We start from the raw sequence: 50,712 nt of genomic DNA, 5'->3' as shown, positions 1-50,712 counted from the left end.
TCGACGATGCGGCTGGCGTAGGGGTCGTTGCGGACGGCGTCACGGGCGCGGCGCGCCACCGTCGCCGCGGCCATGCCGACCTCGGCCGTGGCGCTGCCGCCGGACGGCGCCCAGGCGGAGGCGCGGTGGTCCTGCGCGGCGGCGTAGCCGCGCAGCGCGTTCCACGCGTCTCGCAGCCGGCCCATCACGTGCTTCCCCCGCGGGAGAAGCTGGCCAGCGTCACGGATGGACGGCGCGCCGCCGTCATCTCCGCGCCGCGCAGCACGGCGAGCGCGCGGCCGAGCTCGTCGAGGCTACGATACTCCACGGTCCGCCCATCGAAGGTCACACGGGTCGTGCCGCCCGTGTAGGCGGACGCCAGGGCAGCGGCGCGGCTGCCGGTGGGCTGCGCCAGCGCCCAGGCGAGGACGGTCGGGTCCATGCGCGTCCTCCCTCTTCAGCGCAGCCAGCCGCTGCGCGGCGCGAGCCAGCCGCGCGGGCGGTGGTTTTCAGTCGCGACCTGCGGTGGCGGTGGCGGAGCGACATTCCCGCCAGTGGGAATCTCGCTCCTTTGCAGCGGAGCGTTGGCCACCTGCTCGCGCAGCTGCGCCCAGAAACGCTCGCCGTAGCGGTCGGCACCGAGCAGCCAGAGCGCCGCCCGCGCCAGCACCGCGCAGTCCAGCGCCTCGTTCCTCTCGCGCAGCTTCGCCCATTCCTGCCGCGCGAAGCCGCGGCGGTCCTTCACCGTGTGCAGCTGCTCGGCGACCAGCTGCTTCACCCACTCGGCCTCGATGCCCTGCGGCAGGTGCACCCAGCCGGATGGGAAGTCCTCCGCCTCACCGCGGCTGAGCCAGAGGCGGCGGTACAGATCGGCCTTCCAGGTCGAGACCGACACCGTCCAGAGCTTCAGGCCGCGCCGGAGCTTGCGGCCATCGACCAGCGCATCCACCGGCGTCGGGCCCTGGACCGGCTGCGCGCGGTTCCAGCCGTCCACGCCCTTGGTCGGCGCGATGCGCGGGTCGTGCAGCCGACGCAGGTGGCCGTAGACCGCCGCGGTGTCGCGCCCACCCGTGTCGACGCAGAGCCGCGCGATGCGTACCGCACCACCACCGTGCCGCGGCCAGTCGCGTGCCAGGATCCCGGCGAGCGCGTCCCACGGCTCCCGCTCGCGCGGGTTGCCGGCGATGACGACGTGATCAATCAGCCATGAGGTGTACCCCTCCGCCCAGCCCCAGACGTCGCACTCGAGGCGGTCGTCCTGCACGTCCACGCCCGCGGTCAGGCACAGCGCGCCGGCAGGCACGACGCCCATCCGGAAGTCCTCGCGCCGCTCGACCAGCCGCTCCCAATCCGGCGCCTCGCCCCGCTCCTGCCAGGTCTCGCCGAGCACGGTGTTCCGGAAGGTCTTCAGGTCCTCGGGCTAGCCCTGCGCCGCCTCCCAATCCCGCGCGACCTGCTCCCACGAGTACCAGCCGACCGGGGCATAAAGGGACGAGATGTGGAAGCCGACCGTGTGCGGGTCCTCGGCGGTGGCGGTCGCCCGCCATTCGCCGCCAGCCAGCATGGCCGTCTTGTGGTGCTCCTCGATCGGCTCGTCGCAGGCCTCGCAGTGGTACCGCGCTGAGCGCGGGTCGCCCTTCTCCCAACGCAGCCGCTCGAACCGCAGCCACTGCATCTCGCCGCAGTGCGGGCACGGCACAAAATAGCGCCGCTGGTCGGAGGCAGCGTATTCCCGCTCGATCCGGCTGCGGCCGGCGATGGTGGGCGTGCTGACCAGGAAGGCCTTGCGGCGCCAGCCGAAGGTGCGGGCGCGGGCCTCGGCCAGCGCGATCGGATCGCCCTCGCCCTCGACGTCGCCGGGATAGGCGTCGATCTCGTCGAGGAACAGGAACCGCGCCGTCATCGAGCGCAGCCCGACCGCGCTGTTGGCGCCGGTCAGCACGAGGATGCCGCCGGGGAATTCCTTCGACAGCAGCGTGTTGCCGCTGTCCCGTGCGCGGGCCGGCGCGACCCGCTCCCTCAGGGCCGGCGTCTCCTCCAGCAAGGGATCGACTCGCTGGCGCGAGAAGCGCTTCGCGAGCTCGACCGTGGGCTGCACCGCCAGCACCGGGGCGGGCACGTGGTGCAGGATGTAGCCGAGCCAGTTGTTCCCGGCCTCGGTGGCGCCGACCTGGGCGCCCTTCATGAACACCACGCGCCGGGCGGGGTGCACCGCGGAGAGCGCGTCCATCACCTCCCGCAGGTACGGGGTGCGGCTGGTCCGCCACGGCTCGGGTTCCGCGGAGGCGCGGCTGCCGAGGATTCGATGCCGCTCGGCCCATTCCGAGACCCGGAGCTGCGGCGGCGGGCGGAGCATGCTCCCCGCCCGGCGCCGGACATGGTCACGGGTCCGCGGCCCGATCTCCGCCGATGCCTGGGGGATCGAAGCGATCGGCCGCCTCCGAGAGCAGGTCGGTGATGTGGCCCTGCAGGACGGTCTGCAGCAGGTGCGGGTCGACGCCGAGCTCCGCGGCGATCAGGCCGGACACGCGGGCCGGCCAGTTCAGCAGTGCGTCGCGCATCGCGCCGGCGATCTCGTCGATCGTGGCGTTGGCCTCCGCGGCGTCGAGCAGCCGGCGCTTGTTCTCGTCGAGCGCCAGCCGCTGCGCCTCGACCTTCAGCGCGAGCTGCGCGACCTTCAGTCGGGCGTAGGGCGTTCCCTCCGCCCCTCCGCCCCCGCCACCATTGGCCAGCGGCGACCGGGCGGGATCCGCAGTCTCCACCAGGCGGCGGCGGGTCTTGTCGATATCCCACTGGCCGTCCGGCTCGCGGGCGATGCGGTTCGTCTGCTCGGCCTTGCGGAGCGCCGTCTCGGTGATGCCGATGCGGCGGGCGGCCTCGCGCGTGGAAGGGGTGAGTTCTGGCACGGCGGCATCTCTCCCGCCGCGCGCGGGGTGTGGGTCAGGCAGCGCGCCGCGCGCGCTGGCGGGCTTCCAGGAAGCCAGCGACCGCCGGGGGCCAATCCAACGTCGCGGCGGCGCCAATGGTCTGCACGGGCGCGAGCGTCACGCGCCCGCGACCCCAATAGTCGCCATCCAGCGTGGCGATCCAGCCGGTGAGGCCCTGCGACTCCATTGCCTTGCTCGCGGCGGCGATCTCCTCCGCAGAGGGCGACGTCGCGCGCCCCAGCGTGACGTGCCGGCCGTCCTGGCCGAGCACGATCCAGCGGCGTTCTCCGCGGGCGCTCATCGCGCCCGCTCCGCGTCGCGGATCTGCACCAGCGGCTCGCCGAGCCGGCGGCGCCAGATGCCGGCGCCCTCGATGCAGTAGGCGGGGCCATAGTTCCCGCCGCCACCCTGGCGCGCGCTGCGCAGCCAATGCGCGTGGCTCAGGCGAGCGTGCTCGGCAAGGCCCTTGAGGTGCCTGATGGTTACGGTCTGCTGCATCGTCCGTCTCCGTGCTGCGCGGCGGGTTGCCTGCGCGTGACGGACGCTTCGCGCTGTGGTTCGGCGCAGCCAACTTGAGAAAGCGCCGGAGATCTCGATGATCCCCGGCGCGCTCGATGATCCCGGCCGCTGTGGCTGGCGCGCGTCAGGCAGGCAGGTGGTAGACCGTGTAGGACCCGCGGGCGCCCTCCTTGTTCGGGCCGACCTGGCGCACCCGCTCCAGCACCTGCACCTCGATCCCCTGGCGCTTCTTCAGACCCGCGAAGAACCCGCGGACCGTGTGCTGCTGCCAGCCCGTCGCCTCGCAGATCTGCGCGATGGTCGCGCCCTCCTCGCGGCGGAGCAGGGCGAGCACCGCCTCCTGCTTCGTCCCCTCGCGCGGCTTCCGCGACGCGCCGGGCTCGCGCGCGGCGCGGGGCGGCTTGCCGGCCAAGGCGACGCGGAGCACCTGCATCGGGCCGTCGAGGGCGGTGATCATGTCCGTCTCGCGGTTGGCCTCGTCGTCCCAGGCGGCCAGCACCGCCGCGGCGGCGTCGCGCAGGCTGGCGCGCGGGGCGGGCGTGGGCGCGCCCTGGGTGGGCTCGGGCTCGTCCGCGGGGGCATACCCCTCCGCGGCGTCCTCCCCGCCCGTGGGTGCCGCGTCGGCCACCGTCGCGGCGGCCTCCTCGGCGGTGCGGCGCTCCGCGTTGCGGCGCGCGATGGCCTCGGCGCTCTGCTCGTCCTCCTCGCGCGCGTCGCCCGCGTTCGGATCGATGCCGATGGCGCGCAGACCGTCATCGGTGATGCGCGCCACGATCCAGGTCCCGTCCTCGTCCTGGCGCCAGCCGAGCCCGACATGCTCCCGCGGGGCGTTGATCTCGGTGAGCAGGTTGTTCTTGATCAGGCTGCGGAACACCGCGTTGCGCGCCGCGGCCGGCAGGGTCTTCGGCGCGCGGGCGAGGCCCATCTCGTGCTGCGCGGCGGCGCTCAGGATCACGCGCTGGGTGTCGGAAAGCTTCATCGTCGGGGTCTCCGGTTCGGCACCCGACCAGCCGGGTGCTACCACCCCGAGCCCCGCAGGCCTGGCCTGTCGGGGCGGTGGCGGCGCCGCGTCGCGGCGGGTGCCGCGCGCTACTCGGGGAATTCGCCGCGCTTGAAGTAGCAGTCCGTCACGCTCGCCAGCCGGCTGTTCCAGTGTTCCAGCGTCGCGGCCTTGCCCCAGAGAACCTCCTCGGGATCCGCGCCGAAGTGATCCGCGCTCATCTGCTGAAGCTCCGCGACCATCGCGTCGAAGCGGGCCTTCTGCTGCAGGAAGGCTTCGAGGCTCTTCTGCTGGTTGCGGGCGGCGCGGGCTTCGCGGTCGGTCATGGTCGTCTCCGTCGTGGTGCAGGGCATCCCCTGCGCGTGACGGACCATTCGCGCTGTGCCGCGCCCGAGCCAAGCAAGATGGAGCGGCGCGCGATTGCTATGATTCGGCGGTGTGGGTCACATCATGATCGCCGACGCCGCGTGCCGCGGCGATGTCCGCAAAGGCGCGATCCTCGCCGTCCAGGATGGCAGCCTGGCCAGTCGCCTCCTGCCAGCGCCGGACGATCACGTCCGCATAGGCCGGATCGAGCTCGAGGAGCACCGCGTGCCGCCCGGTACGCTCCGCCGCAATCATCGTCGTGCCGGAGCCACCGAACGGGTCCAGCACCGTGTCGCGCTGCTTGCTGCTGTTGCGGATCGCGCGTTCGACCAGCGCCATCGGCTTCATGGTCGGGTGGAGGTCGTTCCTGGCCGGCTTGTCGAAGTGCCAGACATTCCCCTGGTCGCGGGCACCGCACCAGTAGTGCTGCGCGCCGGCCTTCCAGCCGTAAAGCATCGCCTCGAACTGCTGATGGTAGTCGGCGCGGCCAAGGGCGAAGGTGTTCTTGGCCCAGATGATCGTGCTCGACCACTTCCCGCCGGCCTCCTGCCAGGCGCGATGCAGCGTCGGCCACTCGGACGAGGACATGCAGACGTAGCAGGCGCCCTTCGTCACCGAGAGCAGGTTCGCCAGCGCCGGGCGGAGAAAGTCGAGGAAGCCCTGGCCGAGCGCGTCGTTGGCGATCGTCATCCTCGCCGCGGTGCCGCCCTGGTAGGCGACGTTGTAGGGCGGGTCCGTGAAGGCCATGTCGGCGAGGCGGTCGGTGCCGAGGGCTCGCTACACGTCGTCGAGGCTCGTGGCGTCGCCGCAGAGCAGACGGTGGTCCCCGCAGCGCCAGAGGTCGCCGGCCCGGCTGACCGGTACAGCCGGCGGCTCGGGTGCATCGTCGGCATCCTCGTCGATGCCAGCATCCGCGGCGGCGAGCAGCCGGTCGAGCTCCATCCCTGAGAAGCCCAGGACGTCGAGGTCCACCACCGCCTCGTCGCGGATGCGAGCGATCTCGATGGCGAGCAGGGCCTCGTCCCAGCCGGAGCTCAATGCGATCTGGTTGTCGGCCAGGCGGAGCGCCCTGGCCTGCGCCTCGGTCAGGTGGGCGAGCCGGATCGCCGGCACCGCCACCATGCCGAGGCGCTTCGCCGCCATGACGCGGCCGTGACCGGCGACCAGCACGCCCGCGGCGTCCACCAGCACCGGGTTCACGAAGTCGAACTCGGCGATGGAGGCGGCGATCTGCGCCACCTGGTCGTCGGAGTGGGTGCGCGCGTTCTCGGCGTAGGGCACGAGCGCGGCGACGGGGATGGTGGTGACCGCGAGATCACGCAGCATCGGGCACCACCTCCGCGCGGGCTGCCGCCACCGCATCGTAGTCCCGGCCATCGTCGAGCATCACCGGCAGGTCGGGGTGCAGCATGCGCCAGCGTGCGATCGCGAGGTCCACATAGGCGGGGGCGAGCTCGATCGCGCGGACGCGCCGCCCGGTCCGCTGCCCCGCCAGGATGGTCGTACCGGAGCCCCCGAACGGCTCGAACACGGTGTCGCCCTCGTCCGTGTAGGCGCGCATCAGGAACTCTGGCAGCGCGACGGGGAACACTGCCGGGTGCTCGGTCTCGATGCCGCGACCCTTGTGGCGGGTGATGCGCAGCACGCTGTCGGGGATACGCATCTCCTGCACCGGCAGGCCGATGTGGGTGTAGGCCTTCACCTCCCCGTCGGCGGCGCGGAGCCCGCTGCCCTTGTTCGGCGTGCCAGCCCATTTGCACGGCACGATCTTGTTTGGCGCGCGGGCCTCACGGTTGAAGTGGAAGACCAGCTCGAAGGCCGGCGCGAGCCGCCCGTTCCAGTCCCCCGGCAGGCCGGGGCCCTGGTCCCAGGCATACAGCCCGAAGCGGCGCCATCCCTGGACACGCATCCAGTCGAGCCAGCCCTGCCAGTAGGGCTGCCACTCGCCCTCCCGGTGGATCAGGCCGAGGTTCACCAGCACCTGGCCGTCCCCGGTGAGGGTCGCCAGCAGGTGCTGGAACACGCCGCGCATCAGCGCGTCCCAATCGGAGACGCCGCCGGTAGTGTAGTCGCGCTGGTTCCCGTAGGGCGGGCTGGTGAAGAGCAGCGCAGCGCGGGCCTCGCCCAGGACCCGGCCAACCGACGCCGCGTCGGTGCTGTCGCCGCAGAGCAGCCTGTGCTCGCCGAGCAGCCAGAGGTCGCTTGGCCGGGTGACCGCCTGGCGCGGCGGGTCGGGTTTGGCATCGGCGGGATCATCCTCCGCCTGCGCTTCCGCCCCCGCCGCGCCGTCCCCGCCCCCCTGAACCGCGGGCGTCGACAGGGCCTCGGGCGCGTCGCCGTCGGACACGGCATCTCCAGCCGCCGCGAGGATGTCGTCGAGCTCCGCGGCCGAGAAGCCGAGCGCCGCAAGGTCGAGATCAGGCGCCGCCTGCGCGGCAGCCAGCGCGTCGCGCAGCAGCGCCTGATCCCACGTCGCATTCTCCGCGATGCGGTTGTCGGCGAGCCGGAGCGCCTCCTTCTGCGCCGCGGAGAGGTGCCGCAGCACGATCGTCGGCACCTTCTCGATGCCGAGCGCCATCGCGGCCTTGAGCCGGCCGTGACCGGCAATTAGCACGCCGGCCTCGTCCACCAGCAGCGGGTTGGTGAAGCCGAACGCCAGCATGCTGGCCTTGATCTGCTCGATCTGCGCGGCGCCATGCACGCGCCCATTGCCGGGATGCGCGCGCAGCTCCGCCACCGGGCGCAGCAGGATCTTCGCTGCCATCCAGGGGAGCGTCATCGGGCCATCCGAGATCAGGGTGGGTGCGAACCATGCGAACCGCGGCTGCGAACCGACGCGGCCATGGTTCGCAGCTAAGCAATTGAGATCAGAGCCGAAGGGTGCGAACTGCGAACCATGTTTCGGGCCAGGCGCTAGCGATGTTGTGCGCTTCCGCCCCCCGCATACGCCGGGCCCAGGAAGGACCCTGCGGCTCGCGAGCCACTGTCTCGATCGAGCGACGATGTGGCTGTTGAGCCGCAGCGCGGTCGCGCCTTTTCGAGGTGTCCTGATGATATGCCGTGTGGATTTCGCTTCGCAACGCGACAGTCTTTCGCTGCGCTACGCTTGTTTTCGCTCGCGCGATTTTTCTTCATGAGATCGCACGGCGTCACGCCGCCCTCGTCCGCGGCACGAGCCCGAAGTGCCCCGCCAGCACGTTGAGCGTCGCGACCAGCATGCCCTGCGCCTGCGGAGGCGCTACAGGGCGTCCTCCCCATCCCTGCCGCATCGCCCACTCGCGCACGGACATCTCGAGGCCGACGACGTACCAGGCGCAGGAGCCCGCTGCGCTGTCGTGTCCACCAAGTGCATCGAGCGCGTCGGCGATCTTGCGGCGCGCGTCGATGTTCCGCTCCGACAGCGCGTCGGCCGTCTTCCTAGGCAGCCGGATCAGCGGCGAGCGCGCCATGCCGTCCAGCGCGGCACGCCGGGACAGCGCGCGGAAGTAGCCACCAGCGTCGTGCATCTCCTGCGTGATGGTGCCGTTGGCCAGCATCATGCCCAGCGTGTCCACCGCCCGCCGATGCTGCACCGGGCTGCCTGTCTCGGGGTCCGCCTCGCGGATCGGCTCCGAGAAGCCGCCGTGCTGCAGCCGCCACTTCGACGGGCTGAGCGCCTCGTCCCGCTTCGGGGTCTTCGCCTTCCGCTTACCGGCCATGGGTGGTCTCCTGCTGCCGCGGGCCCCAGCGCCGCACGGCTTCGTTCTGGATCGCCTGGCGCAGCCAGGGGTCGGTGATGTCCTCAAGGCGCAGCGAGACGACGCCCTGCTGCTGCCAGACACGGCGGCGCAGCGCTTCCATCTCGGGCGTGGTGGTCGCGCTGCGCGTGCCGCGATCGAGGCTGGACCTCGGCGGCAGCGGACCGCCCGGCAGCCGCTGCGGGCACTGCGAGGACGGGAGGTCGTGCTTCGCGCGCGCGCGCACGTGCGAAGGGGGATCTATTGTGAGATTCATCAATATATCAATTCGTCAAAGGGTCTCTCTCTCCGCCCGCGCGCGACCCACAGGTACCCGTGTGCGCCCGCGTGACGGATTGACGTATTGACGTATGCGCGTGGAACCGGCCTCCCGCCGGGGTTTCGAGGCGGTCGCCGAGCTTGATGGATCGAATGCGTCAAGGAGCGGCCTCCTTGCCAGCAGTCGCCTCGGGCGCGCCGCGCGCGATGAACAGCATCGTCGGCTTCGTCCCGGTCGGCTTCATGCTGCGTGTGACCAGCTCGCCCTCGACCAGCGCGTCGAAGATCTCCTCGCGCTCGCGCTTCGACAGGAACTGCGTCTTCCGGACCAGCGCGTTCCGGCTGATCTCGCCGGCGCTGCGGATGATCTCCAGGACGCGCTTGTGCTTCGCCTCGGTGTCGTTGTCCGCGACGCGGCGGTCGGCCTCGCGCAGCAACGTGCCGATGCAGTGCTCGACCAGGGCCGCCGCCCAGGTGATGTCCTCCGCCTCTGTGACGGGCCTGGCCGGGTCACGGCTGATCGCGGCGATCATCGCCAGCTTCGCGGTGTTCTCTGCGTAGCGGCCGAACAGGGCGGTGGCGTAGGTCCCGCGGTGCGAGCGCAACAGGTCGGTGGCCTCGCGACGCACGCGCGCCATCGCGGCCTCGGCCCCAGGGCCAAGCGGCACCGTGTAGGCGTGGATCGGCGCCGAAGACTCCATGGCGTCGGCGATGTTCCCGCCATGGCTGTGGCCCGGCACGCCGCGTGCGATCGCCTGCAGCGCCGACACCAGCGCCGGCGGTGGGTCCATCGGCGCCGGGACCTCGTTGCGCTCGGGGTAGTCGTCGTCCGTCAGGAAGACCAGGAAGCGTGCGATGGAGCCGTCCGCCAGTGCGCCGCCCTCCAGCGCCGCCCAGAACGGGCCGGGCACCGTGACGCCCCAGATGCAGGCGCAGGGCTGCTCGATGGTGACCCGCGGCCGCGCCTTCTGGTCGGCGTACTCGGCGCCGATGTAGGGCTCGGCCGCCGAGGTGTAGAGCTTCGTCAGCTCGGACCAGATGGCCGCCTTGTGGGCAGGCGCGCGCTGGCTCAGCACCAGCTTCAGGAACTGACCGAACTCGTCGACCTGGAACAGGCGCGCAGGATGGCGCTGCAGGGAGGTCAGCAGCCCGGCCGACGACGCCAGATCTTCGCCGCCGAGATAGCGGTCGAGACCGGCCGCATAGATCGCGCGCTTCACGCAGCGTCGGGCATGGTCCTTCCCGCCGCCGCTGTCGGCGATCCCGATGGCGTAGACGTTGCTGCGCAGGTCGGTCGGCGTGCGATAGCGGCGCCCCGCGATGGTGCCCACGAGGCAGATGGCGGCACCGAGCGAGAGGAAGGGCTGCGGGCTGACGGCGCTGGCGGTGGCGTAGTCCAGGAACAGCTTCAGCGCGCCTTCCTGCAGCAGCTCGAGCGGGACGCGGTAGGGCTTCGGCGGCGGCGCGGCGGGGCGACGACCTTCGCCAGCAGCGCCGCGGCCGGGTGGGGCTGTGCCGCCTGCTCCGCCGCCGTGCCGTTCAGGGTCAGGGCGGGATCCGGCACCCAGCCGCGCTGCTCCGCCAGCCAATAGATCGTCCCGGCGCCGACGCTGTGCGGCCGCAGCGAGGCCCAGCGGCACTCCGGCGTGTCGATGCGGCCGGACTGGCCAGACTTCCGGGACTGGCGTGACCAGTCGAGCCAGAGGTCGCGCCCCTCCTCGCCGAGGGCGGCCTTGATCGCCGCGCCGACGGTGATCCATTCATTGCCCGGCAGGTCGTCGTTCGGCAGCCAGGCCAGGGCCGCGGCGATGGCGTCCCGCGTGCCCTTCGGGTCACTCGGGCCGCGCCAGGTGCTGGTCGGTGCGTCCGCCAGGATTGAGTTGACCCGGACCTCGTCGGGGACGAGCTGCCAGGCCGCGTCGAGGAAGGCGGCACATCCCGCTTCGTCCACCACCGGGAGTTGCGACAGCGGCAGCTCCACCAAGCTGTCCTCCGGCCAGTCATAGGGGCGACCGGTGTCCGGGTGCACAGCATAGGCGACGAACTGCTGGCCGCGCGCCAGCAGCTCAAGAGGATGGCGCTTGCGGCCGGCGAAGGGGGTGGCCGCGCGATAGACCAGCAGCCGCTTCGGGGCACGGCCAATGCGCAGGCAGGGCGTGTCGCCCAGCATGGAGGCCGCGAGGCCGGCGAGCTGGATGGCGAGCGCGCCGTCCAGGATATCGATGTCGATGCCCACCACGGCGCCGGTGGCGATCCCGACGCCGCAGCCGGGCCAGCGCCGCCAGATGTCCACCTCGAAGGACTTCGTCGGCCGGTCGCAATGCCGGGTCCAATCGGGATAGAGCGACCACTCACCCCCGCGGAACTGCCCCGGCACCTTGCTGCCCGGCATGATCGGGATGACGGAGTAGCCGTTGTCGACCAGCCGCTCGCCATAGTCGGCCATGAAGGAGGGCTGCGTCACGACTGCCCTCCCACCGCGAGCGGCGGCGCCGGATGCCGTCCCTGATCCAGCCGGCGCGCGAGCTCGTCCTGGTAGGCGGTGATGATCACCTCGAGCAGCGTCAGCCACTCGGCTTCGGTCAGCAACGCGAGGTCGGTCTTCCCGATGCTGTCCAGATACTCCCCGGCCATGGGGCTGGCCACCGCGATCGCGGCAATCTCGTGCTCGTCGGGATCAACCACGCCCCACCTCCGGCAGAGCGCGCTCATGCAGCGCATGGAACAGGCCGGCAGCGGCTCGGAGGTCCGAATGCGCGGATCGAACCAACCGAAGCCGCGGGCGGTGCGGAGGCGACAGGCAGCGCATCTCACACGAACCTCGCGGCGGCGATCTCGGTGTATTGGCCCGCGGGCCGGACCTGGATCGCGATCGGACGGCGGAGCTGGTCCACCTGCTGCAGGGCCTCATCCACCGTCGCCGGCGGCGGCAGATTGCCGGCGCGGCGGCGCCACCAGCCCACCGCCTTGTCGCGCGGAAAGCCGGTGTGCTCGAAGCAGACCCATTCGCTGTGCCGCACGAGGCCGCACTCATAGGTGACGCGCAGCGACGCCGGCTTGCCGGGCTTCTCGTGGCGCGCGTAGCTGATCCCGGTGACGTCGGACCAAGTCGCCTGGACCTGGGTCGAGAGCAGCGCGTTCGACGCTGCCTGCGGCGCCACCTTCACCACCGGCGGCGGGAACTCGTGGTCGCACTCGATGCAGCGCCGTACGCTGGCGTGGTTGATGGTCTGGCATTCCGGGCAGACCTTGATCGGCGCCTCACCCGGCTCCTCCGACTTCTCCTTCTTCCGGCCATCGACGGTGTCGATCGGGCCGTGACGCGCCGTGTTGCCGGCGAAGTCGAGCACCAGGCAGTCATCCTTGCCTTCGGCGAGGCGAGTACCGCGGCCCACCATCTGGACGTAGAGGCCGACGCTCTTCGTCGGGCGCAGCAGCGCGATCAGGTCCACCCCTGGCGCGTCGAAGCCGGTGGTGAGCACGTTCGCGTTGGTGACGCAGCGCAGCCGCCCCGCCTTGAAGGCCGCCAGGATGGCATCGCGCTCGGGGCCGGGCGTGTCGCCGGTGACGGTCTCGCAGCTGACGCCATGCTCGCGGATGGCGTCGCAGACGTGACGGGCATGAGCGACGCCTGAGCAGAAGACCAGCCAGGAGCCGCGGCCCTCGCCGTGCTGCACGATCTCGGCGACCCCGGCGCGGGTGACCTCGTCGCGGTCCACTGCCGCCTCGAGGTCTTTGGCGATGAATTCGCTGCCGCGGGTGCCGACGCCGCCGACGTCGAGCTGGGTTGTGGTCTGCTTGGGGACCACAGGGCAGAGATAGCCCTGCTGGATCATGTCCAGTACCGGCACCTGGAAGGCGATGTCCGTGAAGAGACGATCCTTGCCCTGGTGCAGCATGCCGCTGTCCAGGCGATACGGCGTCGCCGTGAAGCCGACGACCTTCAGCAAGCCCGCGTTGATCTCGTTCAGCTGCGCCAGGAAGGAGCGGTACATGCCGCTGTCGCCGCGTCCGAGCAGGTGCGCCTCGTCGATCAGCACGAGGTCGCAGCGCTGCACCTGCCGCGCGTGGCGGTGGATCGACTGGATGCCGGCGAAGAGGATCTGCGCGTGGATGTCGTGGCGGGATAGCCCGGCCGAGTAGATGCCGGCCGGCGCCTCGGGCCAGGCGCGGAGCAGCGCCATGAAGTTCTGCTGGATGAGCTCCTTCACGTGGGTGAGGACCAGTACGCGGGTGTCGCCAAAGGCGGCGATGGCCTCGCGCGTGAAGCCGGCGATGACCACGGACTTCCCGGTGCCGGTCGGCATCACGATCAGCGGGTTGCCCACGCTGGCGGCGAAATAGTCGTAGAGCGCCTCGATCGCGGCGCGCTGATAGGGGCGAAGGGAGAGGGTCATCGATCCTCTCCCGTCGCGGCATCCTCCAGGAGGGGTGCGCAACGCTGGCGGAGCTGGTGCCGCGGTGCGGCCAGCCGGCGCTGGGCGAGCTGCACGGTCTGGCGCACGCGCTCCTTGCTGACGTCAAAGGATCGCCCGATCTCCTCCAGGGTCCGGGGCGCCTCGCCATCCAGGCCGAAGTACATCCGCAGCATGCGCGCCTCGCGCGGCCGCAGGCCGGCCAGCGCGGTGTCCAGGGCGTCGAGCGCGGCATCGACGGCGACGCTCCGCTCGGGGTCGTAGGCGATGGAGGAGGACACGCCCCCCATGAGCGCCGGCAACTCATCCGCGCTGACCTCGCGCGTGACCTTGTTCGTCGTGAGCGCGCGGCGCAGGAACGCCGCGGGAAAGAGATCTTCGGGCAGCGTGCGCAGCGCCTTCGAGATGGCGAGGATGCAGGCGCGCCATTCCCCGTTCTCGCGGAGCGGTGCGAGGCGCAGGTTCAGGTAGTCATAGATGCGGTGGGCGGACACGCCGCCGGCGCGCGACAGCGCCGCCGCGCTCTCGTACCCCGCTTCGCGCATGGCGGTGAGCAGTGCGTTGTTCTTGACCGAGACGATGACGAGGAGGTCCTGGCTCACGGCGCCGCCCCCGCGCTGGAGGAGGTGGCGCTGTCGCGCCAGACGCTGTTGTCGGGCAGCCGGTAGCTGACCCAATCCTCGCCGGCGTCCAGCTGCTCGCCGTCGATGAGGTCCGGAATGTAGAGGTGCGCAGCGCAGCCCGCCTCCTGATTGCGCCGGTCGAGTGGGGCGTTGTGCCGGGCGCAATGCCAATCACCGCCCGGGACCGGCGAGGCATGCAGGCAGGAGCGGCAGTGCCGCTCCGGCGCGGCGCCGTCATGACAAACGGCATGGTGATCGCAGAAGCGGCACTGCCACCAGGTCGGATCCTGGCTGATGCGGGCCGGCGGCCGGGCCGCGCCGATGATGCGCGCTGCCCTCGCCAGGATGCGCAGCCCGGCCTCTGCGTCGTGCCGGATGCGCTCCTGGTAGAGCTTGTCCGTGTCCTTGCAGACCGCCAGGTAGAAGGCGCGATCGAGGCCGGCGAGCTGCATATAGGCCTGCATCTGCGACCAATGCAGCGGCTTGGAGGCGGCGACGCCCTCGGCCTTCAGCTTGGCGAAGGACTTGGCGCTGTGGGTCTTGAACTCGCAGACGTGCCAGGTCGCCGGCGCCTCGGGGAAGCCCTTGGCGACGGCGTCCATGCTGCCGCCGAAGTGGCCGCCGGCGTCGCGGAGGTTCCACTGCCGGCCGGCCGCCGGATTCACGTCCAGCACGGTGATGCCGATGCGGCGCAGGTCGGCGACGAAGCGGGCCTCGGCCAGGTGGCCCGTCTCGAAAAGCCGGAAGAGCCGGCCGGTGTGCCGGGCGCGCGTGGCCCAGCGGAAGGTGTACCAGATCGCGCGCTCGCACTCGGCGCCGATCAGCGAGGCGCCGAGATGCGCGCGGTAGCCGGCATCCGCGGCCGCCTCGTAGGCGGCGTAGATGGCGGTGACGGTGGGGCTCGACGGCGGTGGAAGGACGGCCATGGCTGGTCCCGCAGGGAGGAAGGAGGGGCCGGCGGATGTGTCCGCCGGCGGTGTCGTCAGCCGTTGCGGCGCCAGGGTGGCGTGGCGGCGGCACCGGGGCGGGTGCCCGCCGGGGGCGCCGCCGGGGTCGCGCGGGGCACCGCAGCGGCCGGGCGTGGCGCGACCCCGCCGGAGGCGCCCGCCGACGCCGCAGAGTAACCGGCCACCTCGTTCCGCGCCTCGCGGTAGATGCCGGACTTGTCGTTGCCGGCCGGCTTGACCTTCAGGGTCACGATCAGCGGCTTGAAGTGCAGCTGCTCGCTGTCGCTGACGTGGACCTGGCCCACCGCGTGGCAGATGGCGGAGAGCGTGCGCTGCGCGATCTCGACCGTCTGCTCGTTGCGGTTCACCAGGTTCAGCTGGTCGAAGATCTTCCGGCGGGCGGCAGGGCCCTCCAGCACCTCGAACACCAGCTTCAGGTACTGCCCGTCGCCGGCCTTGGTCGGCAGCATCTCGCTCTCGATCAGATGCGCGAGGTATTTGCCGGGCGGCAGCACCTCGAGCGGGACGGCGGGGGCGACCTCGGTCGCGTCAAAGGTTCCATTGAGGGATGCCATGGGTCAGCTCCGGGCTTCGGTGGTGGAGGCGGGGGCGGTGCTGGGTGGCGCCGCGTAGAAGGGGATGCCGGCGGCGAGGTCAGGCCAGGACAGCGGCAGCGTCTCGGCCAACCCGAAGCGGTTCTTCGCGAGGAAGGCCGGGCGCTCGGCGGTGTGCAGCAGGCGGTCGCCGCCGCTCACGCCGCGGACCACCTTCTTGTTGAAGCCGACGTCCGACTTCAGCGTGCTGACGCGATAGTTCGCGAAGAGCACGGCATCGACATGCTCCTGCACCAGCGCGGAGGCGCCGCGGTGCAGCTTCGGCTGGTAGCGGTCGTAGGGCTCGGTCTCGGGGCTGTCGAAGCGCCGGATTTCGGCATGCGCGATCAGGATCACGCCCATGCCGCGCTCGTCGCGCAGCGCGTTCACGCCGTCGAGGAAGCTGCGCCAGGTATCCAGCGCAGCGAGGTAGCCCTTGCCGTAGCCGAAGGACTCGATGTCCGGCTGGTTGTGCGCCTGCGCCGTGTGCTGCCAGACGAGGGGCTCCAGCCAGTCAAGGCTGTCGAGGACCACGGTCTGGTGGTCGTGCTCCTCGGTGTAGAGGCTGCCGAGCGCCTCCATCACCGCGTCGAAGCTGCGCAGCAGCCCGAAGGTCGCGGCGTCGATGCGGCCGAGCCCGTCCTCGGTCTGCAGGAACACCGGGTTCGGCGCATCGGCGGCGAGCTGGGTCTTGCCGACGCCGGCCACGCCGTAGACGAGGATCCGCGGCGGGCGCGTCTCGCCGCCCCGCCGGAGCGATGCAAGGGAGATCGCCATCAGTGCGGCTCCTTCGGCGTGCGCGGCTTCGCCTTGATGACGTCGACCTTGATGTCGCCGCCGGCGCGCGCCACCGCCTCGGCAAAGGCGTCGAGGGTCGGCTCGAAGGCGGCCACGTCCTTCGCGCGGGAGATCGCGTCGCCTTCGAGGGGGATGGCGACCTGGATGCGGAGTTCATGCGCCATCAGGCGACGTCCTTCGGTTCGAGGGTGTAGGAGGGACGGCCGGTGGCGACGGTGCGCGCCGGCTCGAACACCGCGCGGATGCGCGGCGGCCACGCCGTGAAGCGGCTCTCCGGCACGCGGATCTCGACGGTGACGTAGTCGGCGGGGTCCTCGCCCCAGCCGCGGATGGTAGCGACCGCCTCCGCCAGCTTCGGCTGGTTCCACTCCACGCGCTTCGCGAGGTCCGCGACGATCTCGAAGCCGTCCTGCTCCAGGCGGACGCGGCCGGTGTCCTTGCCGTCGGCGCGGCGGGCCGCGGCGGCCGCTTCGCCGTAGCGGGCGTGCAGGGCGTCGTGCAGCAGGTCGGCGAGGTGCTTGGCGTCGGCCTTCAGCGCCCCGACCTCTTCCAGCAGCAGCGCCAGATGATCGACGGGCAGGCGGGCGGCCTGCGCGGCGTCCATCTCGCGCAGCTGCGCCAGAGTGGTTCGGTTGGTCATGCTGGTCCTGTCGGTGGTGATGGCGCCCGGCTGAGTGAGCGACGCCGGCGGCCGGGCAGGCGCGGGCATCGGCATGGGAGAGACGCTCATCGGAAGGTCACCAGCTCGGCGACCCAGCAGAGCGCGATGAACCCGCCGGCCAGCAGCAGGCCGCCGGCCAGAGTGCGGAGCGCGTCGCCGATTTCGCGCAGCCTCTGGGTGGTGCGCGGGGTCACGGCGTCACCTCGGCGATAGCGTCGGGCGGCGGGAGCGGGCCTTCCTCTGCCTGGCGCGCGCGGCGGGCGCGCTCGCGATCGGCGTCGGGCTCTGCGCAGCGCGCGCTGCGCCGCGCGATCTCGATCCAGACATGCAGCGGCAGCACCACCATCGGCGTCGCGCGGTCGCGCCAGAGGAACAGCGCGTCGTTCCGGCCGAGCCAGCGCTCCAGCGTCTTGAAGCCGTCGCCCTCGCCGCGCGCCTTGACCTCCGCCTTCAGCGGCTCGGCGCCGCGGACGTAGAGGTCGACGTCGGCACCGTTGCCGCGGTACCGGACGGCGCCGGACAGCGGCACGCGCTCGGCGCGGAGTCCGCACTTCATGTGGATGTCGACGATGGCCCGCTCGCGGCGCAGGCCCTTGTCGCGGGAGGACTTGCCCATGGCCGACCTCACGCTGCCTTCCGGTGGGTCTGCATGATCCGGCTCAGCCGGCGCAGCAGGCCGCCGCGGCGAATGCAGTCGCCGCCATGGTCGATGACGTACTTCCCAGCCTCGTCGATCTCCTGCGGCTGCAGGTGACTCGGCAGCAGCGGGACGAAGGCATTGCGGCTCGGCACGAACACCTCGCCACGCCCGATCTGCTCCACCGTCGCGCGGGCATCCGGCGGGAACATCTCCATCTGCTCCGCCCGCAGGCCCTCGGCGTGGTCGGCGCTCTCGGCGCTGCGCTTGAGCTCGTCACGGATCAGCTTGTTCAGCGCCGTCGCCAGAACCACGCCGAACAGCTGGTCGTCCTTGCGGATCTCCTCCGCGGCATTCCGGACGACCTCGCCGACGATCGCCGGCACGCTGCCGCGGTGGCGGACGCTGAGGCGAGCTTCGCGGATCAGGGTCCGCATGCGGTCACGCGGTGTCGTCATGTTCGTTCTCCAATGCGTTGATCCAGAGCGGCAGCCGCCGCAGCGCCTCGCGTGCCTCGCCGCGCAGGTCGTCGAGCAGGGCACGCGGGGCCCGGCCCGCGAGCGAGGCGAAGTCGACGGGCAGGGTCGCGACGGTGAGGACGGCGGCGGTGAAATCGGCCCAGTCGGCGCCGATGGGCGCGACCTTCGGCCGCTCGGCGGGCGGGGCCGGGCGCTTCGGGCGGGTCGGCAGCGGCCCGAGCGTGGCCTCCAGCGCGCCGCGCACGGCGCCGCGCAGGCCGGCCATTGTCGGCGGCGCGCCTTCTGCGCGGGACTGCGCGAAGTAGGCCTCCATCGCGGCGCGGCCCGCGGCCTGGGCCTGTTCCTCGCGCCCGCCAGCGAGCTCCTCGTAGCGGTGGGCCGTGCTGGTCGAGATGCCGGCGTCGGCCAGCGCCTGGGCCTTCGAGGTTCCCACCGCTGGGAACTTCGAGCCGCCGCCCGCTCCGCCAGGCTCGGCACGTTCCAGCTCGCGGCTCAGCTCGCCGATGCGGACGCAGGCGCGCAGGTGAATTTCGCGCACCCAGACCTCGAGGTCCCGGTCGTCGCGCTGGCGGGCATAGGCGGCGAGCGCCGCGGCCTTGTCGCGGATCTCGGAGGCCTCATCGATACGGGCGCATTCTGCCAGCGCCGTGCGGGCCTGCTCGTAGCGGACCAGCGCGGCCATCACGCGGTCGCCCTTGCCGATGCGGCCGGATCGCGCGCCTGCGCCGCCTCGAAGGCCTCGACGTCCTCGAGGCGGTAGAGGATGCGGCCGCCCAATTTCAGGAAGGCGGGCCCCTGGTTCAGGTAACGCCAGCGCTCAAGGGTCCGGATCGACAGGCCCCAGCGGTTCGCGAGGGCGTGCTGGTCGAGATGGCGAACCAGCCCTCCGCTCCGCTGCGCTCCGGCATCATGGTGACTGCTCATGCCGGGCACCTACCGGCGGGCGTCGAAATCTGTCGGGGTCCGGCCAGGTAGATCCGCAGACCCGCCTGCTCGGCGCGCCTCCGGAGACGGCGCGCGTTCTCATAGAGGGACGAGCGATGGGACCCCGCCTGCGCCGCAGCCGAGCGGATGTTCGGCTCCGCCAGGATCGCGCAGCACCGCTGCAGGGCGGGCGACAGGCTCTCGATGAAGCGGCGGAGGTCGAGGGAGAGGCCGTGATCCAGCTCGTCCGGCGCAGCCGGATCCGGAAGGATGTCGGCCAAGGTGCTGCCGTCCGCACCCTCGACAGGATCGTCGATGCGGATTTCCCGCCGCTCGATCTGCGCCCGCTGCGTCTGGGCAGTCAGGCTGGCCGCGCGGTGCGCGATGATCCGGTCAGCAAAGGTTGGGAAGCTCGCCCGGCTCGGGTCGAAGGCCGGGCACCGACGCCAGAGATCGAGGAAGAGGTCCTGCGCGATGTCCTCGGCATCCATGCCGCGGATCCGACCACTGCGGGCCAGGCGCTTCGCCGTGCTGTGGATGTGCTTGAGTATGCGGGAGGCCAGCACCGCGTCCCGGGCAGTCTGCTCCATGGGTTCTCGCCGTCGATCGAGGACGGGCTCGCGGCCCGATCGATGGCGACCGGCGAAAATTCACCAGGGAGGCTGTGGAAGCGCGGGCAGGCATGAGGCTTCTGCGGAGAAGCCCAGGGGATTCATGGCGCCTTTAGCGGAGAAAAAGTGCAGATGGCGGAAGGCCCGTCGGTGAAAATTCACCGGCGGCCGGCAGACATCCTGACGGCCTTCGGTCGCTCGTCGCGGGGCACGAAGGCGGTCTGGTAGGTTCTGTCCCGCTTGCTCCAGCGGATCGGGTCATCGCTGATGCCGAAGGCACGAACGAGCTGCCTACTCAACGCCTGCTTCTTCTTTTTCTGTTCCTCGACAACATCGCGGCCGAGCGGCCCCAGGATGCCGCCACCTCGAGCGAGGACCTGGAGGAAGGCCCAGGCTTCGGTGGGCTTCCCGGTCCGCCCGTCTTTCATGCCGACCCGGTCCGGTTCGAGCCTCTGGGTCTGGCCGCGGCAGGTGACGTTCAGAACCTCGTCGGAGACCAGGACGAACGTCAGCTCGGCCCATCGCGCTCCAGCCGGCAGGGAAACGGTGGGTCCAGCCTGTGCAGTGTCAATCCGCGCCTGGAGCGCCGCCCGAATCTCGTGCAGCAGCAGCTCGAGCGGCTGAACCGGCATGAGGTTCCCCTTGCCGTCGGCCTCCGTCACATCGCTCAGGCTCAGAACGATGTGCCCGAGCGATGCAAGGCGCGTCCGCATCGACGATGGCAGCGACGCCGCGGTTGGCACCAGCAGGACCGCGCGCTCGCTAATCAGCCCGCCTTCGCGGAGTTCGTCGAACTGGATGGCATCCATGGGACCGGGCACGACGAGCATCACCGGGGCGGCGACGCCAGCGGCGATTGCGTGTTCACCCAGCAATGCGACGCGGTTAGAAGTCGGCGGGGCGGCCGCCGCCTGGACTTCGAACAGTGAGGCCAGCGCCTGCCGTAGGCGGAGTAAGTCCACCTGCAGGACATCGGTGTCCTCGGGCTGCAGGTCGAGCGGATTGCATCGCCCCGTCGCGGACCGGCATACGGCGCGCAGCGCGCCGTCGGCCGATCTGATAACCGCGCGCGGGCAGCCCTCACCGCCCGGGGAGGGACAGTCGATCGACGTGACCCGGCGCCCCGTCGCGCGCAGGAACCTCTGCGCTACGAGGAACTCCGCACCGAGCCGGGCCGTCCAGTCGCGCCGATCGGTCGCAGCGCCAGGCAGGGCATCAAGCGCGTTCCAGAACAGCGGTAGCGGCTTCATCGTCATCGACACCCTGGCCCGAAAGGATGAAGCCGCGCGCACGCAGCCAGCGCTCGATGAGCTCGCTGTCGTCGTTGCGCTCATAGCGCGCGATTCCTGGGGGTCTGATGGTGACGGACCGCTCCTTTTCCGAGTCCTCGAACGCCACCTTGAAGGTGGCGCTGTTCAGCCTCCCGCCCGCCAGGCCGCGGATATTTCGGGCGGCCAGGGCCGCGAAGACGTCCTCGGCCTTCCGGGTCTCCATCTCGCGATACACGCCGCCCCAATAGCGCCGATACTCGACAAGCCGCACGGCCTTGATGCCGTCGACATCCTCGACGTTCAGCGCCTCCGGGCCGTCCGCGATGAGGGGATCGAGGGTGAACCGCCCGGCGGTCTGGAAATGCTCCTCGCCGGAAAACAGGTGGTGGCCGAGGGTGCGCAGGTAGAGGTTCCGCTCGCCCTTCGTGTTGGCATGCACCCCGACATCGCCGCTGCGCTCATCGTAGATCAGCACGTCGTGGCGCTGCGGGCGGTAGAACTCGGTCCCGACGCCGCCATCATCCTTCTGGCTGGCTTCCCGGCGCATGGGCTGCCCATGCCGCACCAGGATCCAGGTCATCGGCGGATGCCTGATGACGAACATCCGGCAGCCGCGCCCGCGCCGGTGGCTCTCGAACCAGTCGTCGAGCTCGCTCTCGAGGCGCTGGCGTAGCTCGGTGTCGATGGCGGGGAACACGCCGCGGACCGGGTTCGTTGGCCCGAAATACTCGAAGTTCTGCTGGCGCATGGCAATCGCTTCAGCATGGTGGGCGCGGACCACCTCGGGCGCGGCGCTCCACACGTCGATGGCCAGGTCGATGGGCGTCGCCCCAGGGTCGTCAGCCACCGCCAAGCCGCGCGCACGGACGGCAGCGAGGAGCTGGTCCATGTCCTCCGCGCCGGCGGTCTCGTGCACATAGTAGAGGGCATCGACCATGTCGGCCGGCGTCGCCGCGTCCGGGCGCATCAGGATGTCGGCGAGCCCGGCGAAGTCGATCTCAACGAGCGGCGACGAGGGGAACTCGAAGCCGCGGCCGCGGAGGTAGTCGCACCAGGGCGCCATGAACGCCGCGAGTCGCGATGGCGCGCAGGCGGTCAGGGTCGGCGAATTTCTTCGGGTTGAATGACGCCATGAGGGTCTGCCGGGCTGGGGGGCGCTGAAGATGACGCAGGCGTAAGCATAGGAAATGTTCCTATTTCGTTCAAGACTGTGGTTGATGGACCCCGACAGATCTCGCGGTATCCGAGTAGGTGCGGAGGGTGCCTCGAAACCTGACCGAGATCCGGCCATTGCCCGCGACGCCGCCCGCCAATCAGCATCTCCCGCCCCACCTCCGCGAGGTCTGCGACCTGCTTGCCCGTGGCCTGCTGCGGCTCCGGAGCCGCGCTGCCCAGGAAGCCGCGCGCGACGCCGCTGACCACAGAGAGCGGCCGCTACACTTCCCGGCCACCCAGCGCCTGCATGCGAACCGGACCACCCGGAGAGACGCATGACGCGCACGACGAAGCCCAAGCCCACCGCCCCGCCGGCGTTCACCGCCCCCGCCATCCCGCCCGCCGACGTGCTCGGCCGACTCGCCGCCCTGAAGGCCGCCGCCACGCCCGCGCTGAAGCAGCAATGGCGGGAGCTCTTCGGCACCGAGCCGCCGCCCTACAACCGGCGCTTTCTGGAGAGCCGGCTCGCCTACCGCATCCAGGAACTGGCCCATGGCGGCCTGAAGCCCGAGACGCTCGCCCGCCTCGAGGCGCTCGGCGAGCAGCTCGACGGCGGCAGGATCACCGTCCGCCGCATGCGCGGCGACGACAAGCCAATAGCTGGCACGCAGCTGATCCGCGAGTACCAGGGTGTCGAGCACGTGGTGACCGTGACCCGCGCCGGGTACGAATACCAGGGCCAGCCCTACCAATCGCTCTCCGCCATCGCCCGCGCCATCACCGGCACGCGGTGGAATGGTCGCGTGTTCTTCGGGCTGCGCCCGAGCCGGGACGCAGTATGAAGCGCGACACAAAGCCGGCCAGCGCGATGCCGGCCACAGTGCGGAAGCTCCGCTGCGCGGTCTACACCCGGAAGTCGAGCGAGGAGGGCCTGGACATGGAGTTCAACTCCCTCGACGCGCAGCGTGAGGCCTGCGAGGCCTTCATCGCCAGCCAGCGCGCGGAGGGGTGGGTGCTAGTGCGCGACCGCTACGACGATGGCGGCATCTCCGGCGGCACCCTCGAACGTCCCGCGCTCAAGCGCCTCGTAGCCGACATCCAGGAGGGGCTGGTCGATGTGGTGGTCGTGTACAAGATCGACCGCCTCTCTCGCTCGCTGGTCGACTTCACCAAGCTGGTCGAGGTGTTCGACGCTAACAACGTGACCTTCGTCTCGGTCACGCAGTCCTTCAACACCACCACCAGCATGGGCCGGCTAACGCTGAACATCCTGCTCAGCTTTGCTCAATTCGAAAGAGAGGTCATTGGCGAGCGCATCCGCGACAAGGTGGCGGCGTCGCGCAAGCGCGGCATGTGGATGGGCGGATACGTACCGCTCGGCTACGACGTGCGGGAGCGGAAGCTGGTGGTGAACGACGCCGAGGCCGCGCTTGTGCGGCGAATCTTGCAGGGCTTCGTCGAGCTGGAGTCCTGCACCCGACTGGTGCAGGTGCTGCGCGCGGAGGGCGCCACCACGAAGCGGGGCCGCCCGCTCACGAAGAGCGACGTCTACCGGATCCTCAGCAACCGCGTGTATCTCGGCGAGGCGGTGCACAAGGGCACGGCCTATCCCGGCGAGCACGACGCCATCGTCACACAGGCGCAGTGGGACGCGGTGCACGCAATCCTGCAGGTCAGCCCGCGGGTGCGGATCAACCGGACGCGGAACACCACGGCGCCGCTGCTTCGCGGGCTGATCTTCGACAGCGAGGGGCGCGCCATGTCGCCGAGCCACAGCCGCGGGCGGGGCGGGCAAATCTACCGCTACTATGTCAGCCAGGCGGTGCTGAAGGGTGGCGGGACTGAGCGGCCGGCCATCGCGCGGCTGCCGGCCGGAGAGATCGAGGCGGCGGTCATCGCGCAGGTGCGCGCGCTGCTGCGGCAGCCCGAGATGGTAGTCGGCACCTGGCGGGCGGCACGCGCGACGGCGCCAGACGTGACGGAGCAGGAGGTGCTGCTGGCCCTGGAGCGGATCGAGCCGCTGTGGGACGAACTCTTCCCCGCCGAGCGGGCGCGCATCGTGCGGCTGCTGGTGGACCGGGTCGACGTCCGGGTCGAGGGCGCCGCGGTGCGGCTACGGCTCGACGGGCTCGGCAGCCTGGTCCGAGACCTCGCCGCCCGAGAGCCCGAGGCCGGGAGGGCGGCAGCATGAGCGACGCGGCGCAGACCCTTACGGTGGTCATCCCACTCCGGGTGAAGCCGAGCGGCGGGCGAAAGGCGATGGTGACGCCCGGCGTGCTGGTGCTGGAGCGCCGGCAGGACATCACGCTCATCAAGGCGGTCGCGCGGGCCTTCCGGTGGCGGCGGATGCTGGAGACCGGGCGCTTCAGCACGATCAACGAACTGGCCGCGGCCGAGAAGATCAACTCGTCCTACGTCTCGCGCGTGCTCCGGCTGACGCTGCTGGCGCCGGACATCGTGGAAGCGATCCTGAATGGGCGGCAGCCGGAGGGGATGACGCTGCCCGGGCTGATGGAGCCATTTCCCGTTTCCTGGGAAGAGCAGCGGCGAACCACGAACGAAGTCACTCCCCCGCGGTAGTCTTGAACGTCATCTTGCCGTAGCTGATCTTGCCAATCCGCTCGATCCGCGAAGCCGCCCGTACGATCACATCAAGATCGACGTCGTCCACCTTCACCTTCTCCAGGTACCCCTTCAGGTAGGCGGCAGAGCCAGTGACGAGCCCCGCGCGGGAAGCGATCAGGAATGCGACAGCTTCCGCTTCGACTTCACGCACGCCCTTTGAGACGTGGCGGCGGTCGCCCCAGCCTGCCTCGCTGTCATACTCGTCTCCTTCTGCGGCGCGAGACCGGCAAGGCCCGAGGTGACCGCAGAAGACATGGCCCAGCTCGTGTGCAAGGGTCACGAACCTTTCCTTCTCGTCGAGGCGATCATTCAGCGTGACACGATAAACGGGCACATCGCCGCCTGAAGATGCGGAGACCTCTGCATTCGCCGAAGCGAAATCCCCTATCTTACTCTGATCGACCGGCCCGAGGCTCCCGCCGGACAGTCCCGGTAGAATAGACTGCGCAGCGGCTGAGCCAGCGTAGCTAAAGCCTTGTCGACGCAGCTCCACCTTCACCTTGAACGTCTTCTGCTTGTCCAACTCCCGCACCAATCGGTTGAGCATTCCCGGCGCAAAGACCCCCGTGGCAGCGAAGGGATCCCCGATCGCCTCACGATCCACCGGCGGGCCGGTATCTGCGAGCTCGTACACGTACCTGATAGGTGAGAACGGCCAGAGGATAATGATCGGCACCGCGTCTGGAAGCACATGGCGGCCAACAGATTTCCATTCGACTTCCGTCGCAATCACCGAAGCGCCAGGACGTTGAATATACGCCATCCTGGTGTTCCAGACGCCCATGCGGCGGAAGTTCTTTGTGAACACTATGAAGTCGACGAACTGATCGGGTGTAGGCGCCTCGAGAGCCTGCTTGATGAGTTGACGGACCTGCTGCTGAGGCGTCTCGGTGGTCGACGCGATCTCTGGCAGTGTGGGCTTTTCTGCCTCACCCGCCTCTATGGCGGCCGGCGCAGTGGCCGATGCCACAGCGGAGACGGGCCCGGCATGAGCGACGACGGGTTCCTGCCTAACGATCCCGCGCTTCTGGTTTGCCGCGTGTCGAAAGAAGTTCGAGAGCCAGGTCAGGAACCGGGTCATGTCGGGAGTTAGCGCTGGAAAACCGGGCTTCTACTCCTCAAACCCCGTCGACTCAGGCCTGAACTTCAGCTGCTTGGCGTTGTCACGCACGACGCTGACCTCGCTTTCGTCGAACCCCTCCGGCGCCTCCCCTTCAATCTCCAGGGTGAGCTTCACCTTCGCGCCGTTCGTCCGCTGCAGCTCCATGACAACCGCGTTGAAGATGGCATCGAACGACTTCATTGGGCGGACCATGTCGATCTCGACCGATCCATAGAAGCGACGCGGCTTCTGCTGCGCCGAGGTCGGGGGCGTGGCTGTCGGCTCACGTCCTCCGTTCGCATTCCCTGACCCGGGATCCGGCCGCGGATCAGCGCTCGCTGGCAACCCATCTGGCTTTGCCGGCGCCGCTGCAAGCTGCGCTCGCGCTTCTGCGGCGCGCACGAGGATCGCGTTCGCGGAGGGGAGCTCGGTGAGGTTCTTCGCCCAGACGAGGTTGCGGTATCGCCCCGTCGCCTCGTCGTAGCCATCGGCATAGCCGAACTCGGGATCGAGCTTCGCAACCGAGTCGCGGATGGTGTTCTCTAGCACGACGCGATCCCGCAGCCGCGGGAGGTAGACGTAGGACGCAAACCAATCCGCCACTTCGGCGATCGGCAGATGGGCGCGGTCCTCCGGCCATATAGGCTTCAGCGCCAGCCAAAGCCGCTCCGTCCCGAGCTTCTCCAGCGCGATGCCGTCGCCCTTCGCCTTCTCGTACACAACAGCCGGGATCGCGGCACGGTCGCGCGACGAGATCAGCGTGTGCTCGAGGTCGAAAGGCTTGCCCGCCGTCTCGCTCTTCACCGGATAGAAGATGTGGCTCCAGGCGGATCGGACAGCACGGCGCGCACCGTCAGCGTGGGTCTTCGCCTTGTCCTTCGCGTCCGCCTCCTGCGCATTCGTCATCTGCTGCTGCAGGCGGCTGTCCTTCACGATGGAGTCCCAGGCCATCGCCTTGGCGATCACCTCGCGCGCCGTCGCCAGGTTCCCTTCGTCGGCCGCGACGAACAGAAGCGTATTACGGAACCGGCGCTGCGAAGCGCGGCACCGCATCAACGCCTCCGCGATCGCATCCGACGCTGCCGACCTCGTCGCACCCTTCCCGGCATGCGGCGTGCTCGGCCCCAGGATGACGAGCGATAGGGCCTGTGCCTCATCGATCGTCACGGGGTCATCGGGCGCGGCGAAGACGCGATGGAAGCCACCCTTCGTACCGGCATCCTCCGTCAGGAGCCGCACGATCTCGGCGTCCACCTCGTGCACCTGATCCAGGAAGGCCTTCGCCCGATCATCCGCCAGCCGGTTCAGGGTCGGCTGAGTGGAGAACCAGTAGCGCCCGGCCTCCTCGTAGAGGTAGGTCGCACGCTCACTGAGCTCGCGCAGAGCCTCGCCGAAGATGGCCAGCTGATCACCCGGCTCGGCGCAGGCCAAGCGCAAGCCCTGACCTGTCAGCCCCGCATTCGGCTGCCCCACGGACGGCGCTGAACACAGGAAGACCGCGCGCGCCGCTCGCGTCGCAGCCCGCAGCTGAGAGATCCGGCGCGACGGGTTGGCCTCCATACGCGCCGGCAACGCGCCGTCTCCGTCCACCTCCTTGTCGACCACGGACCCAAAGGCCGGATCGAGGGGATACAGCACGCCCGTGCGCACCTTCTCATGCGCGACCGGCACGCGGGCCGGCGTGATCAGCGGATCCCGCGTCTGCCCGTGCCACAGCACGCCGACCACGTTTGCCATAAAGCGGATGACGTCGCGCGTCCGCTGGAACTTCTGGAGGCTGGACCAGTCCTTCGCCAGCCGCTCGAACAGCTCCGGGTGGATCGGGTAGGAGAGCCGCAGCAGTTCGAGGTACCTCGGCTCCTTGGCCTCGGGTGGGAACTCGGCAGGGTTCTTCTTGTAGAGGTCGTGGAAGGCCTTGATCGTCTCCTCGCGGGCGCGCTCGCCATCCGCATCCAGCGGCTGGAACAGGCGGCGGCGGACGATCTCGTAGGTCTCATTGCCGGAGGCCGGCAGCCAGGCCGATTGAACCCGGCCGAAGACCTTCTCCAGCCGCAGCAGCGCCTCGACGCCGCGCGGTCCGCCGGCTTCCGCACGACTCTCGGGCAACGACCCGACAATGAGAATGCCCGGCACCATCTTTGCCGCTTCGGTCAGCGACTGGATGAAGGACAGGAAGGCCTCGAAGCGGTCGTCGTCGAGCTGCCGCGCGAACATCGTCAGCTCGTCGAGCAGGATGACGCTCGGCCCCGCTAGCTTGAACAGTGCGACCAGCAATTCGGAGCCCGGGTTGGTACGGGCAGCCTCGGCTTCCGCCACCAGCTTCAGCCCGGCCTCACCAGCCAGGCGCCAGGCGATGTAGCCCCACAGCGTGCGCACAGGTGGGCCGCCGCCCAAGGTCAGGGAGACATCCGCCCCCTTCGACGACCCGACGAAGACCGCGACGCGCGGCTTGGGCCAGGCGGTGGTGCCGAGCTTCTCGACCAGCGGCGCCATGCCGCCGAGCGCGGCGGGGTCGCCGCCTTCGCGCAGATGCTTAGCCAGGTGATAGATGGCGAGCATGGTGTGCGTCTTGCCGCCACCGAAGGCGGTCTGCAGGCCGATCACCGGATCACCGCCCGCGCCCGACAGGCGCTGCAGCGCCGAGGTTAGGACGCGCTTCAGCCCCTCCGTCAGGAAGGTGATGCCGAAGAAGTCCGCGGGCGTGGCGTAGCCATCCGTCGCGTGGCCCGCATCCACGGCGAAGAGGTCGGCGGCGAACTCTGCCTCCTTGAAGCGGTTCGCGATGACGTCGGGGTGGGGCAGCGCCACCTCGATCCAGGGCTTCAGCGCCTTCGCCGGCCCATCGGTTGCCTGCAGTTCCAGACGCTGCGGCGCAGGCGTGGGCTGTGGCGTGGCGGGCGCCGCTGCAACACCGACATGGCGCTGCGCCTCGTAGAGCTTCTTCGCCTCGGCCACCTCGGCTTCTGGCGCCTTCACCAGGCGCAGAAGCTGATGGATGGCGTCGAGGTAGCGGAGCGCCTCGTCATCGGCCATCGGGATAGCGAGGTGCGAGGCAGCGTTGCGCGCCTCGAGCGCCATGGAAGCGAAGTTGCGGGCCTTGTGCTTGTCGTTCCGGCTGAACGCCTCGTCGAAGGCATCCCGCCAGTTGTCGATCATGGTCTTGAGCAGGCCGTAGGCGTCGAGCGCCTCATCTGGCGAAGCGCCCGTCGCACGGCTGGCCAGGCGCAGCCAGTCGGGACCGCGCGCGCGCGACATCCGCGCGGCCACGAAGGGCGCCAGCCCCTTGCGCAGGTGGAACAGGGCGTCCTGCACCCGGCGGAGCGTTTCCTTTTCGGTGTTGGCCGACATCGTCCCCCCTTCGGCCGATCAGAACAGCGACGCTTGGGCCGCGGCCACCGGGCCGCGGGCGATGACCTCGGGCGCCATCTCCGCGAGCCGCGGCCATTCCTGGGCGAGGGCGTTGTAGACCAGCGCCTCGGCGGCCCAGCCCTTCTGGGTGGCGATCTCGAACAGGCGGTAGGCCAGCGCGCGGGCCTGCTCGGCGCGCGGGCCCATCTGCGCGACGAGCGCGGCGGCGGCCTCGGCCCCGCCATCCTCGGCGTTCAGCACGCGGATCGTGTGCTGCACGCATTCCCAGACGGTGGGCGCCTTGTCGGTGGCCAGCGACCAGCCGGCGGGCAGACTCTCCCGCGCGACGAGACCGGCCTTGCCGCGCAGGTCCTGGAACACACCGGAGGCGAACAAGCTGTCCAGCGGCAGGTTCTTGGCGTTGGCGAGGGTGATGAGCTCGCCCGAGGGGCGGGCGTCGAAGCCGTAGGTGGCGAACCAGGCGAGGGCCACCTGGGTCGGCGCGTCGAAGGCCTCGCTGAGCTCGTTCTCGATCTCGTCCCAGACGCGGTTGATGAGGGAGAGGGCGGTCTTCACCGGCATAGCGCTGTCGTCATCCTCCAGCACGCGGGCGAAGCGGGTGAAGACGCCCATGCCGGGGCCGATGACGGATTGCTGCATGTCCACCGGGCCGACGCCGGCCTTGCGGATGGCGGCGATGGCCTCCGGCAATTCGCGCCGCAGCGCGCGGATGAACTCGGCGCGGGTGGCGATGCCGGCCTCCGGCGCGCGCTTGCGGCAGACGAGCACGATGGAGGAGGCGAGGGCGTTGGCGCCCTTGCCGATTAGCCGGCCTGCGCTTTCGGTGCGGATGGGCCAGGTGCCGTCCACGGCGAGGCCCGCATCCACCACCGCCTGGAGGAAGGAGGCCCAGCCGGCCGAGGTGACGCCGTCCTCCCCCGCCTCGGACTGTTTGAAGGCATAGTAGATGGCGAGCGGCGCATCCTCCACCGCGGCCTCGCGCATGGCGCGCAGCGCCTGCGACATGCCCTGCATGAAGAAGGCCTCGGCCTCCGCCTTGCCGCCATGGCGGTAGGGGGTGGCGACGAGCTCGCGGTCCTTGGGCGTGGTCAGGCGGCGGAACAGCTCGGGCCAGATGCCGCCGAGGGAGCGGCGCAGCCAGACGTAGAAGAAATCCGAGAGGTCGGCATAGCCGATGTTGTCGTAGTAGGGTGGGTCGGTGGAGATGACGACGGGGCGGACAGGGAAGGAGTTCTTGGCTGCATCGATGTTGTTAAGGCCACCGATAGTCTGGCCGTTGAGTGCCTCGACGGCTTTCGACAGGTAGTCGATGGAGTTGCCGATGCTCCCCGATTGCGTGGAGAAGGCATTCACTTCGGCAAAATCCCAAGTCATGGGGATGGCTTGGCGCGCAAATGTGTTGCGAACCTTCGTGCCCCACGTCGGTCCACCCGAATCCCAAGTACAAATGCCAGAAACTCTGTCTGCCAAACTGCTGACCACGAACGCCAGATACGTCGCCACTGCATCGGCATAGGCGGTGGCGCCGGTGCCGCCTTGGGCGAGGGGGGTGGGGTCGTCGGGCAGGCCGGCGGCGCGGGCGTCGGCCAGGGCCCTCTCCCGCGCCTCCGCCACCAGATCGGAGAAGGTCGTCAGCGCCAGCAACTGGCGGGGGGTGAAGAGGGAGGCGAAGGTCTTGAGGCCGTAGGCGACGACCCAGATCGCTCGCGGGTCGTTTGGGAGTTCCCCTTCCGGCTCCCACGCTGGTTGGGCCCGTTGCGCCGCCGCCTCATGCTCGGCGGTAGGCGAGACGTAGACGCGGCTGCGCGGGCCTTCGGCGACGATCGCCATCAGCCGCGCACCCATCCGGCCAGCCGCGCCCTCCGCCTTCACGTGCTCGCCGGCGATAGCGGCGCCGCTGAGAACGCAGGCGAAGTTTGAGCCGCGCCCCGTCTTCGTCCCCCTCTTCAGCCGCTCCTCCTCCGCCTTGCTCAGCGCCCCCGTCCGCACCTCGAAGCGCCAGCCATCCGGCGCGGCCGGATCGATCACCGGCTCCACCCAGGCCTTCCGCCCCTCCTTCGTCGAAAGCAGGAAGGAGGAGACGAGCGGCACCATCGCCCCCTTGGCGGCCGGGTCGGGGCTGCGCACCGTCCGCGCCCAGAGCCAGGCGATCACCGTCGCCTCGCTCCCGTCCGGCAGCCGCGCCTTCGGGTAGAGATGGCCGATGCGCCGCGCCGCCTCCTCCCGCATCCAGGCGCCGTAATGCCGCACATCCTCGGCCAGCCCCTGCGCGCCGCGCCCCCGCCAGCGCCCGCCGCGGGCCGCCTGCGCGCGCGCCTCCGGGTTCACCGGCGGCAGGCCGGCGAACTTCGGCGGGATCTCCACCAGCGCCTTGCCGATCAGCACCGCCACCGGGTTGAGGTCGCTGCCATAGGCGCGCAGCCCGAGCCGCTGCGCCTCCAGCGGGATGGAGCCGCCGCCCGAGAAGGGGTCGTAGACCGGCGGCGCCTTGGCCTGGAGCCAGGCCAGGATGGCCGCGCCATCCTCCCTGGGCGGCGGCTCCTCGCCGAGGCCCCAGGCGACGCTGCGGGCGATCTCCCAGCGCGCCGCGTTCAGGATCTCCTCGTTGTTCGAGGCCTCCCACGGCACCAGGCGCTCGATCAGATGGTGCAGCCGGCGGCGTTCCGCCTCCACCGCCTCGGGCGTGGGGAAGCGGTCGGGCCAGGAGGAGGGATCGTCCACGAGCTGCGCGAACAGCACCGCCCGGCAGGCGGCGAGCGGTCGGCGCGCCCACCAGAGATGCAGCGTGGAGGGGTGGCCGTGGCGGATGGACTTCTCCCGCGCCGACGCGGCGTTGATCGCCTCGAGCGGGAGGGAGACCTCGATGAGCTTCTTGCGGGGCCCGGCGGGGGGAGAGTTCGGGGACATGCGATCTTTCGGGCGTTTGAAGAGGTCAGGCTTTGTATCGGGTTGCGGCGGCGCAGCCACCGGTCCGGGGCGCAGCTGTCGCGCGGTTGCCCCGTCCGCGCGAATCGGCTCGATGGGGCGGCCGAGGAGAAGGAATTCGGGCAGGTCGAGCGGCGCCAACTCCGCTGCCGGCCACCGCTCGCCGTCCCGCAGCTCCTCCCGCAGTTCCATCAGGAGGCGTCCGAGCACGTTCTGTCCGACCAGCACGTCCGGCTCGACCGGCTTCGCGCCCCAGAAATCGTCCTTGCGGGATTCCTCGACGATCGGGCGGTCGCGCGTGGCCAGCAACAGGCGGGAGAACTCGGCGAAATTCTGGATGAGCTTCACGCGCAAGCACCAGCGCATGATCTTCACCCGGACCGCGTCCCAATCCGGCCGTGAGTTGGAACGGTGGGGCTTGCCCTTCATCTTCGCTGTCATCGGGCTGGCCTCCGCGATGATCAGCTTCTGGACGTCTGGCAGGTGCGGGAAGCGGCAGGCCTGGTACAGCGCTTCGGACGTCAGGATGCGGACGCCGTTCACGCGAAGCGGGAAGCCGCCAGCCATGTTGGAGAGCCCGCCAAAGGCCTCCTTCGTCTTAAGGAAAACGACGGAGGTCGCGCGGTCATAGGTTCGGAGCCGACTCGGGGCCGTGGCCTCAGAAATCATAGCCGTTGTCATACGGTTTCCTCGGCACCAGGGGATACCACTTGCCGAGGGGGTGGGAGGAAGGCTTCGTCGGGTCGCCCCACCAGAAAGCGAGCGGGGCATTGTTGGGACAGTTGCGATGGGTGAGCAGAAGCGAACCGAAGCCGACACCGAAAGGTCCATAGCCCAACGGCCTGACCACGGGAGATGGATCGCGTGAGAAGCCAACAATTTTGAGGCCGGCCTTCAGCAGCGCCTGTTCCACCAAGTGTCGTCTCGGCTCGGACGGGAACAGCTTGGACACACGGCCGGGCGACCGTGGCACAAAGCCGGTTGCCCCGGCCGCGAATCGCTCTGCCCCCGCCGGCAGAGACACGGGCCAGAGAACGTCTGCGTCGTCCCGATGAGTGCGACGGTTCTCCAGCACATATTCCGGCTGCAGCGAGAAGGATATCGACTTTCCGGCGGCCTGACCCAGCTTCTTCAGCTTCTCTTCCAGCTGATAGCGCCCATAGGCGTGCGCCGCAAAGACGATGATGTCGACGTGAGCAACCGAAGGGGCCTTCGGAACCCACGCGCTGAGGTCCCTCTCGATCCGGTCGCCAGTGAACAGGATGTCGTCGAAGTAGATGAAGCGATCTCCGCCGCCGCACGCACCCAGGGACAGGCCCGTCGCGTGCTGTAGCAATGGTCGTAGGAGCTCCCGCATGGCGCACTGACTGCCGCCCCGAAGCTGGATGTCCAGGACCGTTGCTCGCGCCCAAAATTCCGCCGGATTGGCCCCGACAAGCGACGCGTCAGTGAGCTTTCGCTGAAGGAACTGCTCGACAACCTGTCTCTTCAGATAGAACGCGGGCCAGATGCGGAGGAGTTCATCGAGCACGGGCTCTCGTTCATCGGCATCGAACTGGCGGACCCAGCGTTCAACGTGATCGGCGTCCGGCTTTGCGACTTCACCCTCACGGTAGTCGGCGATGAGTGCCGCCAGCGCTTCCAGCTTCGCCTTCATCCGTCTTGCCCACCGATCATGATGGCTGGCTGCCGATTGTCAGCAGATCTGCGACGTTGAAGGCGACGGCGGTCTCCGCGAAGCCAAGCTCCCGCTGGAAGAATCGCCGCACGTAGACCGGCTCACGTGCGAACCCGGCCTCGACCTGCACGATCGCCAGGACGAACGCTTCCGGGCTGTTGAGCGAAGCCAGCAGTTCGTTCTTCGTCAGCATGATGACGTCGCCATCTACGTGCCGCCCCTTCACCTCCAAAAAGCGCAGGTGACCGGCTTTCACGTCACGGCTTTCGATGTCCCAGCCCTTCTTCTCGGCCGAGACGTCGCGCGGCACATGCCCGAGCGCCCGCTCCGCGGCCATCACAGCCTCCATGGCAAGGCGCTCCACCTCAGCGCGGGAGGTCGCGTCCTCCGCAAAGCCCGCCGGAACGGGCGTGCGTGTCGGCTGGCTCCGCGCAACAAGGAGGCCTTTCGGGATGATCAGCGCGGCGCCCTTCATGACCGGTGGCAAGGCAGTGATCTGCCGCTCGCGAGCCAGCTCCTCCTGGCGCTTGTGCAAGCGCTCGACGAGCCGCTGGGCCGTAGCCTCCGCGTTGCTGGCGTTGATGCGCTGTTCCTTCCCGGCGCGCTCCTCTTCACGCAGTCGAGCCGCGCGGGCATCCCAGTAGTTGATCTCGCGGGTCAGGCGCGACCTGACTTCGCGCTCCACCTTGTCGATTTCGGCCAGCCGGCGGCGCTTCACCTCGCCAAGGTGCTCTGGGACCAGCTTCGCGATGGCGTAGCCGAGTGCCTGCTGCTCGACGCTGCCTGAGAGCCAGGGCGCCGTGATCGCATCCGCGACCAGATCCCGTTCCTCGGCCGTTATGGGGCGGCAATCGAGATAGGGCGCCGGTCCACCGTCGGCGGCCGTCCCGTCTTCGCGGAGATGGATGAACTGCAGGCGCTGCGAAACGACGCGTGGCTCGCCCGATTTCGCCATACGGCCGTCGCGGATGGCGTGTTCGAGGTAGACGAGCAGGCGCGGGGAGAGGCCCTCATCGCCCTCATCCACCAGCACGGCGCCTTGCTGCAGCAGTGGCTGGAAGCGCTCCAGCACCACGTCCAGAACGGCGTCGAGCAGTGGATGGCCGGGCGCCATGAGTTCGGCCTGCGGCTTGCCGGGCACGAGACCCTTATCGAAGGTCACGCGCGCATAGCGGTCCAGCACAGGATCGCCGCGCCCGATCAGCCGATCCCGGTGCTTGAGCACCGGCGGCACGCGCAGGATTTCGAAGCGGCCCTTCTCGCGCTCGGCGATCCGCCCACCGAGAAGCTGGAATGCCTCCCGAAAGAAGGCGCCGATGAAGTGAGGCTGCAGGCGGCGGGCCTGGGCGCGCTCCATCTCCTCGCGAATGGCGGCGACCGCGTTGGGATCCATGCCCTCCGAGGTCAGCTTGCGTTCGGCGACGAGGCGCTCGATCGCATCCACGTCCACCGCGTCGTCCACCTTCTGGAAGAGGCGGCTCTTCGTCTCGGGCGCATCACCGTAGCGGATGGCGTCTACCAGGAGGTCGCGAAGGGCCTGGCCCTCGAACAGCTCGCCAAGGACGTCGTAGACCTTGCCACCCAGGGCCGCCCGGGCCTGCTCCAACTTCTCCAGGAGCCGCTGGTAGACCTCGCCCTCACGGGTGTTGGTCGCGCACAGGTTCCAGAGGTGGCAGACCTCGGTCTGACCGATGCGGTGGATGCGCCCGAAGCGCTGCTCCAGACGATTCGGGTTCCACGGCAGGTCGTAGTTGACCATGAGGTGGGCGCCGCGCTGGAGGTTCACGCCCTCGCCGGCGGCGTCGTTCGCGATCATCACCCGCACGACCGGGTCGGAGTTGAAGGCCGCGATCGCCGCGCGCCGAGCCTCGCGCGCGATGCCGCCGTGGATGACGACCACCGAGGCCGGATCGCCGACACGGGCGGCGATCTTCTGCTGCAGGTACTCCAGCGTGTCCTTGGGCTCAGTGAAGATCAGGATCTTCCGCCGCAGCCCGGTCGCCGGATCGAGCATGATGGGATCGTCGAGGATGGCCTCGAGCTCGCGCCACTTGGCGTCCTGGCCGGAGAGCTTGAGGCGCAGGGCCTGCGCTTCGAGATCCTTGAGGATGACGATCTCGGCGTCGAGTTCGGCGAGGGTGGCGGCGGCGGTGGCCTGGTCGGCGATCTGCTCCTCAATGGCCTCCGCTTCTTCGCCGGGCGCATCTTCGAGGTCGTCGGCGTCGAAGCTGGGCAGGACAGGCACGCGGCTGAGCGGCGCACCGCCATTCTGCCGCAGGAGCTTCTCCTCGCGCAGCCGCTCCTCCAGGCGCTTCCGGCGGCGTTCCAGGGAGCGGTGGATGGCAGCCGGGGAGGAAGCGAGGCGCCGCTGCAGGATCTGCAGGGCGAAGCCCACGCTGTTCTGCCGCTTGCCGTCGCCGGAGCGATCGGCGCGGTTCATCTCCTCCCGCACATACGTCGTGACGGCGTGATAGAGGGCCGACTCCGCGGGCGAGAGCTCGTAGCTGGCGGTGTAGGCACGCCGCTCGGGGAAGAGGGGCGTTCCGTCGAAGCGGTAGAGCTCCTCTTTCGTGAGGCGACGCATCATGTCGGAGACGTCCGCCTTGTGGACGCCTTCGCGGAACCGCCCCTCGAAACGATCGGCGTCGAGCAGCCCCATGAAGAGCTGAAAGTCCGCTTCCTTGCCGTTATGCGGCGTCGCAGACATCAGGAGGAAGTTGCGAGCCATGCCGCCGAGCATCCGGCCGAGCTTATGCCGCTGGGTCTCCTTGACCTCACCTCCGAAGTACGACGCGGCCATGCGATGCGCCTCGTCGCAAATCACCAGGTCCCATTCCGGGGCGGCGTTCAGCTTGGCCTTCAGCTCGTCCGACCGGGCCGCCATATCGAGGCGGAGGATCAGGCGGTTCCGCTCGGCGAAGGGGTTGCCGGTGACCGAGTTCTCGATCTGATCCCGCGACAGGAGATCGAAGGAGAGGCCGAACTTCTCGGCCATTTCCTCCTGCCACTGCTCGACGAGGCTTCCCGGTGCGACGATCAGGCAGCGTTCCAGGTCGCCACGGATCAGGAGTTCCTTGATGAGCAGCCCCGCCATCACAGTCTTGCCGGCGCCCGGGTCGTCTGCCAGCAGGAAGCGCAATGGCTGCCGCGGCAGCATCTCGCCGTAGACGGCCGTGATCTGATGGGGGAGCGCCTCGATCTGGGACGCGCTGACGGCCAGGTAGGGGTCGAAGAGGTGGGCCAACCGGAGGCGGTAGGCCTCGGAAGCGAGGCGCAGCAGGCTGCCGTCCGCGTCGAAGGCATAGGCTCGGCCTGCCTCCAGGAACTCGAAGGCAGCCTCCTCCCCGCGGTAGACCAGCCGCTCGCCCACGCGCCCATTCACGCGGAAGACCAGGTTCAGCGCATCCGGGCCGAACCTCGCCACCTGGACGATTTCGGCCACGCCTGCGGCGTCCAGACCGCGAAGTCGCGCCCCAGCTTTGATGTCGTCGAAGGTTGCCATGCCGGATGGATTATTGCGCGTTAATTGACGGAACACAACTAACCCGAGAGCAATCGCCCTCGTTGAACTATCCCGTCGCGCTTTATCTGATCGACTGCCGCAGCACCACGGCGCAATCCGCCGACCCGGCTTCGCTTCCGTACCGAGTGTTCGCTTGCGAAGTACGGATCTTTGGCAAGTGGAATGCGAACTCGGACCAGTGCCAGCCGGGTCGGAATCGGCCTTTGATCGGGGTTTTTCAGAAGCGTACTTGATCGGCTAAGTCAGGAGGTCCGGAGAGAATTGGTCTCCGGAGAGCGATTTTCGACCGTTTCCGCGCCAAGCCAGTCAACAGGCCTGCCCCGAAAACCCCAAGAAACCTGCCACTCAGCACGGTGGCCCGCCTGGCGGAGAGCACGGCTCGCACGGGAACTGGCGGAGAGGGTGGGATTCGAACCCACGGTACCCACGGGGGGTACATCGGTTTTCGAGACCGACCCGATCGACCGCTCCGGCACCTCTCCACGCGCCGCCGATCCTATAGGGCGCACCGCCGGGAAGGACAATGGAGCCCTGCTGCCCGGGCATCTGCCCGCCCCTTGTCCGCCGCCCTCCGCCTCAATACATCGCAGGGCGACACGGCCCGCCTGGCCGGGCGGAGCCGGATCCTACCAACCCATCCGTCGCAGGACGGGGGCGGGCACGGTGCCACAGAGGCGGGTCCCCCGCCGCCGCAGGGCGGTCGGCGCGGGCGCCCGCAGGGCCGGTCCCGCCTGCCATGAAGGAGCATTACGGATGAGCAAAGTCATCGGCATCGATCTTGGCACCACGAACTCCTGCGTTGCCGTCATGGAAGGCAAGGACGTTCGGGTGATCGAGAACGCCGAGGGGTCCCGCACCACCCCCTCCATGGTCGCCTTCGCCAAGAACGGGGAGCGTCTGGTGGGCCAAGCGGCGAAGCGCCAGGCGGTGACCAACCCCCAGAACACCCTCTACGCCGTCAAGCGCCTGATCGGCCGCCGCTTCGACGACCCGATGGTCCAGAAGGACATCGGCCTCGTCCCCTACAAGATCGTGCGCGCCGACAACGGCGACGCCTGGGTCGAGGTCGAGGGGCAGCGCTACGCGCCGCAGCAGATCTCGGCCATGGTGCTGACCAAGATGAAGGAGACGGCCGAGGCCTATCTCGGCGAGAAAGTGACACAGGCCGTCATCACCGTCCCCGCCTACTTCAACGACGCCCAGCGCCAGGCGACCAAGGAAGCCGGGCAGATCGCGGGCCTCGAGGTGCTGCGCATCATCAACGAGCCGACCGCGGCCGCGCTGGCCTACGGGCTCGACAAGAAGCAGTCCGGCACCATCGCGGTCTACGACCTCGGCGGCGGCACCTTCGACATCTCCATCCTCGAGATCGGCGACGGCGTCTTCGAGGTGAAGTCCACCAACGGCGACACCTTCCTGGGCGGCGAGGATTTCGACCAGCGCGTCATCGACTACCTGGCCGACGAGTTCCGCAAGGAGCAGGGCATCGACCTGCGCGGCGACAAGCTGGCCCTGCAGCGCCTGAAGGAGGCCGCGGAGAAGGCGAAGATCGAGCTCTCCTCCTCCAAGGAGACCGAGGTCAACCTGCCCTTCATCACCGCCGACGCCTCCGGGCCGAAGCACCTGGTGATGAAGCTGACCCGCGCCAAGCTCGAGGCGCTGGTCGACGACCTGATCCAGAAGACCCTCGGCCCCTGCCGCCAGGCGCTGAAGGATGCCGGCATCGCGGCCAACGAGGTGGACGAGGTGATCCTGGTCGGCGGCATGACCCGCATGCCCAAGGTCATCGAGACGGTGAAGCAGTTCTTCGGCAAGGAGCCGGCCCGCAACGTCAACCCGGACGAGGTGGTGGCGATCGGCGCGGCCATCCAGGGCGGCGTGCTGAAGGGCGAGGTGAAGGACGTCCTGCTGCTCGACGTGACGCCGCTCTCGCTCGGCATCGAGACGCTGGGCGGCGTGTTCACCCGGCTGATCGAGCGCAACACCACCATCCCGACCAAGAAGTCGCAGGTGTTCTCCACCGCCGACGACAACCAGACCGCGGTCACCATCAAGGTCTACCAGGGCGAGCGCGAGATGGCGGCGGACAACAAGCTGCTCGGCCAGTTCGACCTGGTGGGCATCCCGCCCGCGCCGCGCGGCGTGCCGCAGATCGAGGTCACCTTCGACATCGACGCCAACGGCATCGTCAGCGTCTCGGCCAAGGACAAGGCCACCGGCAAGGAGCAGAACATCCGCATCCAGGCCAAGTCCGGCCTGTCCGAGGCCGATATCGAGCGCATGGTGAAGGATGCCGAGGCCCACGCCGAGGAGGACCGCAAGCGCCGCGAGGCGGTGGAGGCGCGCAACCAGCTCGACGCGCTGGTGCACTCCACCGAGAAGACGCTGAAGGAGAACGGCGACAAGGTCCCCGCCGCCGAGAAGGCGGAGGTCGAGCAGGCCATCGCCGCCGCGCGCTCGGCCATGGAGGGGCAGGACGCCGCCGCCATCCGCGCCGCCGGGGAGCGCCTGTCGCAGGCCGCCATGCGGATGGGCGAGGCCCTCTACCGGGCGCAGCAGGCGGCCGGGCAGCCCTCCGGCCAGGGCGGCGAGGGGCCGGGGGCCGGCCCGGGCGGCGGCGCCGACAAGGTCGTGGACGCCGATTTCGAGGAAGTGGACCCGAACAAGAAGAAGCAGGGCTAAGCTTCCGCGGCCGTTGCGTTCCGTGAGACGGCCGGCCCCCTCCCCCATCGCCCCATGGCGAGAGGACGGGGCCGGCGCCGCGCCCGGTTCCCAGGCGGGGGCCGGGCGCGCGCATGCGGCCACGGGCACGGCTTGGGGACACGCCCGCTAGGGGAACAGGCGCGGCCATGGCCAAGCGAGACTACTACGAGGTGCTCGGCGTCGGGCGCGACGCGACCGAGGAGGACCTGAAGAGGGCCTACCGGCGCCTCGCCATGAAGTACCACCCCGACCGCAACCAGGGGGACAAGGAGGCCGAGACCCGCTTCAAGGAGGTGAACGAGGCCTATGACGTCCTGAAGGACCCCGAGAAGCGCGCCGCCTACGACCGCTACGGGCACGACGCCTTCGCACCCGGCGGCGGGCCGGGGGGCTTCGGCGCGGGTGGCTTCGGCGGCGGCCCCTTCGGCGCCGGCGGCTTCGAGGACATCTTCGAGGAGATGTTCGGCCGCTTCGGCGGCGGTGGGCGGCGGCGCCAGGCCTCGGGCCGGGGCGCCGACCTGCGCACCCATGTCGAGATCACGCTCGAGGAGGCCTTCGCCGGCACCAAGAAGACCGTGCGGGTGCCGAGCAGCGTCGTCTGCGAGGCCTGCAGCGGCACCGGCGCCGAAGGCGGGTCCACCGCCGCCCAGACCTGCCCGACCTGCCAGGGCATCGGCAAGGTGCGGGCGCAGCAGGGCTTCTTCCTGATCGAGCGCACCTGCCCCACCTGCGGCGGGCAGGGCCGCGTGATCAAGAACCCCTGCAAGGTCTGCCAGGCCACGGGCCGGGTGCAGCGCGAGCGCACGCTCAGCGTCAGCATTCCCGCCGGGGTCGAGGACGGCACGCGCATCCGCCTCGCCGGGGAGGGCGAGGCCGGGCTGCGCGGCGCGCCCGCCGGCGACCTCTACGTGGATGTCGGCATCAAGCCGCATCCGCTGTTCCAGCGCGACGGCGCCAACATCTTCGTCCGCGTGCCGCTGCGCATGACCCAGGCGGCGCTCGGCGGCTCGGTCGAGGTGCCGACGGTGGACGGCGGAAGGGCCAGGGTGACGATTCCCGCGGGCACCCAGTCGGGCGACCAGTTCCGGCTGCGCGGCAAGGGCTTCTCGGTGCTGCGCAGCGCCGCGCGCGGCGACATGTATGTGCAGGTCACGGTGGAGACGCCGCAGAACCTCACCCGCCGCCAGCGCGAGCTGCTCGAGGAGTTCGAGGCCGAGGCCACCAAGGCCGGCAAGACCAGCCCCGAGGCCGAGGGCTTTTTCGCCAAAGTCAAGGAGTTCTGGGACGGGCTGGGGCGGTAGGGGCGGACCCGTCCGGGCGGAGCCCATGGACGGCCGGGCCGGCAAGGCGCCGGCAGTGCCGCCCGTCGCGCCGGCGCCCCGCGATCCGGAAAGGTTTTCTCCACACCCCGCTGGATCCGGGCGGGTGCGGGAAAATCCTTTCCTTCTCCCCCGCCTGCTGGCAACACATCCCCATGGACGAGATGCCCGCCCTCGACGCCATGGACCGCGCCATCCTCCGCCTGCTGCAGCGGGATGCGGGGCTGTCCCTGGCCGAGATCGCCGCCGAGGTGGGCCTCACCCCCACCCCGTGCTGGAAGCGCATCCGGCGCATGGAACAGGCCGGCGTCATCCTCGGCCGCGTGGCGCTGGTGGATCCGGCGAAGGTCGGGCTGCCGCTGTCGGTGTTCGTGGAGATCGAGTCGGCCGACCATTCCGCCGCCTGGATCGAGCGCTTCAACGCCGCGCTCGACACCATGCCCGAGGTGGTGGAGTGCTGGCGGATGGGCGGCGACGTGGACTACCTGCTGCGCGTGGTGGTGCCCGACATCGCCTCCTACGACGCCTTCTACCGCCGCCTCGTCGCCGCCGTGCCGAGCCTGCGCAACGTCACCGGCCGCTTCGCCATGGAGCGGGTGAAGGGCACCACGGCGTTGCCCATCTGATCCGCCCGGCGGCATCGCCGGACGCCTCCGTGCGCGTCCCGCGAGGCGAGGCCGGGATCACCCGCCGGGCAGGCTGCGCACCTTGTCGAAGCCGACATCGAACCCGCCCAGCATCAGGCGCAGCTCGCCGCCGCGCCGCTCGACGCCGGTGACGCGGGCGAGCGCCGTGGCGTCCAGGGCCCGCGGGGCGCCGGCGGCATCCACCCCGGCGATGACGGCGAAGCCATAGGCTCCGTCCGGCAGGGGCTGGCCGGCGGCGTCGCGCCCGTCCCAGCGCCATTCGCGCGGATCCTTCCCGAGCGCCACGCGCTCCTCCCGCACCGTGCGGCCCTGGCCGTCCTGGATCAGCACCGTCGCCTCGGCGGCGGCGCCGGCGGCCGGCAGGCGCAGGGTGGCGGCGCCCCCCTGCAGCGCGAGGCGCCCGCCCTCCACCTCCACCTGGCGCCCGAGCAGCGGCGCCGCGGCGATGAGCTGCGAGCCCTGCTGCAGCCCGATCAGCTCGCGCAGGCTGGCGTTGGCGCGGATCTGCTGCTCGACCTGCGCGAATTGCACGAGCTGCGCGGTCATCTGCTCGGGGCTCATGGCCTTGGTCGGGTCCTGGTTGCGCAGCTGGGTCGTCAGCAGCGTGAGGAAGGTGTTGAAGTCCGAGCCCAGGCCGCTGCCGCGCGGCGCGGTGGCGGACGGGGCCGCCGAGGGCTGGATGATGGTGACGTCGGCCATGGCCGGCTCCTCCTTCGTCAGGCGGTGATGTCGAGCAATGCGGTCAGGCCGCCGCGCGGCGCCGGGGCGACCAGAGCCTCGGCCGAGGCGACGGGCGCCGCGGCATGCCGCCCCCCGCCGCCCTGCTGCCTCCTGTCCCGTGCATCCGCCGCATCCTGGCCGGCCAGGCCGAAGCTCAACCCGCCCGCCTCGGTCTGGACGCCGGCCTGGTCGAGGGCGCGGCCGAGTTCCCGCTGGTCCCGCTGCAGCAGCGCCAGGGTCTCCGGCCGTTCCGCCAGGATCCGCACGGCATCGCCCTCGCCGCCGCGCTCGATGCGGATCTCCACCCGGCCGAGTTCGGGCGGCTCCAGCGCGATCCGCAGCGCGGAGCGCTCCCCCGGCAGTTGCACGAGCGCGATGGCGACCGGCGCCACCTGCTGCGCCGGCGGCGGGGCGGGGCGGGGGGGCGGGGCGGCGGGCGCGGCCGCCTCCTCCGCCGCGGGCGGCGCCGGGCTGGCGGCGAAGGCGGGGCCTGGCGCCGCGTCCCGGGCCGCCGCCTCGGCGATGGCAGGCGGAGCCGGGGCGGCCGCCGGCGCCTCCGCCGGGCGCGCGGCGGGCGCGGGGGCCTCGGATGCGGCCGGCGCGCCATCCGCCAGCGGGACCTCGGACGCCGCGGGGCGAGGCGGAGCGGCGGCGCCTTCCTCGGCCGAGGCGGGCCGGGCCGCGGCGTCGCCGGCCGCCGGCCGTTCCGCCCCCCCTCCCTTCGCGGGCGGGACGGGGCCTGCGGGCCGCGCCTCCTCCCCGCCGACCGTCGGGGGGGTGCCCTGGACCGCGCCGGCGGCATGGCCGGCCGAGGGTCCGGGACCGCCGGCCGGCTCCGCCGGGGAGGGTCCCTCCTCCCTCCCCCCGGGCGGCGGCGGGCCGGCCTCCGGCACGGGGCCGGTCTCCGGCACGGGCCACCCGGCCATGCCGGGGTTTGGCGCGGCGTCCGTGCCGGGCTTGCGCGGCGCCCCTCCTTCGGCCGGGGGCGCCGGAGCGGCCGCGGCCGCCGCGGGCTGCCCATCGGGGAGCGGCACCGGCAGGGGAGCCGGAAGTGGCACGAGCAGGGGCGGGCCGGGCGCCGCGGCCTCTCCGGGCGCCGGCGCTTCGGGGGCGGTGCCGCCCTCCCCCGCCACCGGCACCGCGCCCTCGCCGGGAAGGGGCGGGGCGCCGGCGGCCCGGCCGAGCAGGGCGGCGAAGGCCTCGGAGGGCGGCACCGCCCCGCCGGCGGGCGGCGCGGCGTCACGGCAGGGGAAGGCGAGGGCGAAACCGGGCACGGGCTCCATGGCCCGGCCAGGGGCAAGAGGCGGGCCAGCCCTGGCGGGGCCACGGGCGGCAAGCCGCGCCCGCCCCGCCGGCAAGCCCTGCCGGGCAGGCGGCAGGGACGGCCGGGCGGGGCGCCCCCGCGCCTGGCACGGCGCCTGCACGCCCTCCGGCACCGGCCGCCCGCGCGGCCGCGCCCCACCGCCGGAGTCGCCCGCATGTCCCTGTTCGGCTCGCTCACCACCGCCATCAGCGGCCTCACCGCGCAGAGCCGCGCGCTCGGCCACGTCTCGGACAACGTGGCCAACAGCCAGACCATCGGCTTCAAGCGCACCGACACGAATTTCGTGAACTACCTCACCCACTCCTCCAACAGCGCGCACATGCCCGGCGCGGTGATCGCGCGGCCGGACTACACCAACGGCATCCAGGGCATCATCGAGCAGTCGGAGGAGCCGCTGGCCATGGCCATCGGCGGCCAGGGCTTCTTCAGCGTCGCCGCCGCGCGCGGCGTGGTGAACGGCCGCCCCGTCTTCGACGACCGCCAGTTCTTTACCCGCGCCGGCGACTTCCGCCTCGACAAGGACGGCTACATGGTGAACGGCTCGGGCTACTACCTGCAGGGCTGGCCCTCGGACCAGGCCGGCAACCCCGACCGCACCACGCTGGAGCCGATCCAGGTGACGCAGCAGGTGTTCAACCCGATCGCCACCAGCCGCATCGAGCTCGCCGCCAACCTGCCCGCCGATCCCACGGCGGGCCCGGTGCGGACGCAGGCGCAGGTCTATGATTCGCTCGGCCGGCGCTTCACCGTGGATCTCGACTTCACGCCGGTCACCGGCACGCCGAACGCCTGGGACCTGAACCTGCGGGTGCCCGGCAATGTCGGCGGCGCGGCCGCGGAGGACCGCGGCACGGTGCGGGTGGTGTTCAACAGCAACGCCGCGCCGCCCATCGGCGACGGCACGATCGCGGACATCTTCGACGCCGGCGCCGCCGGCACCATCACCCCGCCGGCCAGCAACGCGCCGCGCGACCCGGCGGAGCTCTCCTTCACCGCCGATTTCGGCCAGGGGCCGCAGACCATCCGGCTCAACCTCGGCGCCTTCGGCGTCGCCCAGGGCCTCACCCAGTACGCCGGCAGGGAGTTCGCCGTGCGCAACCTGGCGCAGGACGGCGTCCCCCTCGGCTCCTACGCCGGGCTGACGATGCGCGAGACCGGCGACGTGGTGGTGAACTACGACAACGGCCAGAGCCGCGTCATCGCCCGCGTGCCGCTGGTCGCCTTCAGCGACCCCGACAAGCTGCAGCGCCTCGACGGCCAGGCCTTCATGCGCACCGTGGAATCGGGGGAGGCACGGGTGACCGATCCCTCCTCCAACGGCGTCGGCAAGCTGATCACCGGCTCGGTCGAGCGCTCGAACGTGGACATCGCCAACGAATTCACCAAGCTGATCGTGGCCCAGCGCGCCTACACCGCGAACACGCGGATCGTCAGCGCCAGCGACGAGATGCTGCAGGACACCATCAACATGCGCCGCTGAGGCGCGGCCGCGGGGCGCGCGCCGCCGCCGCGTCAACCCCGCCTTAACCGCCGTCCCGCCAGGCTGGACACGCCATGAGCCTCGACCTCGCCCTCGGCATCGCCCGCAGCGGCCTCGCGGCCGTGCAGCGCGGGCTTGCGCAGTCCTCGCAGAACATCGGCAACGCCGAGACGCCGGGCTACACGCGCAAGACCGTGCCGCAGCACGCCGCCTCCGGCGCCGGCCTGCCCGCCGGCGTGCGCACGGGAGAGGCGCAGCGCGCCGTGGATTCCGCCCTGCTCGCCCGCCTGGAGGAGAGCCGCGCCGGAGAGGCCGCGGCGGCGCTGCGCGAGCGCCTGCTCTCCGGCGTCGAGCGGGCGCAGGGCGCGCCCGGCGACGGCACGGCGCTGACCGACGCGCTCGGCGCGCTGCGCGGCGGGCTGATCGGCCTGCGCGCGAGCCCCGCCGATGCCGGGCTGCAGCGCGGCGCGCTCGAGGCGGCGGAGACCCTGGCGCGGCGCCTGAACGAGACCAGCGACGCCATCCAGCGCGCCCGGCAGGAGGCGCAGGACACGATCGAGGGCGAGGTCGCCGCCATCAACGCCACGCTGCGCGAGATCGCCGCCCTCACCAACCGCCTGAAGAGCGGCCTGGAGGGCGACCCCGCCGCGATCGAGGACCGGCGCGACGCCGCCGTGGCGCGGCTCGCGGAAAGCCTCGAGGTGCGGGCGGTGCGCCAGGGCAGCGGCGACATCGTGCTGATCGCGCGCGGCGGGATGGTGCTGCCCCTCGACCCGGACAGCGACGTCTTCTCCGTCGCCCCCGCCACCCTCTCGCCGCAGGCCTTCCACGGGCCGGGCGGCACGCTGCCGGGGGTGATGCTGAACGGCCTCGACGTCACCGCCAGCCTGCTCGGCGGCCGGCTGGGCGAGGCGGTGGCGCTGCGCGACCGCACCCTGCCGCGCCTGCAGGCGGAGGCGGACCTCGCCGCCGCCCACATCGCCGCGCGGTTCGAGGCGCAGGGCCTGCGCCTGTTCACCGACACCGGCGGCGGCGTGCCGGCCACCGGCGCCTATGCCGGCAGCGCGCAGATCGGCTTCGCCGGGCGCATCGCCGTCAACCCGGCGGTCGCGGCCAACCCCGCCCTGCTGCGCGACGGCACCCACGCCGTCCCCGGCTTCGCGCCGAACCCGCCGGGCGGCCCCGCGGGCTTCGCCACCCTGCTCGACCGGGTGCTCGACTTCACCTTCGGCGCCGACGCCGCGCCCGGCACGCCCTGGCCGGCGGTCCCGGTCACGGGGCTCGGGCCGGATGGCAGCCTCGCCTCCCCCTTCGCCGCGCCGCCGACGATCGAGGGCTATGTCGCCCGCCTCGTCTCGGCGCAGGCCGCCGACCGCGCCGCGGCGACGGCGGCGCGGTCGGAGGCGGGCAGCCTGCGCACCTCGCTGGAGGCGCGGCTGCGCCGCGAGAGCGGCGTGGACGTGGATGCCGAGATGGCCGGGCTGGTGGCGCTGCAGAACGCCTACGCCGCCAATGCCCGCGTGGTCGGCACGGTGCAGGCGATGTGGGATTCGCTGCTCGCGGCGATGCGATGAGCAGGGCGCGGAGGAGAGGAGGCCATGGGCGGCATTGATCTTCTGGGCCGTCTCGACCAGGACACGGCGCGGATGCGGCTGCAGCTCCAGACGCTGACGCGCCAGCTCGGCACCGGGCAGCGCGCCGAATCGCTCGGCGAGCTGGCGCCGCAGCTGCCGCGGGCGACGACGCTCAAGGCGGAGATCGCGCGGCGCGACGCCTACGGCGCCGCCATCGGCCTCGCGCAGGACCGCAGCGCCGCGGCGCAGCTCGTGCTGTCGCGCCTGATCGCCATCGGCCGCGAATTCGCCGAGGAGGTGGCGATGAAGATCGACCCGCGCGATCCGCAGGCGCTCGGCCCGGTGGCCGAACGGGCGCGGGCGGCGCTGGTCGAGGTCGGGCACCTCCTGAACACGCGCCATGCCGGGGAGTATCTGTTCGGCGGCTCCGACTTCGCCAACCCGCCGGTTCCCGACCCGGAGGGCCTGCCCTCCGGGGGCATGGCGACGCAGATCGCGGCCGCCGTCGCCGGCCTAGGGGGCGGCAACGCCGCCGCCGTCGCGGCCGCCACCCGCCTCGCGGCGCAGACCGACGACACCCCCTTCTCCACCTTCCTCACCACCACCGGCCTCGCCGAGCCGCGCCGGAGCGTGCCGGCGGAGGACGGAAGGCTGGTTCCCTACGGCCTGTTCGCCAACCGCAACGCCGCCGCGGCGTCGGAGGGGGAGACGGCGGGCGGCTGGGCGCGCGACCTGATGCGTGGGCTGATGAGCCTCGCCGCGCTCACACCCGCCCATGCCGCCTCCCCTGCCGACCTGCAGGAATTCGCCGCCACGGTGCGCGAGGGGCTGCGCAGCGCCACGCGCGCGCTCGGCGAGGAGGCGGGGGCCCTCGGCCAGACCGAGGCGCAGCTCGCCGCGACACGCCAGCGGCACGAGGCGGTGCAGACCGTCCTGCGCGGCGAGCTGGCCGGGATCGAGGAGGTGGACCTCGCCGAGACGCTCTCGCGCCTGCAGCAGACGCGGCTGGCGCTGGAGGCGAGCTACAGCGCCATCGGCCGCCTCGGCGGCCTGACCCTTGCGAGTTTTCTGCGCTGAAGGGGCCTGATTTCAGGGGCCGTTAAGCGGCGCCGGCCAGGATGGAGCCAGCACCGCGGCGCCCGCCGCGGCGGCGCGGATCGAAAGGAAAAGCCAATGTCCACGCTGGTTCTCGAATTGCGCCCGGGCGACATGATGGTCGTCAACGGCGCCCCGATCCGCTTCCGCAACCGCGCGCGGATCGAACTCGCCGCCAAGGCCCGCTTCCTTTTCGGCAAGCAGATCATGCCGCCCGAGGCGGCCACCACCCCGGCGCGCCGCATCTACTTCGCCCTGCAGACCGCCTATATCGGCACCGAGCAGGAGCGCGCGGCGGGCCTCGCCGCGGCGCGTGGCCTGGTGGCGGAGTTCCAGGCCGCCACCACCTCGGCCCAGGCGCGCGCCCTGCTGAGGGAGGCGCTGTCCCTGGCCGAGGCCGATGACTGCTACGCGGCGCTGAAGCGCGTGCGGCGGGTGATGCTGCACGAGGCCGAGGTGCTCGGCCTGCCGCCGCCCGCCGCCGCGCGGCAGGAGGCGCCGCGGCGGCCGCCGCCGCCGGGCTGGGCCGGGGCATGATGGACCTCGCCACGGCCATTCCGGCGCTGCGCCGGGCCATGACCCCGGCGGCGGAGGCGCAGGCCATGGCCCGCTTCGCCCGCGACCCCTCGCTGAACCGCCAGATGCAGGCCTTCGCGCGCGCGGTGGAGCGCGCGCCGGACCTCAACGCCGCGCTGCGCGACCCGCGGGTGCTCGGCGTGCTGCTGCCGGCGCTCGGCCTGCCGGAGGGGGTGAACCAGGCGGGGCTCGCGGCCCGGGCACTGGTCGCCGACCCGAAGGATCCGCAAGGGCTGCTGGCGCGGCTGCCCGACAGGCGCTGGAAGAGCGTTGCCGAGACGCTGAACCTCGCCGAGCGCGGCCTCGAGGGGCTGCGCGATCCGAAGCTGCACGCCACCCTGGCCGACGGGCTGCGCCGCATGGCTTGGCGGCAGGAGCTGGACCAGCGCCACCCCGGCATTGCCGACGCCATGGCCTTCCAGGAGCGCGCCGGGACGGTGCGGGGCCCCTACGACGTGCTCGGCGACCCGGTGCTGCGCCGCGTCGTCACCGGCGCCCTCGGCCTGCCGCCGCAGCTTGCCCTGCAGTCGGTGGAGGCGCAGGCGCGCACCCTGAACGGCCGCTTCGACGTGGCGAAGCTGCAGGATCCGCGCCAGGCGGCGCGGATGGCGGAACGCTACCTGCTCGCCGCCGGCGCCTCCGCCTCCCCCTGGGGCGGCGGGGCGGCCGTGCTGCCCGGCTTCCCGGCGGGCGGGCTGCTGGCCTGATCGGGGGCGGGCGTGCTGGCACGCGCGGCCGTGCGATAGGCCTCGAGCTCCCGCTCGCTCGGGATGGTGCGGGCCTCGCCCCGGGCGTCGCGGAACTCCAGCACCACCAGGCCGAGCGAGGGTTCCAGCCGCAGCGTCGGGTTGGGCAGCGCCGCCGCGGACGCCGCCGTCTCCGCCATCTCCGTGGTGGCGGGGGCGGGCGATGCCGTGCCGGCGCTGCGCGGCGAGGGCGGGCCTTGCGGTGGCAGGGCGGGCGGGATGGGCATGTCTGTTCGCTCCCCGCGTCCAGGAATCCGGCAGAAGGATTGCCAAAGGGTTGACGCGCCGGCCGGGTTTGACGGGCCGCCGCCACGGGGCGAAGCTGGCGGGCCTTGCGCAGCGCCCGTGCCCTCCTCCCCGATCGCACGCAGATCCTGACCGCCCTCGCCGCCACCGCGGGCGGCGCGGTGCTGTCGCTGCTGCAGGTGCCGCTGGCCTGGATGATCGGCGCGCTGGTGGCCACCGCCGCCCTCGGCTGGAGGCGCCCGGTCGCGATGCCGGAATGGGCCCGGCCGGCGGGGCTCGTCCTCCTCGGCCTCGGACTCGGCGCCACCTTCTCCGGCCCGGTGCTGGCGGCGGTCACGGCGGCGCTGCCGGCGCTGCTGGCGGCGGGCCTCATCAGCATCGCCGCCGGCATCGCGGTGGTGCCGGTGTTCACGCGCCTTGCCGGGACGGATGCGCGCACCGGCTGGTTCTGCTCGGTGCCGGGCGGGATCATCGTCATGGCCATGCTGGCCCAGGAGGCGAAGGTCTCGGTCGCCACGGTGACGCTGGCGCAGACCATGCGTGTCCTGGTGGTGGTACTGAGCTTCCCGCCGCTGCTCGGCTGGCTGGCGCCGCCCGGCGATTACGGCGCCTTCCTGGCGCCGCGCCAGCCCTTCCACCTGCCGGGCCTGCTGGCGATGGCGGCGGCGGGGCTGCTGCTCGCCTTGCCGCTGCGGCGGCTCGGCTTCGCCAACCCCTGGATGCTCGGGCCCTGCGCGGTGGCGATCGGCCTCGCCGCCGCCGGGGCGCTGCCCTCCGGCGTGCCGGGGCCGCTCCTGGACGCCGCGCAGGTGGCGATGGGCGCGACGCTCGGCCTGCGGCTGAACCGCGGCTTCCTGCTCGGCTCGCGGCGGCTGGTGCGGGCGGCGATCCTCGCCGCGGCGGCGCTCAGCCTGCTGCTGGCGGCGATCGCCGTGCCCTTCGCCCTGCTGGCCGGACTGCCGGTGACGGCGGCGATCCTCGGCTTCGCGCCGGGCGGGATGCCGGAAATGGCGCTGACGGCCAAGGCGCTGGACCTTGCCGTGCCGCTGGTGCTCGGCTTCCACCTGACGCGCACGGTGCTGAGCAACCTGCTGGTCGGGCCGATGCACCGCCTCGCGGCGCGGCTGCGGCTGCTCTAGGCCGCGTGGACAAACCGGTAG

General features: G+C 71.1%; 51 protein-coding genes, 1 tRNA gene and 1 pseudogene. 12 read left to right on the top strand and 41 right to left on the bottom strand.

All coding sequences use genetic code 11. The features are described from left to right. From ET526_RS14420 to ET526_RS14280, 32 genes and pseudogenes are all read right to left on the bottom strand, one after another. Window positions 1–185 (bottom strand): annotated as a pseudogene (locus tag ET526_RS14420) (phage portal protein); the annotation flags it as partial. After that, on the bottom strand, window positions 185–421 hold the full coding sequence (locus ET526_RS14415; RefSeq protein WP_135468403.1) for a phage head-tail joining protein: 237 nt from the start codon (window positions 419–421) through the stop codon (window positions 185–187). The pseudogene ET526_RS14420 and the gene ET526_RS14415, both read right to left, overlap by 1 nt. A gap of 15 nt (window positions 422–436) precedes the next feature. Then, the gene (locus ET526_RS22540; protein ID WP_408869766.1) at window positions 437–1,390 is read right to left on the bottom strand and encodes a terminase gpA endonuclease subunit; all 954 of its coding nucleotides are present in this window, start codon (window positions 1,388–1,390) and stop codon (window positions 437–439) included. Between the two features lie 9 nt (window positions 1,391–1,399). Then, window positions 1,400–2,335 carry a phage terminase large subunit family protein gene (locus tag ET526_RS22535; RefSeq protein ID WP_338025363.1) on the bottom strand — a complete coding sequence of 312 codons (936 nt, stop codon included), beginning with the start codon at window positions 2,333–2,335 and terminating at the stop codon, window positions 1,400–1,402. Between the two features lie 25 nt (window positions 2,336–2,360). Continuing rightward, on the bottom strand, window positions 2,361–2,885 hold the full coding sequence (locus ET526_RS14405; protein WP_135468402.1) for a hypothetical protein: 525 nt from the start codon (window positions 2,883–2,885) through the stop codon (window positions 2,361–2,363). A 34-nt stretch (window positions 2,886–2,919) separates the two neighbouring features. Continuing rightward, window positions 2,920–3,207, bottom strand: a complete 288-nt coding sequence (locus ET526_RS14400) for a hypothetical protein (protein ID WP_135468401.1) — start codon at window positions 3,205–3,207, stop codon at window positions 2,920–2,922. Next, window positions 3,204–3,404 carry a hypothetical protein gene (locus ET526_RS14395; RefSeq protein WP_135468400.1) on the bottom strand — a complete coding sequence of 67 codons (201 nt, stop codon included), beginning with the start codon at window positions 3,402–3,404 and terminating at the stop codon, window positions 3,204–3,206. The genes ET526_RS14400 and ET526_RS14395 overlap by 4 nt, the downstream gene beginning before the upstream one ends. Before the next feature lie 145 nt (window positions 3,405–3,549). Further along, window positions 3,550–4,404: a DUF3489 domain-containing protein gene (locus ET526_RS22100; protein ID WP_240048405.1), complete on the bottom strand. Its 855-nt coding sequence runs from the start codon at window positions 4,402–4,404 to the stop codon at window positions 3,550–3,552. Between the two features lie 110 nt (window positions 4,405–4,514). After that, a complete protein-coding gene (locus ET526_RS14385; protein ID WP_135468399.1) occupies window positions 4,515–4,751 on the bottom strand; it encodes a hypothetical protein in 237 nt (78 codons plus the stop codon). A 97-nt stretch (window positions 4,752–4,848) separates the two neighbouring features. After that, the gene (locus ET526_RS22095) at window positions 4,849–5,538 is read right to left on the bottom strand and encodes a DNA-methyltransferase (protein ID WP_240048404.1); all 690 of its coding nucleotides are present in this window, start codon (window positions 5,536–5,538) and stop codon (window positions 4,849–4,851) included. Between the two features lie 30 nt (window positions 5,539–5,568). Then, window positions 5,569–6,117 carry a ParB/Srx family N-terminal domain-containing protein gene (locus ET526_RS22090; protein ID WP_240048403.1) on the bottom strand — a complete coding sequence of 183 codons (549 nt, stop codon included), beginning with the start codon at window positions 6,115–6,117 and terminating at the stop codon, window positions 5,569–5,571. Next, window positions 6,107–7,570 (bottom strand): site-specific DNA-methyltransferase, encoded by a 1,464-nt coding sequence (locus tag ET526_RS14375; protein WP_135468398.1) that lies wholly within the window; start codon window positions 7,568–7,570, stop codon window positions 6,107–6,109. The genes ET526_RS22090 and ET526_RS14375 overlap by 11 nt, the downstream gene beginning before the upstream one ends. 370 nt (window positions 7,571–7,940) lie before the next feature. Beyond that, entirely contained in the window at window positions 7,941–8,489 is a 549-nt protein-coding gene (locus tag ET526_RS14370; RefSeq protein ID WP_135468397.1) for a hypothetical protein, read from the bottom strand. Next, window positions 8,479–8,784 carry a hypothetical protein gene (locus tag ET526_RS14365; RefSeq protein WP_240048402.1) on the bottom strand — a complete coding sequence of 102 codons (306 nt, stop codon included), beginning with the start codon at window positions 8,782–8,784 and terminating at the stop codon, window positions 8,479–8,481. The genes ET526_RS14370 and ET526_RS14365 overlap by 11 nt, the downstream gene beginning before the upstream one ends. Window positions 8,785–8,944: 160 nt before the next feature. Beyond that, complete coding sequence (locus tag ET526_RS14360) at window positions 8,945–10,117, bottom strand: YfjI family protein (RefSeq protein ID WP_135468396.1); 1,173 nt, start codon at window positions 10,115–10,117, stop codon at window positions 8,945–8,947. Between the two features lie 77 nt (window positions 10,118–10,194). Then, window positions 10,195–11,250 (bottom strand): bifunctional DNA primase/polymerase, encoded by a 1,056-nt coding sequence (locus tag ET526_RS14355; RefSeq protein WP_135468395.1) that lies wholly within the window; start codon window positions 11,248–11,250, stop codon window positions 10,195–10,197. Next, window positions 11,247–11,471 (bottom strand): DUF6511 domain-containing protein, encoded by a 225-nt coding sequence (locus tag ET526_RS14350; RefSeq protein ID WP_135468394.1) that lies wholly within the window; start codon window positions 11,469–11,471, stop codon window positions 11,247–11,249. The genes ET526_RS14355 and ET526_RS14350 overlap by 4 nt, the downstream gene beginning before the upstream one ends. Window positions 11,472–11,596: 125 nt before the next feature. Then, window positions 11,597–13,183: a DEAD/DEAH box helicase gene (locus ET526_RS14345; RefSeq protein ID WP_135468393.1), complete on the bottom strand. Its 1,587-nt coding sequence runs from the start codon at window positions 13,181–13,183 to the stop codon at window positions 11,597–11,599. Next, complete coding sequence (locus tag ET526_RS14340) at window positions 13,180–13,803, bottom strand: sigma factor-like helix-turn-helix DNA-binding protein (RefSeq protein WP_204623635.1); 624 nt, start codon at window positions 13,801–13,803, stop codon at window positions 13,180–13,182. Before ET526_RS14340 ends, ET526_RS14345 begins: the two co-directional genes overlap by 4 nt. Then, window positions 13,800–14,750 carry a PD-(D/E)XK nuclease family protein gene (locus tag ET526_RS14335; RefSeq protein WP_135468392.1) on the bottom strand — a complete coding sequence of 317 codons (951 nt, stop codon included), beginning with the start codon at window positions 14,748–14,750 and terminating at the stop codon, window positions 13,800–13,802. The genes ET526_RS14340 and ET526_RS14335 overlap by 4 nt, the downstream gene beginning before the upstream one ends. A gap of 56 nt (window positions 14,751–14,806) precedes the next feature. After that, a complete protein-coding gene (locus ET526_RS14330) occupies window positions 14,807–15,346 on the bottom strand; it encodes a DUF669 domain-containing protein (protein WP_135468391.1) in 540 nt (179 codons plus the stop codon). A 3-nt stretch (window positions 15,347–15,349) separates the two neighbouring features. Next, window positions 15,350–16,141 carry an ATP-binding protein gene (locus ET526_RS14325; RefSeq protein ID WP_135468390.1) on the bottom strand — a complete coding sequence of 264 codons (792 nt, stop codon included), beginning with the start codon at window positions 16,139–16,141 and terminating at the stop codon, window positions 15,350–15,352. Next, the gene (locus tag ET526_RS14320; protein ID WP_135468389.1) at window positions 16,141–16,326 is read right to left on the bottom strand and encodes a hypothetical protein; all 186 of its coding nucleotides are present in this window, start codon (window positions 16,324–16,326) and stop codon (window positions 16,141–16,143) included. Before ET526_RS14320 ends, ET526_RS14325 begins: the two co-directional genes overlap by 1 nt. Beyond that, the gene (locus ET526_RS14315) at window positions 16,326–16,802 is read right to left on the bottom strand and encodes a hypothetical protein (RefSeq protein WP_135468388.1); all 477 of its coding nucleotides are present in this window, start codon (window positions 16,800–16,802) and stop codon (window positions 16,326–16,328) included. Before ET526_RS14315 ends, ET526_RS14320 begins: the two co-directional genes overlap by 1 nt. Before the next feature lie 86 nt (window positions 16,803–16,888). After that, a complete protein-coding gene (locus ET526_RS22415) occupies window positions 16,889–17,017 on the bottom strand; it encodes a hypothetical protein (RefSeq protein WP_275668643.1) in 129 nt (42 codons plus the stop codon). After that, a complete protein-coding gene (locus ET526_RS14310) occupies window positions 17,014–17,451 on the bottom strand; it encodes a hypothetical protein (RefSeq protein ID WP_135468387.1) in 438 nt (145 codons plus the stop codon). Before ET526_RS14310 ends, ET526_RS22415 begins: the two co-directional genes overlap by 4 nt. After that, the gene (locus ET526_RS14305) at window positions 17,448–17,918 is read right to left on the bottom strand and encodes a hypothetical protein (protein WP_135468386.1); all 471 of its coding nucleotides are present in this window, start codon (window positions 17,916–17,918) and stop codon (window positions 17,448–17,450) included. Before ET526_RS14305 ends, ET526_RS14310 begins: the two co-directional genes overlap by 4 nt. After that, on the bottom strand, window positions 17,902–18,621 hold the full coding sequence (locus ET526_RS14300; protein WP_135468385.1) for a hypothetical protein: 720 nt from the start codon (window positions 18,619–18,621) through the stop codon (window positions 17,902–17,904). Before ET526_RS14300 ends, ET526_RS14305 begins: the two co-directional genes overlap by 17 nt. Continuing rightward, on the bottom strand, window positions 18,621–18,863 hold the full coding sequence (locus tag ET526_RS14295; RefSeq protein ID WP_135468384.1) for a helix-turn-helix transcriptional regulator: 243 nt from the start codon (window positions 18,861–18,863) through the stop codon (window positions 18,621–18,623). The genes ET526_RS14300 and ET526_RS14295 overlap by 1 nt, the downstream gene beginning before the upstream one ends. Then, window positions 18,860–19,453: a sigma factor gene (locus tag ET526_RS14290; RefSeq protein WP_135468383.1), complete on the bottom strand. Its 594-nt coding sequence runs from the start codon at window positions 19,451–19,453 to the stop codon at window positions 18,860–18,862. The genes ET526_RS14295 and ET526_RS14290 overlap by 4 nt, the downstream gene beginning before the upstream one ends. Window positions 19,454–19,632: 179 nt before the next feature. Next, window positions 19,633–20,730 carry a hypothetical protein gene (locus ET526_RS14285; RefSeq protein ID WP_135468382.1) on the bottom strand — a complete coding sequence of 366 codons (1,098 nt, stop codon included), beginning with the start codon at window positions 20,728–20,730 and terminating at the stop codon, window positions 19,633–19,635. Beyond that, entirely contained in the window at window positions 20,690–21,808 is a 1,119-nt protein-coding gene (locus ET526_RS14280; protein ID WP_135468381.1) for a hypothetical protein, read from the bottom strand. The genes ET526_RS14285 and ET526_RS14280 overlap by 41 nt, the downstream gene beginning before the upstream one ends. Window positions 21,809–22,235: 427 nt before the next feature. On the opposite strand from ET526_RS14280, the gene ET526_RS14270 reads away from it, so the two are divergent. The 3 genes from ET526_RS14270 to ET526_RS14260 are packed head-to-tail and all read left to right on the top strand — an operon-like array spanning window position 22,236 to window position 24,480. After that, window positions 22,236–22,742: a DUF2924 domain-containing protein gene (locus tag ET526_RS14270; protein WP_135468380.1), complete on the top strand. Its 507-nt coding sequence runs from the start codon at window positions 22,236–22,238 to the stop codon at window positions 22,740–22,742. Continuing rightward, entirely contained in the window at window positions 22,739–24,091 is a 1,353-nt protein-coding gene (locus ET526_RS14265; RefSeq protein WP_135468379.1) for a recombinase family protein, read from the top strand. Before ET526_RS14270 ends, ET526_RS14265 begins: the two co-directional genes overlap by 4 nt. Then, window positions 24,088–24,480 (top strand): hypothetical protein, encoded by a 393-nt coding sequence (locus ET526_RS14260; RefSeq protein WP_135468378.1) that lies wholly within the window; start codon window positions 24,088–24,090, stop codon window positions 24,478–24,480. The genes ET526_RS14265 and ET526_RS14260 overlap by 4 nt, the downstream gene beginning before the upstream one ends. On the opposite strand, the gene ET526_RS14255 is transcribed toward ET526_RS14260, so the two are convergent. The 6 genes from ET526_RS14255 to ET526_RS14235 form a co-directional block, all read right to left on the bottom strand. Then, complete coding sequence (locus ET526_RS14255; protein ID WP_135468377.1) at window positions 24,464–25,606, bottom strand: ImmA/IrrE family metallo-endopeptidase; 1,143 nt, start codon at window positions 25,604–25,606, stop codon at window positions 24,464–24,466. The genes ET526_RS14260 and ET526_RS14255 overlap by 17 nt on opposite strands. 30 nt (window positions 25,607–25,636) lie before the next feature. Further along, window positions 25,637–28,975 (bottom strand): DUF499 domain-containing protein, encoded by a 3,339-nt coding sequence (locus tag ET526_RS14250; protein WP_135468376.1) that lies wholly within the window; start codon window positions 28,973–28,975, stop codon window positions 25,637–25,639. An 18-nt stretch (window positions 28,976–28,993) separates the two neighbouring features. Beyond that, window positions 28,994–32,590: a DUF1156 domain-containing protein gene (locus ET526_RS14245; RefSeq protein ID WP_275668642.1), complete on the bottom strand. Its 3,597-nt coding sequence runs from the start codon at window positions 32,588–32,590 to the stop codon at window positions 28,994–28,996. Then, entirely contained in the window at window positions 32,580–33,578 is a 999-nt protein-coding gene (locus ET526_RS21280; RefSeq protein ID WP_158295592.1) for a phosphoribosyltransferase-like protein, read from the bottom strand. Before ET526_RS21280 ends, ET526_RS14245 begins: the two co-directional genes overlap by 11 nt. A gap of 16 nt (window positions 33,579–33,594) precedes the next feature. Further along, entirely contained in the window at window positions 33,595–37,101 is a 3,507-nt protein-coding gene (locus tag ET526_RS14240; RefSeq protein ID WP_135468374.1) for a helicase-related protein, read from the bottom strand. A 412-nt stretch (window positions 37,102–37,513) separates the two neighbouring features. Continuing rightward, window positions 37,514–37,604: transfer RNA gene (locus ET526_RS14235), tRNA-Ser, on the bottom strand. A 271-nt stretch (window positions 37,605–37,875) separates the two neighbouring features. Here ET526_RS14235 and dnaK point away from each other — a divergent pair. The 3 genes from dnaK to ET526_RS14220 all read left to right on the top strand — a co-directional run bounded on the left by dnaK (window position 37,876) and on the right by ET526_RS14220 (window position 41,770). Beyond that, the gene (dnaK, locus tag ET526_RS14230; RefSeq protein ID WP_135468373.1) at window positions 37,876–39,804 is read left to right on the top strand and encodes a molecular chaperone DnaK; all 1,929 of its coding nucleotides are present in this window, start codon (window positions 37,876–37,878) and stop codon (window positions 39,802–39,804) included. 167 nt (window positions 39,805–39,971) lie between these two features. Then, on the top strand, window positions 39,972–41,126 hold the full coding sequence (gene dnaJ / locus ET526_RS14225; protein WP_135468372.1) for a molecular chaperone DnaJ: 1,155 nt from the start codon (window positions 39,972–39,974) through the stop codon (window positions 41,124–41,126). Window positions 41,127–41,299: 173 nt separating this feature from the next. Next, entirely contained in the window at window positions 41,300–41,770 is a 471-nt protein-coding gene (locus ET526_RS14220; protein ID WP_408869765.1) for an Lrp/AsnC family transcriptional regulator, read from the top strand. A gap of 57 nt (window positions 41,771–41,827) precedes the next feature. On the opposite strand, the gene ET526_RS14215 is transcribed toward ET526_RS14220, so the two are convergent. Together ET526_RS14215 and ET526_RS14210 are read right to left on the bottom strand one after the other, a co-directional pair. Next, on the bottom strand, window positions 41,828–42,490 hold the full coding sequence (locus ET526_RS14215) for a flagellar hook assembly protein FlgD (protein WP_135468371.1): 663 nt from the start codon (window positions 42,488–42,490) through the stop codon (window positions 41,828–41,830). A gap of 17 nt (window positions 42,491–42,507) precedes the next feature. Continuing rightward, entirely contained in the window at window positions 42,508–43,785 is a 1,278-nt protein-coding gene (locus ET526_RS14210) for a flagellar hook-length control protein FliK (protein WP_135468370.1), read from the bottom strand. A 204-nt stretch (window positions 43,786–43,989) separates the two neighbouring features. Between ET526_RS14210 and flgE the strand changes: the two genes are divergently transcribed. The 5 genes from flgE (at window position 43,990) to ET526_RS14185 (ending at window position 49,267) form a co-directional block, all read left to right on the top strand. Then, the gene (gene flgE / locus ET526_RS14205) at window positions 43,990–45,315 is read left to right on the top strand and encodes a flagellar hook protein FlgE (protein ID WP_135468369.1); all 1,326 of its coding nucleotides are present in this window, start codon (window positions 43,990–43,992) and stop codon (window positions 45,313–45,315) included. A gap of 74 nt (window positions 45,316–45,389) precedes the next feature. After that, on the top strand, window positions 45,390–46,889 hold the full coding sequence (locus ET526_RS14200; protein ID WP_135468368.1) for a flagellar hook-associated protein FlgK: 1,500 nt from the start codon (window positions 45,390–45,392) through the stop codon (window positions 46,887–46,889). 24 nt (window positions 46,890–46,913) lie between these two features. After that, window positions 46,914–47,966 (top strand): flagellin, encoded by a 1,053-nt coding sequence (locus ET526_RS14195; RefSeq protein WP_135468367.1) that lies wholly within the window; start codon window positions 46,914–46,916, stop codon window positions 47,964–47,966. A gap of 96 nt (window positions 47,967–48,062) precedes the next feature. Beyond that, a complete protein-coding gene (locus ET526_RS14190; protein ID WP_135468366.1) occupies window positions 48,063–48,521 on the top strand; it encodes a flagellar biosynthesis repressor FlbT in 459 nt (152 codons plus the stop codon). Beyond that, complete coding sequence (locus ET526_RS14185; protein ID WP_135468365.1) at window positions 48,518–49,267, top strand: DUF1217 domain-containing protein; 750 nt, start codon at window positions 48,518–48,520, stop codon at window positions 49,265–49,267. The genes ET526_RS14190 and ET526_RS14185 overlap by 4 nt, the downstream gene beginning before the upstream one ends. Here the strand turns inward: ET526_RS14185 and ET526_RS14180 are convergent. Continuing rightward, the gene (locus ET526_RS14180; RefSeq protein WP_135468364.1) at window positions 49,177–49,533 is read right to left on the bottom strand and encodes a hypothetical protein; all 357 of its coding nucleotides are present in this window, start codon (window positions 49,531–49,533) and stop codon (window positions 49,177–49,179) included. The two genes, ET526_RS14185 and ET526_RS14180, sit on opposite strands and share 91 nt — an antisense overlap. 105 nt (window positions 49,534–49,638) lie before the next feature. Here ET526_RS14180 and ET526_RS14175 point away from each other — a divergent pair, with 105 nt between their 5' ends. Further along, window positions 49,639–50,691, top strand: coding sequence for an AbrB family transcriptional regulator (locus ET526_RS14175; RefSeq protein WP_135468363.1), 1,053 nt, complete (start codon window positions 49,639–49,641; stop codon window positions 50,689–50,691). Window positions 50,692–50,712 lie beyond the last annotated feature (21 nt).

It is taken from the genome of Crenalkalicoccus roseus, from assembly GCF_004761865.1.
GTDB lineage: Bacteria > Pseudomonadota > Alphaproteobacteria > Acetobacterales > Acetobacteraceae > Crenalkalicoccus > Crenalkalicoccus roseus.
This window is presented reverse-complemented; position numbering and strand designations above follow the sequence as displayed.

Coding starts and splice junctions, on each gene's coding strand:
- ET526_RS14200 (WP_135468368.1), top strand. CDS start 45,390: ATGAGCCTCGACCTCGCCCTCGGCATCGCCCGCAGCGGCCTCGCGGCC.
- ET526_RS14385 (WP_135468399.1), bottom strand. CDS start 4,751: ATGACCGACCGCGAAGCCCGCGCCGCCCGCAACCAGCAGAAGAGCCTC.
- ET526_RS14260 (WP_135468378.1), top strand. CDS start 24,088: ATGAGCGACGCGGCGCAGACCCTTACGGTGGTCATCCCACTCCGGGTG.
- ET526_RS14345 (WP_135468393.1), bottom strand. CDS start 13,183: ATGACCCTCTCCCTTCGCCCCTATCAGCGCGCCGCGATCGAGGCGCTC.
- ET526_RS14185 (WP_135468365.1), top strand. CDS start 48,518: ATGATGGACCTCGCCACGGCCATTCCGGCGCTGCGCCGGGCCATGACC.
- ET526_RS14180 (WP_135468364.1), bottom strand. CDS start 49,533: ATGCCCATCCCGCCCGCCCTGCCACCGCAAGGCCCGCCCTCGCCGCGC.
- dnaJ (WP_135468372.1), top strand. CDS start 39,972: ATGGCCAAGCGAGACTACTACGAGGTGCTCGGCGTCGGGCGCGACGCG.
- ET526_RS21280 (WP_158295592.1), bottom strand. CDS start 33,578: ATGAAGGCGAAGCTGGAAGCGCTGGCGGCACTCATCGCCGACTACCGT.
- ET526_RS14250 (WP_135468376.1), bottom strand. CDS start 28,975: ATGTCGGCCAACACCGAAAAGGAAACGCTCCGCCGGGTGCAGGACGCC.
- ET526_RS14220 (WP_408869765.1), top strand. CDS start 41,300: ATGGACGAGATGCCCGCCCTCGACGCCATGGACCGCGCCATCCTCCGC.
- ET526_RS14255 (WP_135468377.1), bottom strand. CDS start 25,606: ATGACCCGGTTCCTGACCTGGCTCTCGAACTTCTTTCGACACGCGGCA.
- ET526_RS14300 (WP_135468385.1), bottom strand. CDS start 18,621: ATGGCCGCGCTGGTCCGCTACGAGCAGGCCCGCACGGCGCTGGCAGAA.
- ET526_RS14330 (WP_135468391.1), bottom strand. CDS start 15,346: ATGGCATCCCTCAATGGAACCTTTGACGCGACCGAGGTCGCCCCCGCC.
- ET526_RS14370 (WP_135468397.1), bottom strand. CDS start 8,489: ATGGCCGGTAAGCGGAAGGCGAAGACCCCGAAGCGGGACGAGGCGCTC.
- ET526_RS14365 (WP_240048402.1), bottom strand. CDS start 8,784: ATGAATCTCACAATAGATCCCCCTTCGCACGTGCGCGCGCGCGCGAAG.
- ET526_RS14245 (WP_275668642.1), bottom strand. CDS start 32,590: ATGATTTCTGAGGCCACGGCCCCGAGTCGGCTCCGAACCTATGACCGC.
- ET526_RS14265 (WP_135468379.1), top strand. CDS start 22,739: ATGAAGCGCGACACAAAGCCGGCCAGCGCGATGCCGGCCACAGTGCGG.
- ET526_RS14395 (WP_135468400.1), bottom strand. CDS start 3,404: ATGCAGCAGACCGTAACCATCAGGCACCTCAAGGGCCTTGCCGAGCAC.
- ET526_RS14320 (WP_135468389.1), bottom strand. CDS start 16,326: ATGGCGCATGAACTCCGCATCCAGGTCGCCATCCCCCTCGAAGGCGAC.
- ET526_RS14295 (WP_135468384.1), bottom strand. CDS start 18,863: ATGAGCAGTCACCATGATGCCGGAGCGCAGCGGAGCGGAGGGCTGGTT.
- ET526_RS14335 (WP_135468392.1), bottom strand. CDS start 14,750: ATGGCCGTCCTTCCACCGCCGTCGAGCCCCACCGTCACCGCCATCTAC.
- ET526_RS22095 (WP_240048404.1), bottom strand. CDS start 5,538: ATGGCCTTCACGGACCCGCCCTACAACGTCGCCTACCAGGGCGGCACC.
- ET526_RS22100 (WP_240048405.1), bottom strand. CDS start 4,404: ATGAAGCTTTCCGACACCCAGCGCGTGATCCTGAGCGCCGCCGCGCAG.
- ET526_RS14415 (WP_135468403.1), bottom strand. CDS start 421: ATGGACCCGACCGTCCTCGCCTGGGCGCTGGCGCAGCCCACCGGCAGC.
- ET526_RS22535 (WP_338025363.1), bottom strand. CDS start 2,335: ATGCTCCGCCCGCCGCCGCAGCTCCGGGTCTCGGAATGGGCCGAGCGG.
- ET526_RS14325 (WP_135468390.1), bottom strand. CDS start 16,141: ATGGCGATCTCCCTTGCATCGCTCCGGCGGGGCGGCGAGACGCGCCCG.
- ET526_RS14240 (WP_135468374.1), bottom strand. CDS start 37,101: ATGGCAACCTTCGACGACATCAAAGCTGGGGCGCGACTTCGCGGTCTG.
- ET526_RS14270 (WP_135468380.1), top strand. CDS start 22,236: ATGACGCGCACGACGAAGCCCAAGCCCACCGCCCCGCCGGCGTTCACC.
- ET526_RS22090 (WP_240048403.1), bottom strand. CDS start 6,117: ATGCTGCGTGATCTCGCGGTCACCACCATCCCCGTCGCCGCGCTCGTG.
- ET526_RS14400 (WP_135468401.1), bottom strand. CDS start 3,207: ATGAGCGCCCGCGGAGAACGCCGCTGGATCGTGCTCGGCCAGGACGGC.
- ET526_RS14305 (WP_135468386.1), bottom strand. CDS start 17,918: ATGACGACACCGCGTGACCGCATGCGGACCCTGATCCGCGAAGCTCGC.
- ET526_RS14315 (WP_135468388.1), bottom strand. CDS start 16,802: ATGACCAACCGAACCACTCTGGCGCAGCTGCGCGAGATGGACGCCGCG.
- ET526_RS14190 (WP_135468366.1), top strand. CDS start 48,063: ATGTCCACGCTGGTTCTCGAATTGCGCCCGGGCGACATGATGGTCGTC.
- ET526_RS14195 (WP_135468367.1), top strand. CDS start 46,914: ATGGGCGGCATTGATCTTCTGGGCCGTCTCGACCAGGACACGGCGCGG.
- flgE (WP_135468369.1), top strand. CDS start 43,990: ATGTCCCTGTTCGGCTCGCTCACCACCGCCATCAGCGGCCTCACCGCG.
- ET526_RS14290 (WP_135468383.1), bottom strand. CDS start 19,453: ATGGAGCAGACTGCCCGGGACGCGGTGCTGGCCTCCCGCATACTCAAG.
- ET526_RS14280 (WP_135468381.1), bottom strand. CDS start 21,808: ATGGCGCCCTGGTGCGACTACCTCCGCGGCCGCGGCTTCGAGTTCCCC.
- dnaK (WP_135468373.1), top strand. CDS start 37,876: ATGAGCAAAGTCATCGGCATCGATCTTGGCACCACGAACTCCTGCGTT.
- ET526_RS14285 (WP_135468382.1), bottom strand. CDS start 20,730: ATGACGATGAAGCCGCTACCGCTGTTCTGGAACGCGCTTGATGCCCTG.
- ET526_RS14375 (WP_135468398.1), bottom strand. CDS start 7,570: ATGACGCTCCCCTGGATGGCAGCGAAGATCCTGCTGCGCCCGGTGGCG.
- ET526_RS14215 (WP_135468371.1), bottom strand. CDS start 42,490: ATGGCCGACGTCACCATCATCCAGCCCTCGGCGGCCCCGTCCGCCACC.